Consider the following 56,479-nt stretch of genomic DNA (forward strand, 5'->3'; position numbering starts at 1 on the left):
ACCTGGCGGCCACGGCGGTCGACCTGCTGGTGAAGCCGGAGCTGCTGCGGGACATCAAGGAGGAGTTCGACAAGCGGCGCGAGGGAGTGGAGTGGCGGACGGCTCTCCCGGAGGGCTATGAGCCACCGATGTACGAGCCGCCCGCGTGGTTCCTGAAGCGGACCGGTCAGAGCTGGCCGCCGGAGAACATCACATGGCCGCCTCGGCGAATCGTCAGCAAGGAGAAGTTCTCCTCACTCGGTCCCGCTCTCCAGCCGCAGACCTGACCCGCCGGGGTTCGGTCATCATGGGTCCGGGGCATCGGCAGGCACGCCTGCCCGGTCACCCGGGCCCGGCCCGCGTCTCAGGACACGCGCTGACCCGCGCACGGCCTCGGTCGCCCGACAGGTCGGCGCACCTCGTCGAGGACGGTCGGCAACTCCTTGCGCAGCTCGGGCTCGAGTCGAACTGCTGATCCGGGGCATCCCGTGTCGCGTTCCAGTCGGATCCGCGCATCCGTCAGTGGCAGACGTCCGGCGCTGAGCACTCGGCGCCGGCCCGCCAAGATCGTCCCTTGGCGGGCCGGCGCATCTGTGCCATGCGCCCGCTTCAGATGCAGATCACGATCTTTCCGCGTGTGCGGCCGCGCTCGGCGTGCGCGTGGGCGTCGACGATCCGCTCCAGGGGGTAGGTCTGCTCGATACGGGGTGTGTAGCGGCCTTGCCGGCCCAGTTCCGCGGCCGCGGACAGGAGGGTGGAGTCGTTCTCCGCGTTGACCACGTGTGTGCCCAGGCGCTGCCCGCCTGCGTGGTCGGCGACCGTCGCGACGCGTGTCGGGTCGCCCGTGACAGTGACGAGGTCGTCCAGGGATCCCGAGGCCGCGGTGTCGAGCGCGATGTCGACGCCGTGCGGAGCGAGAGCGGAGAGGCGCTGCGCGAGACCGGCGCCGTAGGTGGTGGGAACGGCGCCGAGAGACGTGAGGAACTCGTGGTTGCGTTCGCTGGCTGTCCCGATCACGGTGGCACCTTGTGCCACAGCGATCTCGACTGCCGCGCTGCCCACGCCTCCGGCGGCGCCCTCGACGAGAAGGGTGCGCCCCGCGAGGGAGCCGAGCGCGTTCAGGCCACGCATCGCGGTCACCGACGCGAGCCCGGCGCCCGCAGCCTGCTCGTCGTTCCATGTGTCGGGGGCGTGGGCCCAGGCCGAGAGGACGACCAGCTCTGCGGTCGAGCCGGTGACACCGCCCAGCCCGAAGACGCGGTCGCCGATGCTCACCCCCTGTACTCCGTCACCGACTTCGTCGACCACGCCGGCGGCGTCGCGCCCGGGAATGGCGGGCAGCTCCACGGGAATCAGCTGGTGCAGGGCGCCGGCGCGCAGCTTCCAGTCGATGGGATTGACGCCGGCCGCCGCGACGCGGACACGGATCTCACCAGGTCCGGGGTGGGGGTCGGGAGCCTGCTCGATCACCAGCCTCTCCGCTCCGCCGTATTCATGGAACCGGGCTGCACGCATAATGTCCTGCCTAACCTTTACAGGTCGAAATAATGGTGTTCATTCGACGCCCGCTGCTCTGCTGAGGTGCGGATCGGTGAGGTCGTCGCGCAGGCGGGCGGCCACCCGCCCCGAAAGCCACGATCCTGCCCGTCGTCGGAATACCCGCCGTTGAGTCGATGCTCCGGAAGGTATCCAGAAGGTCGGTCACCATCTGGATACCAAGACCGGAGACGGGAGACCCTCGATGACGCAACGGCCACCGCTGCCACCCGACTTGTTCGACGAGCTGTGCCCGTCCTCGCTGCTGCCTTTCCGCTTCGGTGACAAGTGGGCCTCCATGGTCCTCCGCTGCCTTGAAGCCGGCCCGCGCAGATACTCCGAACTCCGCGTGCCACTGAGCCGCGTCACGCCGAAGGCACTCACCCAGTCGCTCCGCGGCTTGGAGCGGAACGGGTTCGTGTCACGCACGGTGCACGCCGACCCGAAACTGCGGGTGGAGTACGCGCTGACACCGCTGGGCCGCAGCGCGCTGGAGCCGCTGACCGCCGCGTGCCAATGGGCGGCCGAGCACTGGGACGAGCTGCTCGACGCCCGCGAGGGCGGCGTCTCCTCCAACGGCTGACCCGGGTGGTCGGTCTGGGCGGCCGCCACTGCTCTACGTTCGAAGCGGTGGAGCACCTCCGGCAGTGCGCTCTCGTCACTGGTGAGGAACCTGGCGCGAAGAGGGAGCGCGGTGAACGCCACCGTCTTGACCCGGGCCGGACGACCGCGCCGTGCCCCCGACCGGCCCACCGCTCACGTGCCGGTCCCCACGCGGCCGGGCATCGCGGGCACCGTGGCCTCTAGGCCCTCGGCCGATTTCACAGGTCGAGTTGGTACTCCAGGGCCTGGTGGGTGGGGAGGTACCCCAGCGCGTCATTGATGCGGCGCATGTGCGTGTTGCTGTCCGCCGTGTCGGTGACCAGGCCCGCGAGTTCGGGGTGGTTGGTGCGGGCGAGGCGGATCGACTCGGCTTTCATCCAGCGGCCGATGCCGTGGCCGCGGTGCTCGGGCAGTACGCCGGTGCCGTAGTGCAGCCCTTCACCCTTGCCGTCGCCCGGCACGACGAGCTCCGAGAAGCCGACGATCGAGCCGTCCGCCTCGTCGACGGCGGCCACCGTGCTGAGCAGCTCTCCGCGGTCGGCGATCGCCTTGGCGGCGGCCACGACCCGCTCGACGTCCCAGGCCACGACACCGTAGTCGGTGTCGTCCATCGGCATGTCGTCCATCGCGCGGCGAGAGTCGGCAAAGGTCTTGGCCAGCTCCTCGGGGACGGTGCCGAGCCATGACACGAGACGGTAGCCGGGGTGCGGACGCTCGACGATCGCGTCGATCCCGTCGACCTTGCCGCTGTCCCACTCATCCAGCGCGAGCCGGGCGTACGTCAGTGTCAGCACCTTGCGGAAGCCGTTCGCGGCAAGGAAGTGATCGCCGGGCGTGCCACTGTCGGCCTGCGCGACCACCGACCGCCTGCCCGCCTCCCGCGCTGCCGCCACCGCCGTCCTGAGGAGCCGGGAGCCGACTTGTCGACGCCGCTCCGCGGGGTGGACGTTCAGCTGCAGCTCGGCCAGGTGATCCTGGCCCGCCCGGGTGAACACGCGGAGAAATGCCGATCCCAGCGGATCACCGTCGTCCCGGCTGGCCAGCCACGCGAGGCGGTAGCCCGACGAGGTGCGTTCGGGATCGGCGAGGGCAGTGATGCGTATGGGCAAAGTGGCTCCGGCGAGGCTGCTTGGGTTACGTCGGTCACAGTTGAACATGCAATCGGGCGAGAAGACAGGGAGTTTTGGTGGAGCGGAGGGGGAGCGTGCGTCACCGCCGTGGGCCGGGCCATCTGCGTCACACGGTATGGCAAGACGGCAGGTCCGGCCGATCGCGCAGATATGTCCAAGCGTGGTCAAGATCCGCTGGGTTACGCGTCTGTCCCAGCGGGCGGTGATCGCGAAACGGTGCCGATCGGTGGCCGGAACCGGCGTCCCGGCCGGCCGCCGGATGGGCCGCGAAGTGCCGGGAGCCCCGTGCTCGGGCCCTGTTTCCTGGGCCGGACGACGTCAAGGAGGGGCACGGCAGGGGTACGGGAGGGGCCGGTTTCCCCGTGGCGGTCCGCGTGGTGGTCCGCAGTGTGCCGGGCTGTGTGTGTAACAGAGGTGTCCTAGGCAGCAGTTGGGCGGAACGGCCTAGCGGGTCGGGCGGGTCCTGGTGATCAGAAACGTTCGCTCGTGCCGACTCGTACCGACTCGTACCGAGCGGCCGGCACCTCCCACCGAGACTGAGGAAGAAACGATGCGCGTTCGCAAGCTCACCTTCGCTGCCCTGGCCGTTGCCGCGGGTCTGTCGCTCACGGCCTGCAACGGCGATGACGGCGCGGAGCAGAGGGACGGGTCGTCCGCGTCCTCTGCGTCCGCGTCGGGCGGCGGTTCGGGCTCGGGCGGTTCGGATCAGGGTGGTTCTGAGCAGGGTGGCGGGAAGGACTCCGCCGCGGAGGGCTCCGGTGGGCAGGGCACGACCGACGGGAGCGGTTCCGACGCGAACGCCGAGGTAGGCAAGTGCCGCACCGACGAGCTGGACATCACCGCGTCCGACACCACCATCGACGGAGACGCCGAGGGCTCGGTCGCGGTCACGTTCAAGAACGGCGGGGGCCGGGACTGTGCCCTGTCCGGATACGCGGGCGTCGACCTGAAGACCAGCGAGGGGGACCTGTCCGCCGAGCGCAGTGGTCAGGAGTCCAGCCCCGTGATCCTCAAGGACGGCGAGTCGGTGTCCTTCGGCATCACCTACCCGGTCAACGACTCGGGCGGCTCCGGCGTCAGCATCACCGGACTTGTGGTGACGCCGCCGAACGAGACGAAGTCGTTGTCCCTCGAGTGGCCGGGCGCCGCCAGCCTGCCCGTCACCGACAGCGCCGGCTCCCCCGTCAAGGTCGGCCCGATGGGCAGCGCCGGCCAGGGCGGGGCGAGCTGACCCGTACGCCCCGAGCTCCTCTGCCGAACCCTGGAGGCACGGCTCCCCCTGCGGCGACCCTGCGGACAACGGTGCGTGGGGCGGCCCCGGAAGGGACCGCCCCAGTAGAGCGTGCGGTGGCGCGACTCGGACGGCCGTCTCAGGACACGGGGGCTCCGTACACGCCCATCTCGTGGATCGAGTAGCCCCAGGTCGTCTTCCTCTTGACGCCCTGCATGCGGACGTACCGCACCGCTTCGTCGGCGGTGAGTCGGACGACGTCGTTGCCGCAGCTGTCCGGGCGCTGTGTGGACACCGTCTTCCAGTTCACACCGTCCTCAGACGTCTGGACGGTGTACTCCGTCGCGCAGGCGTTCTCCCATGCGAGGGTCACCGCGGCGACCTTCGCCGGCGCGGCGAGCTGGATCTGCACCCACTCGTCGTCGGCGTACCCGGATGCCCAGCGGGTGCCCGTCAGCCCGTCGTTGACGTGACGGGGGGCCAGGCGGTCGAGGTTCTGCTCCACGCTGGACGCGGACGCCGTCCCCTTCAGGGCAAGGTTCTCCCCGCCTCCGGAGGCATCCCACAGCTGCAGTCGGACGTCGGCCTGTACGAGGAAGGCGTCGAGCACTCCGTCACCGACCTTGGGCTGGACCTTGCCCCAGGAGTTGCGCGGGGGATCGACCCGCACGGCCCGGGCCCGTTGTTGCAGGTCGTTCGATTCGGCCAGCAGCCGGTCCGACGTCTCCTTGTGCCCCGCCTGTCGCGCCGCGAGCGCATCGAGCATCGTGACCATGGACTTGCCCCACAACTCGGTGGCGTCCAGCCAGGGGCCCGCGTCCACGGTGAATCCCTTCTCCACGGCTCCGCCGCGGATGGTGGCCGGGGCCCGTTCGACGGCCTTGGCGTAGGCGCGCAGGGCCTTGACGGCCCCGGAGCGGTCTCCCTCGTCCCATGCTGTCCAGAACTGCGCCACGCGCCGGGCGAGTTCGGGGGCCTGGGGCTGCCAGGGCGTTGCGCCGAAGGTCGGGGCCATGTGTTCGAGGTCGCCGAGGACGAGCAGGGCGTCGGTGGCCTCGCGGTCGCCGCCCGCGAGGTAGGACATGGCGCGCGGCCAGTTCTCCCGCGCGTCGTACGCCCGGTCGTTCCAGGAGAAGTCCGCGGTGCCGAAGACGGCGACCTTGCTGGCGTACGGCTGGTTCATGGGGTTGGCCACGATGCCGGACAGGTGCTCGGACAGACCGGCCTCACGCTTGTCGTACGGCGCGAGCAGCAGGCGCCCGCTGGTGTTGCCGAAGTCGTTGACCGGGTAGTTGTCCCAGACGAAGACCTTGCGGCCGAAGAGTTTCGAGACCTGGTCGGCCTCTTCGTTGGTGATCTGTGGCGGTACGACGGCCGTGCCGGTCCACATCACCTCGACCGCCGGGTCCAGGGTGCCCCGCAGGGTCTGCTTGTAGGCCGTGTCGGTGAGGTCGCCGTACTCGGTGGGCACCATCTGCAACGGCTGCGAACCGTCGTGGGTGGCGATGAAGGTGCGCTGCACGTCGTTGAGCAGATCGACCTGTGCCTCGGCGGCCGCTCCACGGCCGGGCTCGCCGAACGCCGCCCTGTCGCTCTCACAGTTCCAACGGGTGTAGCTGATGTCGTCGAGCGGTATGGAGAAGGCGCGGGTCCCCAGGTCGTACAGTGCCTGGAGCTTGGCCTTGAGCGCCTTGCGGTCGGCGGGGTCGGAGTAGCAGATCGACTCGCCGGGGGAGACGGCGAAGGTGAAACGCACGTGGTTCGCCGTGGCCCGCCTCACCAGCTCGCCCAGCTCCGCGAGCTTGTCCGCGGGGTAGGGTTCGCGCCACTTGCCCCGGTGGTAGGGGTCGTCCTTGGGTGCGTAGATGTAGGTGTTGGCCTTGACGTCTCCGTAGAAGTCCATCTGGTCGAGACGTTCGGCGTGCGTCCACGGCTGCCCGTAGAAGCCCTCGATGGTGCCGCGCAGCGGCATCGAGGGGAAGTCACTGACCTGTACGCCCGCCACCTTCCAGCCGTCGTCGCCGTCACGGACGAACAGCTGGCGCAGGGTCTGCACGGCGTAGAACTGGCCGGCGGCGTCCTTGCCTCCGAGGACGACCTGCGCCCCCGGTTTGGACCCCGAGACGCGCAGCGCATAGCCCTCGGCGTGGTCCGGCACCTGGGTGTCCCCGAGCGCCGCCGCGATGTCGGGGCGCGTGGCGGTGCCGATCCGCACGGTGAGCAGGCCGGCCGTCGCCCCGGGAACCCTGCCCGGGGCGACGACGTCCACCCGGTCGGCGCCGTGCGCCCTCAACTCCCGGACGAGGCGGGCACGGGCACCGGCGTCCGTTCCCTCGTCGGCCACGACGAGCACTCGGCCGGTCACGACGGCATCGCGACCCGCGTGCGCGAGGGACTGGGGGTTCGGTGAGACCGGCGGCAGCGCGGCCGACGCGCGGGTCACGGCGTCCGTCGCGGCGGCGGCCGGCAGACTCCCGAACGCCATGGTGGTTGCCACTGCGAAACATGCGCCGGCGGTAGTGAGCGTGCGAATGCGTCTGTGCATGAGCCCTCCGTACCAGGTCTATACCAATGATTGCCTTGCCGACCGCCTCAACGGGCGTCGTCGGGGCGTTCGCCCGGGGGATACCCCGTAGGAAGCTCCACCGGCACGCCGTACACGCGCATCTCCGCGGCGGCCGCGTACGGCTGCTTGTTGAGCGCGTTGAGTGCGGTGAACCGCACGTGCGAGGTACGGACCCGGTCGAAGGAGACCCGTTGTGTCTGCGGGGCGTCCTTCATGGTGCCCCTGGCCACGGTCGTCCAGGCCTCGCCGTCCTGAGACACCGCCACCTCGTAATCGCCGACACGTCCGTTCTGGCCGCCGCTCTGACGGCCCAGATATCCGAAGCCGTCGATGTCGGCCGCGCCGCCGAGCTCCAGCGTCACCCAGTGCGGATACGGGGCCTGGGAGGCCGTGTAGTCGGTGTGCCAGATGGTGCCGGCGTCGCCGTCGAGCACGTTGGACACCGGCCCTTCGCCGACGCCCGAAGAAAGGTTCTCCGAATCGGCAGTCGCGGTCATCGAGCCGGGGGAGAGCACGGGTGCGTCGGTCACCGCTGCCCGGGCGTCCGCCGACACGGTCCTGGTGGCCCCCGCATGGGCGTACGTGGCGGTCACCTTCCATACGGGTGAGGTGTCGTTCGTGTCGGCCGGCGGCGTGAGGAGCCATGTGGTGCGCACGCTCGCACCCGGCTTCACGGTCCCGAAGAGATTGCCGTCCTTCTCCTTCACCTCGGCCTTCCAGCCCTCGGGCAGCCCCTGGAACCGGATGCCGACGTTCACGGCATCGGCCGTCTCGTGGTTGGTGAAGGTCGTGACGTACTCACCGGGCACGCCCGGGCTCAGCTCGGCGCCGGACGGGGTCGTGACACCGGCGCAGGCGGCCCCGCCCTCGGCCTTGCCCAGGTCGGTCACGGTGAAGTCGTCGATCACGAGGTCCGTGCCCCGGGCACTGCCGAGCTTGCGCAGTCCGACCCAGGTGTCCCCGCAGCCGGCGACGATCTCACGGGAGTGGGTCGCCGTGCTCAGGGCGGGCTCCAGGACGTCACGGGTGATGTCCCGGGAGCCGGCCTCCCCGTCCGCGATCCGGTCCGCGCCGGTGACCCAGGCCCACTGGTTCTCGATGTTGGTCTGGTACGAGAAGGAGACCTTGTACTTGTGGCCCTCCTTGAACGGCACCGTGGCCGGGGTCGTGCGGTAGACCAGCCCGGTGTTCTCCGCATGGGACTTCAACGAGTGCCGCCCGGCGATCACGTCGTCGACCGCCTTGCCCTTCAGCGTGCCGGTGTCGTACGGGGAGTAGGTGTTCTTCCACGCCTTCTGACTGTAGGGCTCGTGCAGGTCGCTGACGCTCGTGCGGGGGTCGGTGACGCCGCCGGCGTCGCCCTTGACGAACGGGCCCCAGCCCGGCTGGTTGCCCTCGAAGTCGTCATGGGCGATCACGGTGCCGTCCTTGCCGCGGGGGAGCGGCGCGGTGGTGTCCGCCATGATGCGTACGTCGTCCAGGACGACCGCGGCACTGCCCGCGACGGCCCCGAGCTCCACGGTGACCGTGCCACCGCGCGGTGCCGTGAAAGAGACGGCGGCCCGCTGGGCGTAGGTGTCCCGCTTCTCGTCGGCCGCCATCTTGTTCTGTGCCGGAGTGATGTCGAAGGTCTTCACCGCGGCGTCCTTGCCGCCGCGCACCCGGAGCGTGGTGTCCCGGCGTTCGCCGGGACCGATCTCGACGTCCGCGCTGAGCGTGTACCGCTTGCCCGGAGTGAGGCCGGAGACCTTCTGGGAGATCCCGGAGGCACCGCTGCCCAGACGGACGACGTTGTCGCCGTTGTCCGCCCGGACGATCTCCGCGCCGCCCCGCGCGTTCCAGTCCCTCAGGTTCCCGTTGTTGAAGCCGGGGTCGGACAGGCCGGTGAACCGACCGTAGTGCGGGTCCTCGTGCGGAGCCTTGCCGCCCTTCGGTGCCAGGACGTAGGGCTGCCCCTTCTCGGCGGTGAGCGTCACCTGCCCGTCGTGGGCCTTCACCTGGGCCTTCTCCACCCTGCCCTGGTCGGTGAGCTCGTGGAGAACGAAGTCCTTGGTGCCCGCGAACTGTTCGGTCAGCTGGAAGGTGTGCGTGCCGCCGGAGGCGCTGTGGAAGTACATCTTGTCGGCGTCACCGGGAGAGGAGGTGCCGTCGCCCTTGTGGGCGTCCCCCCACGGCAGCAGGTAGGTGTCGCCCTTGAGGACCACGGCGTCGCCCATGGAGATCTGCCGCTCGCCCTCGACGGACTTCACGCCCACGCCGCCGGTGAGGGCCGCGGACCTGCCGAGGTCCCAGTCCATCACCTCGTAGTGCTGGAGGAACTTGGTCGGCAGGTTGTCGGTCCAGATGTTGCGATAGAAGGCGTTCCAGTCGTCCTGACCGGTCCAGCCCTCGAACTCGACGATGTTGGCGCCGCCGAGCAGCGGGTCGACGTTCCACACGTCGCGGTCGGAGTTGGCGATGAAGCGGGCGATGTTGGAGTTGATCCCCTTGTTGGTGGCGCCGCCGTAGTTCTTGTCGGCGGCCCAGTGGGACCACAGGGACGAGCCCTCGAACTTGTACGCCCACTCGGTGGAGACCTCGAATCCCATCTTCCGTAGTTCGGCGGCCAGTCCGTCGGCCAGCCAGCCGCTGGAGTAGTAGGCGTCGATGTAGACGGTCTTGATGCCCGGCGACTCCTTGCGGAGCTTCTTGAACCTGTCCAGGACGGCGCCGGTGCCGAGGTCCTTGCGCTGGTTGATGTGGTACGCCTGGTTGAGCCAGTCCCACCCGTTCTGCTGACCCTTGACCATGTCCTCGCTGAACGTCTTCGCCTGCGCGTAGGCCTCGGTGGCGTTGACGTGCACGGCGAAGTCCGCGTTGTAGCGGGCGCCGGTTCCGGTGAGCCGGTTGAGGTCCTTCAGCCCGCCCGCGCGGACGTTCTCGTTGCCGCCGTAGTCGGGGTGGGCGGAGTCGTGGCCCTCACTGGCGTAGCCCTTCTCCAGCACCCACTGCCCGAGATTGTCGGTGGCCATGGAGATGCGCTTGGTGTTGTCCAGCGTCTTCAGGAACGGATTGGTGGCCTGGCTCGCGAAGTTGAAGGGGATCCGCTGGACCACACGCTCGGGCACCCGCTCGGCGCCGAGCGGGCGTCGCATGTGCTCCCGGTGGGCGATTGCGCCGTCCTGCCAGTCCACTGTGCCGTCGTCGTTGGAGTCGGCGGCGAGGACCACGGTCGCCCGGGGCAGCTCGTAGGTGCCGACGCGGGGGTCGGTCGCGCCCTCGGGCTGGTAGGTGTAGGTGCCGACCGACAGCTCGGCCCGGCGCCGGCCGTCGCCCGCGTCGACGATGCGCGACTGCAGGCGGGTGTTCCAGTTGGTGTTGTCGTTCTGCGGCGAGTCCTCGGTCGCGTTGGTGACGATGCCCGCCGACAGCTGCGCGTTGCCGACGAACGCGTACGGGGTGCCCACGGCCTCCTTGTCCGGAACCGTGCCGGCGGTGATGGGGATGAACCGGTCGGCGGTCGTCGTCGAGTCCGTGGAGATCCTCGTCCGGGCGAGGTTCGCGCCCGGGTCGGAGGAGTCGACGGAGACGAGGGACTGACCGGGGATCGCGAGGGTGCGTACGGTCGGGGCGGCCTTTCCGGAGATCTTCTCGACGGCGAAGACGACCGTCGTCTCCTCGGTCACCATGATGGTCGAGGTGATGGTGAGGTCGGGCAGGTCCTCGAAGGTGGAGGTGTAGGTCGCGCTGCTGCCCTTCGCCTCCATGGTGGTGGTGGCGCGGTGCGGTGTGCCGTTGATGGTGAAGCTGTCCAGGGCCGATGCCTGCCCGCCGAGGCTACGCTCACCCAGCCGGTAGGAGATGACCTGGGGGAACTCCTTCGCCACGGTGACGGTCAGCCCACCCCGGCTCAGTTCCACCGGCGTCCCCGTCGGCGCCGGGGCCGCGGCGGCGCGGGGCAGTACCGCACCGGCGGGGACGGCGGCGGTCGACAGCATGCCGAGGGTGAGGCCCAGCACCGCGGCGACGGCGCCCGGGCGTGGCACTCGTCTGCGTCCGGGTGGGCGAGGTGATAGGGGTGCCATGGTGTCCACTTGGTACTTCCTCCTCGGAGCGGGTGAGGGACGGAGACGGTGGAGAGTGCGGCACGGGGGCCGGCGCGGGTCCGAACGACAGGGGCGGGCAGGGGGGCCGCCGGGGACCGGGGCCGAGGTCCGGGGACCGCGGTCCCGGTGGAGCAGGGTGCTGGTCGGCCCGCAGGGCCGGTGCGTGGAGGTGTCCTGGGCTCGGCGGGTTCCTCAATCGACGGCCCCGCGCGATGTTATCGCTGCCAAATCGCCCGCCACTCCGTCTCCTCGACGTCAGCTACGGCTTCCTTACTGGATTCGATCCACTCGATGCCGGGTGCTGGCGGGAACTATGGCAGATGATGTTATCGATGCCAATAGGGGCCGCCTGGCTAGACTGCCCGGCAGGAAACATCAGCTGGGCCGAGGCAGCACGTGCCGCGGTTTCTCTGGGAGAGGCGAGCGATGTCATCGGAAACACCGGGAGCCGACGAGACACCCGCGAGGAAGCGGACGGCCGACGACGGCGCCACGCGGCAGCCCGGCATGGCCGACGTCGCCCGCCTCGCCGGAGTCTCCGCCCAGACGGTGTCCCGGACCCTGGCCGGTCATCCCAACGTCCAGCACAAGACCCGCGCCAAGGTGCTCGCTGCCGTCGAGCAGCTCGGCTACCGCAAGAACAACGCGGCGCGGATGCTCTCGTCCGGGCGTAGCCGGACGATCGGTGTCGTCACGTTGCAGACCAACTTCTACTCGCGCGCCAACCTCGTCTTCGGCATCGAGACCGCGGCACGCGAAGCCGGGTACGCGGTCAGCGCCGTGACCACCGCGTCGCTGGACACCGCGGCGATCGAGGACGCGTTGTCCCGGCTGGCGGAGCAGGACGCCGAAGGGGTCATCCTCTCGGTGCCACTGGTCCATGTGAGCCCCAGGATCGAGCAGCTCACGCGCTCGGTGCCGACCGTCACCGTCGACGGGTCGAGGACCTCTGCCACCGAGGTCGTCGCCGTCGACCAGACCCTGGCGGCGCGGCTGGCGACCCGCCACCTGATCGAGTTGGGCCACGAGACCGTCTGGCATGTCGCAGGGCCCGAGGAGTGGCTCGACGCCGCCAGCCGCTGTGCCGGCTGGCGCGACACCCTGGAGGAGGCGGGGCTGTCCGTGCCGCCGGTGCTGGAGGGCGACTGGACGCCCGCCTCCGGGTACCGCAACGGCCTGATTCTGGGCAAGATTCCCGACGTCACCGCGGTGTTCGTGGCGAGCGACGAGATGGCGTTCGGGGTGATCCGCGCCCTGCACGAGCTCGGCCGGAGGGTGCCGGAGGACATCTCCGTCGTCGGTGTGGACGACATCGCGCTGGCCGAGTACTGCTCGCCCTCGCTGACCACGGTCGCCCAGCCGTTCGCCGAGATGGGCGCTCTCGCAGTCGCCCACCTGCTGCGCCACATCGAGGATCCGGGCGCGGCGTCGGAACCCGCGTCCGTCGAGCCCGCGTTGGTCGTCCGCGCCAGCACGGCGCCGGTCGGTGACCGGGCACGACGGCAGTCTTGAGCGCTCTGCCCAGGACCTCTCCCGGGAGGAGGTGAGCGTCCGCGCCGCGGCTGGTCGGCGCACCGCCCACCTGACGGACCCCAGCCACCTGCTGGGCGTTTCCGGCTGTCAGTTGAAGATGTCCAGGAGGTCCAGCCGGGAGCCCGAGTCCTCGGCTGGGCGGGGCCGCATCGGTCGGGGCTCCGGGTAGGTCTCCGCTGCGGCCCTCGCGCGGACGATGTCGGGCCCGCCGCACGCCTCGACCGCGAAGGCACCGAAAACCCTGGCGAACGCGGCCGGGTCGCGGAACTCCACGCCGAACGCGCGGCCGTCCTGCAGTGGGACCCACACCACCCGGTCGCGCCGTATCCATGCGAGCACCGGCTGGTCGTCCGCGGTTGACCGCCCCTCCAGCCACAGCCGTGCCACGTGCAGCAGGTTCACCTTTTCCATCGGCAGCCGCTTGCGCCGCACCCGCAGTTCACGTGTCGTCAGCTCGACACGTTGGTCCTTCTTCGGATACCAGGCGAGGCCTATCCCGAACGGCACCCACAGCAGGATCCCGATCAACGGCCAGACCAGAGCGTCGCCCCACGACCGGAGCAGCCCGCCGTCCAACAGGGACAGCGCCCCGAAGACCAGAACCCATTTCGCCGTCATCCGCCAGAATCCGGTGCCCTGCCGGTACAGGACCCGCCGCTTCCCCGTCATCGCCATGCCCGCACGCTATCCTCCGCCCCGCAGCTCACCGCAGGCGCCCTTCGGGCACCGCCGATGCCCCTCGCCCACGGCCCGGCCGGAGGGGATCGGGGCGGGGCGCCTGTTGCGGCCCCGGACGTCGGGTGCCCTGTCTACGCGGCCGGGGTGAGTTCGGCGCGGCCGAACAGCAGCGCGTAGCCGGTGGGGAGCCGGCGGAGGATGCGGGTGATGAGGTCGGGGCCGGCATGGGCGGCGACGGCCGCGAAGACGGAGCCGGTGTCCCATCGGGTGGTGGCCAGGGAGGCGCCGGAGCGGGCGGCGAGGTCCTTGACGAAGGCCCATCCGGTCAGCGGCCGGGTGTCAGGGATCTGCGCGGTCAGGACACGTGCGGCCTCCCGGGGCAGGCAGGCGGCCAGGTCGACACGCTCGTCGCCGGTCAGCCGGCGTCCCAGCCCCGCCAGGACCAGGCGGACGGCTTCCTCGGCTCTCTCCCGGGTGGGGTAGGCGCCTTCGTAGCGGACTTTCTCGAGCATCTGCTCATACGCCGTCCCGTACGGCTGCTGGTGCTCAAGAGGTACGCGGTCGGTGATCACTGCGGTGCATGCCTTTCGTGGAGGCGGGGTGGGTGGTGCCGGTGGGGCGGCACCGAGGTATGGGTCAGGTGGGCTGGGGGCGGCCGAAGAGCAGGTCGTAGCCGACGGGGAGCTGGAGCAGGATCTGGCCCAGCAGGCCATGGCCGGCCGTGTCGGCGACCGTGGACAGCACGGCGCTGACGTCCCAGGTCGCGGTCTGCTCGGTGGCGCCCTCGATCCAGGCTGCGGTCGCCCGGACGAACCGCTCCGGCGGCAGTGGTTCGGCGCTCTGCAGCGGGTTGAGCAGGATCAGGGCGAAGTCCTCCGGCAGACGTGCCGCGAGCTGTGCACGGACCTCGCCGACCAGGTGCGCGCCGAGCAGGGCCAGCACCACACGGGCCGCGCGGTCCGCCTCCTGGCTGCTGTCGTACTCGCCGCGTTCCTTGACGCGGTCGAGGAACGCTTCGCGTCGCAGAGTCATTTCGGCCGCCACCCCCTTCTTCCTCGGACTGTCCACAGGGGTGCGGAGGGCGGGTGAGGGGGAGATCAGGTGCCCGTCCTCCGCACCTGGCCGGCCGGTGTCAGCCGGAGATCTCCTTGTGGCCGGATCCGACGCCGATGGAGATCTTGCGGGGCTTGGCGCGCTCGGCGATCGGGATGCGCAGGGTGAGCACGCCTGCGTCGTAGTCGGCCTGGATGTGCTCGGTGTCGAGGGTGTCGGCGAGCACGATCTGGCGGGAGAAGACGCCCAGCGGCCGCTCGGACAGCTCCATCTGCACGTCGTCGGACTTCGCCACCGGCCGGCGCTCGGCCTTGACCGTCAGCATGTTCCGCTCGACGTCGATGTCGATCGCGTCCGCGGTGACGCCGGGGAGGTCGAAGGCCACGACGTACTCGTCGCCCTCGCGGTAGGCGTCCATCGGCATCGCCGACGGCTTCGACCAGGTGCCCGGGCCCATCAGCTGCTGCGCCAGCCGGTCCAGCTCACGGAAGGGGTCGGTGCGCATCAACATCGTGAAAACACCTCCAGCAGGTTCGGGCAGTTGCTGCCAATGCGCCTCACTGACACCGTTGTAGCATGTCATCCAATGGATGACAAACGCGATGTCGTCCACCTGATGACACACCGCAGACCGGGGGCTGCCGACCGGCCCGGCCCGTACGGCGTCGGAGTGGCCGGGTGCATCACCCTCGGCGGCGCGGGGGTCGGACATCATCGGTCCGCGTCCTGCCCTGCCATGTCGGCGGCGGCGATGTGGCCGAAGACCATGGCGGAGCCGATCGGTACGCCCGGGCCCGGGTAGTGGGGGCCGGACACCGAGGCGGTGGTGTTGCCGGCCGCGTACAGGCCCGGGATCGGGGAGCCGTCCTCGCGCAGCACCCGGGCACGGGTGTCGGTCCGTACGCCGCCCTTGGTCCCCAGGTCGCCGAGGAGGATCTGCACGGCGTGGAAGGGGCCGCTGTCGATCGGCACCAGGCAGGCGTTGGCGCCGGCGGCGCCGGCCGCTCGGGTCGCGGGGCCGGAGACGAAGAAGCGGTCGTAGGGATCCTCGCCGCGGTGGAAGTCCGCGTCCACCCCCTCGGCCGCGTAACCGTTGAAGGTCCGTACGGTGCTCCGCAGCGCTCCGGCGTCGACGTCGATCTGCCGGGCGAGGCCTTCCAGCGTGTCGGCCGTGCACCACAGCCCCGCCTCGGTGAAGGCCTGCCGGTTGGCGGGAACGACGGTGATGCCGGGCAGTTCACCGCCGAACCGGTCGTCGAAGACCCACCACACGGGGTTGTCGGGGGTGGTCCCGGCCTTGGCCGCGAGCATCCGGCGGCCCATCTGGTCGTACGGCAGCGACTCGTTGGCGAAGCGGCGCCCCGAGCCGTCGACGAAGATGCCGCCGCGCAGGCCGAGGGTGAAGGCGGCCGAGCCGTCGGGGAAGCGCAGCGAGGGGCACCACCAGGCCTGGTCGAGCAGGTCGGTGGCGGCTCCTGCCTCCGCGGCGGCGATCAGTGCGTCTCCGGTGTTGCCGCCGGGCGCGCCCATCGTCCAGTCGGCGCCGGGCAGGTCCTGCCACTCGCGGCGCAGCTCGGCGTTGGTCTCGAAGCCGCCCGCGGCGAGGAGGACTCCGTGGCGGGCGCGGATCCGCAGGGTGCGGCCGTCGTGTGCGGCCTCGGCGCCGATGACCGTGCCGTCCTCGGTGACCAGCCGGGTGAGGGCGGTGTGCAGCAGGGTGCGGGCCTTGCCGGTGGACTCCAGGGCCAGCAGCAGGCGGCCGATCAGGGCACGGCCGTCGGTGAGCGGGCCGTCGGGCACGGGCAGGCCGAGGCGCTGGGCCCAGGCAGGCGGGCGCACCGCGTCGAGCAGGTCGTGCGGGCCGTCGGGCGCGGGCAGCTCCACGGGGAAGACCGCACGGCCGGCCTCGAAGCGTCCAGACGCCGGGTAGTGGTCGGGGAAGGGCCGGTACTCGAAGCGGACGTGCGGGTTGTCCTCAAGGAAGGCGACGGTCGCCGCGGCTCCGTCGATGTAGGCGTCCTGCAGTGCGTGCGGAGTTGCGTCGCCGACCACGGCGCGGAAGTAAGTGCGGCCGAGGTCGGCGGAGTCCGGCACGCCGTCACGTGCCTGCGCCTGGTTGCCGGGCAGCCACAGGCCGGCACCGGAGTAGGCGGTGGTGCCGCCGAAGTGCCCGGTCTTCTCGATGACCAGGGTGTCCAGGCCGCGAGCCGCCGTGCCGTACGCGCCGGTGAGCGCACCTCCGCCGGAGCCCACGACCAGGACGTCGCACTCCTGGTCCCATGTCTGCTCGGTGTGCGCCATCTGGTCCCTCCGATGCGGTTGGTCGGCAGTGCGGGTGCGGGTGACGTGGTTCTTCACCAGCCCCTGGGGACCGCTGCGCTCCCCCATCGGGGCGGCGTCCGGCTGGTGGGCGATCAGTCGCCCGTCAGGGGTGAAGAGCTCGGTGGAGCGTACGGGCTCCCGGCCGGCGAGGGCGCATGCACGGGCATCCACCAGTCGGCGCAAGGCGAGCTGGTCGTTCATGGCGCATCACTGCTCCGGATCGTGTCGGCAGGTCGGGAGAGGCAGTCTTGGTCCGCACGACGGATCGTGACCACAGTGGTTTCCCGTAGACCGGGAGAACGCCTTCCGCAGTCGTGACGAACTGGGCGGTGTTCGGACCGATCGGCCGGCACCGGGCCGCGGCGGACGCCGGGGGGAGCCCGTGCCGGGAGGCGTGGGCGTACTCCGCCGTCCCCGCCGGCCACGGCGAACTGCCATCCCCGCCGGCCGTCCGCCGGGCAGGGACGGCGTGATGACCGCTACGCCGGTGCAGAACTGCTGAGGACCTCCCGCATGGTCGCCTCGTCGACCGACAGGAGAGTTGGCTGAATCCGGTCAGCCCGCGAGCAGGCCCAGGCCGGCGGCCAGCCGGCCCCGGTGCCACGCCGGCGGGCCGAAGAGCAGGCCCGAGCCGTGCGCGCGCTTGAAGTAGCGGTGGGCGTCGTGCTCCCAGGTGATGCCGATGCCGCCGTGCAACTGAATCATCTCGCCCGCCACCGCTGAGAACGCCTCTGAACAGGCGGACTTGGCGACAGCCGCACAGCGGCTCAGCTCCGGCGATCCCGAGTCGGCGGCGAAGGCCGCGCCCAGCGCCGCCGAGCGCGCCGACTCCACCAGCACGTACGCGTCCGCGAGCCGGTGCTTGACGGCCTGGAAGGAGCCGATGGGCCGGCCGAACTGGACGCGGTCCTCGGCGTAGGCCACGGTGAGATCCAGGCAGTGCTCGGCCGCGCCGACCTGCTCGGCGGCGAGCGCCGTACAGGCCAGGTCCAGCACGTGCCGCAGCACCCGGCCGCCGTCTCCCTCGGCGCCGATGAGCCGGCCCTCGGCATTGTCGAGCACCACGCGCGCCTGGGCCCGCGTGGCATCCATCGTGACCGCCGCTTCGCGGCGCGCTCCCGTGTCGGGCACGGCCACGTGGAAGAGCGAGACCCCGGTCCCCGTGCGAGCCGCCACGAGCAGCACATCGGCCTCCGCCCCGTCCAGCACGTGCTCCTTGGTCCCGGTGATCCGCCAGGTCCCGCCGGGGCCCTGGGCGGCCTCGGCCCGGATCGCCGCCGGGTCCCAGGAGCCCTGCTCGGCCCACGCCAGGGTGCCCACCGCAGTGCCCTCGGCGAGCTGCGGGAGCAGTACCGCGCACGCCGCCGCGTCACCGGAGGCGAGCAGCGCCTGCGCCGCGAGCACCGCGGAGCCGAGAAAGGGCACCGGGCTGAGCCCCCGTCCCAACTCCTCCATCACGACGTGGACTTCCCGGGCTCCGCAGCCCGCACCGCCGTACTCCTCGGGTACGGCGAGCCCCGCGACGCCGATCTGCCCGGTCAGGGGCCGCCAGGCTGCCGCACCCTCGTGGCGTGCGAGCAGCGACCGTACGGCGGACCGCAGTTCTTCCTGTTCCTCCGTCAGCCTCATTCGTCTGCTCCTTTCTGTGCGGCGCGTGCCGGCGCGCCCTTGAGCGGGGCGGAGTCCTCCTCCGCCAGATCGCGGCCGCGGGTTTCGGCGATGCGCCAGACGGCCAGCGCGGTCACGATTCCGCAGCCGATGACCAGACCCGAGAGGGGAGCGCTCCGCATGCCGCCCGAGGCGGAGAGCAGACTGCTGGCGATCAGCGGGGTGAATCCGCTGCCGATCAGCGCGGCCAGCTGATAGCCCATGGATGCCCCGGTGTAGCGGACCTCGGTGCCGAACATCTCGGACAGCAGCGGGCCCAGCGGCGCGTACATCGCGGACTGCAGCAGCTGGCCGAGGAGCAGGCCGAGGATCAGCAGGGCGGGAGACCTGGTGTCGATCAGGGCGAACATGGGGAAGGCGAGCAGCACGATGCCCATGGCGCCGCTCATGACGACCGTCCGGCGTCCGACGCGGTCGGACAGCGCCGAGAAGAGCGGTATCGTCACCAGGCCCATGCACGAGGCTGCGATGAGCCCGTTCATCACCTCGGACGTGGTGTAGCCGATGCCCGTGGCGTAGGTGAGGATGAAGATGCTGATCATCCCTGTCACCGCGAAGGGACCGATACCGACCGCGCACGCGAGCACCAGGGCCCGGGGCCTGCGCAGCACCTGCGCCAGCGGAATGCGGGACGGACCGGTGGCCTCCCGCTCCTTCTGCGCCGCGAGCGCCTGCTGGAACAGCGGGCTCTCGCTGATGCTGATCCGCACGTACAGGCCGATGCCCAGCAGCAGCGCGCTGAACAGGAACGGGATGCGCCAGCCCCAGGCCATGAACTGCTCCTGGGGGAGGAGCGCAGTCACGGTGACCGCGACCGTGGACAGGAGGAAGCCGATCGGTGACCCCATCTGCATGACACCGTTCCACAGGCCGCGGCGCCGCGGGTCGGCGTGCTCGACGACCATCAGTGTCGCGCCGCCCCATTCACCGCCGATGGCGACGCCCTGGACGACGCGGAGCAGGACGAGCAGTACCGGGGCCGCGATGCCGATCGTCTCGTACGTGGGCAGCACCCCGATCAGGAAGCTCGCGGCCCCCATGAGGACCATCGTCAGGATGAGCATCGTCTTGCGGCCGAGCCGGTCGCCGAAGTGGCCGAAGACGGCACCGCCGACGGGCCGCGCGACATAGCCGGCGGCCAGGGTTCCGAATGCGGCGATCGTGCCGACCGTGGGATTCGAATCCGGGAAGAACAAGGGGCCGAAAACGAGTGCGGCCATCGTGCCGTAGAGCAGGAAGTCGTAGTACTCGATGACGGTGCCGAGCAGGCTCGACAGTGCCACCTTGCGCAGCAGGGTCGGACTCGGAGCCGTCGAGGGACTCTCCGGACTCTCCGGCCTTTCCGATGCCTGCGGTCTCTCGGGGCTCTGCGGGGACGGTGCGGCGGACATGGCTGACTCCCGTGAGCGGTTGGGAAGTTGAGGATGGATGAGCGGTGATCTGCCGTGCGGGTGCCGGACGGCCGCTCTGCCGGGTGGGGTGGTCCCGGGAGAGCGACCGATGGGGAGGGTGGGCTCAGGCGGCGAGGACGCGCGCGCGGCAGGCGGCCGGTGTGCCCCAGGCGGAGCGCAGCGCACGGGACTTGCGGATCCACAGGGAGAGGTCGAGTTCGTCGGTGTAGCCGAGGGCGCCGTGGAGTTGCAGAGCCGTGCGGCCCGCGGTGTACGCGGCCTCGCACGCGGACACCTTCGCGGCCGCGATCTCGCGGCCGGCGCCCGGATCTCCCGACGCCGGCGCGAGGGCCGCGGCATGCACCAGGGGCTGGGCGAACTCCAGGGCGATCAACGCGTCGGCCAGGCGGTGCTTCACCGCCTGGAACGAGCCGATGGCCCATCCGAACTGCTTGCGCTGCCGGGCGTATTCGACCGTCCGCGTCAGAAGAGTACGGCCCAGTCCCAGGGCCTGGGCCGCGGTGGCCAGCGCCGCGACGTCGGCGGCGTACGCGGCCGCGGCCCTCACGCCGGCCCCGTGCGCCAGGACGGTTCCGCCGAGCGGGCGGGCCAGCCGGCGCGCCGGGTCGACGGACGGCTGGACGGGTCCGGTCGTCTCCGCCAGGCGTACGGTGTCGTGGTCCACGACGAGGACGGCGTCGGCGGCGTCGGCGTCCAGGGCGTAGGGGCTGTCGGGGGAGAGCAGACAGAAGGTGGCGACGGTCTTGCCGGAGGCGATGCCGGGCAGCCAGGAGGCGGCCGCCGCCTCGTCGCCCAGGTGGTCGAGGAAGGCCGCCACGGCCACCGTCTCCACCAACGGACCCGGCACGGCGTGGCGGCCCAGTTCCGTGAAGGCGACGGTGAGTTCGACGGGCAGCGGGCCCAGCCCGTCGTACTGTTCCGGTACGGCGAGGCCGAAGACTCCGGCCTCCGCGAGCCGGGACCACAGCGCGCGGCCGGGCGCGGCGTCACCGGCCGCCCAGGCCCGTACGACGGTGGGGGTGTCGGCCGCCGCCAGCATGGCGTCCAGGGAGCGGGCGAACTCCCGCTGCTCGTCGTCGAGGAGGAACCGCATCACCGACGTCCCTTCGGCAGACCGAGCAGCCGCTCGGCGATGATGTCGCGCTGGATCTCGTTGGTGCCCGCGTAGATGGGCCCGGCGAGCGAGAAGGTGTACCCGTCCGCCCAACTCCCGTGCGCGGGAGCCTCCTCGGCCTCGTCGGACAGTTCGCCGTACGGGCCGAGCAGGTCCAGGGCCGTCTCGTGGAGGGCGATGTCCAGCTCGGACCAGTAGATCTTGTTGAGGCTGGACTCGGCGCCGATCGATCCTCCGACGACGATGCGCGAGGCGCCCGCGTAGGTGAACAGCTGGTACGCGCGGGCGCCGATCACGGCGTCGGCGACCCGGTCGCGCAGGGCCGTGTCGTCGGGGTCGGCGGCGGAGCGCCACAGCGCGGTCAGACGGTCGGCGGCTGCCGTGAAGCGTCCCGGGCTGCGCAGCGTCAGCCCGCGCTCGTTTCCCGCCGTGCTCATTGCTACCCGCCAGCCCTGTCCCGGCTCGCCGATCACGTCCTCGTCGGGCACGAACACGTTGTCGAGGAAGAGTTCGGCGAAGGCGGGCTTGCCGTCGAGGCGGCCGATGGGGCGTACGGTGACGCCCTCCGCGGTCAGCGGGAACATGAGGTAGGTGAGGCCGCGGTGCGGCCGGTCGGCGTCGGGGTCGCTGCGGAAGAGGCCGAACGCGCGGTCGGCGAAGGCCGCCCGGGACGACCAGGTCTTCTGGCCGCTCAGGAGCCAGCCGCCGTCGGTTCGTACGGCCCTGGAGCGCAAGCTTGCGAGATCGGAGCCCGACTCCGGCTCGGACCAGGCCTGGGCCCAGATCACCCCGCCGCTCGCCATGGACGGAAGGACGCGGGCACGTTGCTCCTGCGTGCCGTGCTCGAAGAGGGTGGGGGCGAGGAGATTGATGCCGTTCTGGCTGACCCGGCCGGGCGCGCCGGCCGCGTAGTACTCCTCCTCGAAGATCAGCCACTGAAGGATCGAGGAGCCCCTTCCGCCGTACTCCTCGGGCCAGGAGACCACTGACCAGCGGTCCGTGAACAGCGCGCGTTCCCACTCGCGGTGGGCCGCGAAGCCCTCGGCGGTCTCCAGGGAGGGCAGGGGAGCGGCGGGGACATGGGCGGCGAGCCACTCGCGGGCCTCGGCGCGGAACGTGTCCTCCGCCGCCGTGAAGTCGAGGTCCATCAGGCGCCCGCCTTCTTCATCGCGCCGATGTCCATGCCACCGAGCGAGTCCTTCGCCGTCTCCGCGTTGTGCGCGTGCGCCAGGTGGTGCAGCCCGAAGACGGAGTCCAACCCGGTGTGCAGGCCCTGCAGGTCCTCGGCCTGGTTGACGGCGCGCTTGGTCAGCGCCAGCCCCATGCGCGGCATCTCGGCGATCCGGGCGGCCAGCTCCATCGTCCGGTCCGACAGTTCCGCGCGCGGTACGACCCGGTTGACCATGCCGATCTCGTACGCGCGCCGTGCGCTCATCCGGTCGCCGGTGTACAGGAACTCCTTCGCCATGCGCGGCGGCATCACCCACGGATGGGCGAAGTACTCCACGCCCGGGATGCCCATGCGCACCACGGGGTCGGCGAAGAACGCGTCCTCGGAGGCGACGATCAGATCGCAGACCCAGGCGAGCATCAGGCCGCCCGCGACGCACGCACCCTGCACGGAGGCGATCACGGGCTTGGGCAGCTCGCGCCAGCGGCGGCACATGCCCAGGTAGACCTCGGACTCCCGGGCGAAGCGGCTCTCCGCGCCCGCCTTGTCCGAGTGGTCCCACCAGAGTCCGGCCCGGCGGTCGAAGGGCAGGTGGGCGTCCCGCTCCGGGGTGCCGATGTCGTGGCCGGCGGAGAAGTGCTTCCCCGCTCCGGTGAGGACGACGACCTTGACCTCGCCGTCGTCGGCCGCGCGGTAGAAGGCCCGGTCCAGGGCGTATGTCATCGCCGAGTTCTGGGCGTTGCGGTAGTCGGGCCGGTCCATGGTGACCACGGCGACGGGGCCGCGGCGTTCGTACCGGACGGGCTCCGTGGACGCGGTGTGGGCAGCTGACATCCGCCCCTCCTTCCCTAACAAGTGTTTGGTAGGTTAGCGTACGGGTCCTCGGCCGTCGACAAGTCGAGCCGTCCAATTCGTCGAGAGTCGTCCGGAGCCGCCCATGAGCAGCGTCGAGGAGTTCCGCACCGAGGTCCGCAGCTGGCTGCGCGGCAACCTCACGGGTGAGTTCGCCGCCCTGCGCGGACGGGGCGGGCCCGGCCGGGAGCACGAGGCCTTCGCCGAACGCCTCGCCTGGGAGCGGCACATGGCCGCCGCGGGCTGGACCTGCGTCGGCTGGCCGAAGGAGTACGGCGGCCGCGGCGCCACCCTCGAACAGCAGGTCGCCTTCCACGAGGAGTACGCCCTCGCGAACGCCCCCGCCCGCGTCAACCACATCGGTGAGCAGCTGCTCGGCCCCACCCTGATCGCCTTCGGCACCCCCGAGCAGCGCGAGCGGTTCCTGCCCCGGATCGTCGCCGTCGACGAGCTGTGGTGCCAGGGCTACAGCGAGCCGGACGCCGGATCGGACCTGGCGAACGTACGGACCCGGGCCGAGCGGGACGATGGGGGCACCTCCCGCTCGAGCGAAGCCGAGAGTGGGGGAGAGTGGGTGGTCACCGGGCAGAAGATCTGGACCTCACTCGCGCACGAGTCCGACTGGTGCTTCGTCGTCGCCCGCACGGAGCCCGGTTCCACCCGCCACCGGGGCCTGTCCTGTCTGCTGGTCCCGCTGGACCAGCCCGGTGTGGAGATCCGGCCGATCACCCAGCTGACCGGCACCTCCGAGTTCAACGAGGTCTTCTTCGACGGCGCCCGCACGCAGGCGTCGCACATCGTCGGGGCGCCCGGCGAGGGCTGGAAGGTGGCCATGGCCACGCTCGGCTTCGAGCGCGGCGTGTCCACCCTCGGCCAACAGGTCGGCTTCCGGCGGGAGCTGGAGTCCGTCATCGAGCTGGCGAAGCGCAACGGCGCGGCCCGGGACCCGCTCATCCGCGACCGGATCGCCCAGGCCTGGATCGGCCTCGAGATCATCCGCGGCAACGCGCTGCGCATGCTCGACGGTGTCGCGGCCGGCGCGCCCGGCCCCGAGGCGTCCATCGGCAAGATCTTCTGGGCGACCTGGCACCGCCGGCTGGGCGAGCTCGCCATGGACGTCTGCGGCGCCGACGGCATGCTGGCCGCCGGCGAGCCCTACGACCTCACCGACTGGCAGCGGCTGTTCCTCTTCACCCGCTCCGACACCATCTACGCCGGATCCAACGAGATCCAGCGCAACATCATCGCCGAGCGCGTGCTCGGTCTCCCCAAGGAGGTTCGCCCATGACCTCGGCCCCACCCCCCTACGTCCCCGGCCACCGCCTGCTCGCCGGCCGCACCGCGGTCGTCACCGCCGCCGCCGGCGCGGGCATCGGCGGCGCGACCGCCCGGCGGCTGCTGGAGGAAGGCGCGCGGGTGGTCCTCTCCGACGCCCACGCCCGCAGGCTGGGGGAGTCCGAGGCGGAACTCACCGCGGAGTTCGGAGCGGACCGCGTCGCCGCCCTGCCCTGCGACGTCACCGACGAGGCCCAGGTCACGGCCCTCCTCGACCTCGCCGAGGAACGGCACGGCGGACTCGACATCGTCGTCAACAACGCCGGTCTCGGCGGCACCGCCGACCTCGTCGACATGGCCGACGAACAGTGGGACAAGGTCCTCGACGTCACCTTGAACGGCACCTTCCGCTGCACGCGCGCCGCGCTGCGCAGGATGAAGGCCGCGGGCGGCGGGGGCGTCATCGTCAACAACGCCTCGGTGATCGGCTGGCGGGCGCAGAAGGGCCAGGCGCACTACGCCGCGGCCAAGGCCGGCGTCATGGCGCTCACCCGCTGCGCCGCGCTGGAGGCCGCCGAGTACGGCGTGCGCGTCAACGCCGTCTCGCCGAGCCTGGCGATGCACCCGCACCTGGTGAAGGTGACCACGCCCGAGCTCCTTCAGGAGCTGACCTCCCGCGAGGCGTTCGGCCGCTACGCCGAGCCGTGGGAGGTCGCCAACGTCATCGTGTTCCTGGCCAGCGGCTACTCCTCGTACATGACGGGGGAGGTCCTGTCCGTCAGCAGCCGGCACGCGTGAGGCGAGGAGGGCCGGGTGCCGAAGAGCAGCGACAGCAGGAGGGCCACGACGAGCCCGTCGCCCGAGCGGCGCGAGGAACTCCTGGCCACCGCCGCCGAGGTGTTCGCCGCACTGGGGTACAACGCCACCACCGTCCGCCGGATCGCCGACTCGGCGGGGATGCTCGCAGGCAGTCTCTACTACCACTTCGACTCCAAGGAGTCGATGCTCGACGAGATCCTCTCCGGCTTCCTGAACGAGCTCCGGGCCGGGTACGAGGAAGTACTCGCCGCCGGGCTCGGCCCCAGGGAGACCATCGAGGCCCTCGTCACCGAGTCCTTCCGGGAGATCGACCGGCACCGCGCCGCGGTCGCCATCTACCAGAAGGAGTCCACACACCTGCGGACCCAGCCCCGCTTCGGCTATCTCGCCGACTCGCAGCAGAAGTTCGAGAAGGCGTGGCTGGGCACGCTGGAACGCGGAGTGGCCGCCGAGGTCTTCCGCGCCGACCTCGACGTCCGGCTCACCTACCGCTTCGTACGCGACACCGTGTGGGTCGCCGCGTCCTGGTACCGGCCGGGCGGACAGCACCGCCCGGAGGAGATCGCCCGTCAGTACCTGTCGATGGTGCTGGAGGGCATCGCCCTCCGTGAATGACACCGAACACATCGAGAAGGAGTGGTCATGGCCGAGGCATACATCGTCGAAGCGGTACGCACCCCGGTCGGCCGGCGCAACGGCGGGCTGTCCGCCGTCCACCCGGCCGACCTCGGCGCGCACGTGCTCAAGGCGCTGATGGAGCGCTCGGGCGCCGACCCGGCGGCCGTCGAGGACGTCGTCTTCGGCTGCCTGGACACCGTCGGCCCGCAGGCCGGCGACATAGCGCGCACCTGCTGGCTGGCCGCGGGTCTGCCCGAAGAGGTGCCCGGGGTGACCGTGGACCGCCAGTGCGGTTCCTCGCAGCAGGCCGTGCACTTCGCCGCCCAGGCGGTGCTGTCCGGCACCAGCGACCTGGTGGTCGCGGGCGGCACCCAGAACATGTCGCAGGTGCCGATCGCCTTCGCCAGCCGTCAGGCGGCCGAGCCGCTCGGGCTGACCGAGGGCCCGTACGCCGGGTCCGAGGGCTGGCGGGCCCGCTACGGCGACCAGCCCGTCAACCAGTTCCACGGCGCCGAACTCATCGCCAAGAGGTGGGACATCTCCCGCCGCGACATGGAGGAGTTCGCGCTGCGCTCGCACCAGCGGGCGATCCGCGCCATCGACGAGGGCCGCTTCGACCGGGAGCTCGTCGCGTACGGAGACGTGACCCGCGACGAGGGCCCGCGGCGGGACACCACCCTGGAGAAGATGGCGGGCCTGCAGCCGTTGGTGGAGGGCGGTCGGCTGACGGCAGCCGTCTCCTCTCAGGTGTCCGACGGCGCCTCCGCCATGCTCCTCGCGAGCGAACGCGCCGTACGGGAGCACGGGCTGACACCGCGGGCCCGCATCCACCACATCTCGGCGCGCGGCGAGGACCCGATCCGGATGCTGTCCGCGCCGATCCCGGCCACGGCGTACGCGCTGAAGAGGGCCGGGATGACGCTCGACGACATCGACCTGGTCGAGATCAACGAGGCCTTCGCCCCGGTCGCGCTCGCCTGGCTCAAAGAGACCGGGGCCGACCCGGAGAAGGTCAACGTCAACGGTGGTGCCATCGCCCTCGGCCACCCGCTGGGCGCCACCGGAACCAAGCTCATGACCACCCTGCTGCACGAACTGGAGCGCACGGGTGGGCGTTACGGCCTGCAGACCATGTGCGAGGGCGGCGGCCAGGCCAACGTCACCCTCATCGAGCGCCTCTGAGACGCGACGCCCTCCGGAAGCCGAGGACGTCGCGGTAGAAGGCGGACATGCCCGATGGGGCCGGGCTACCGCAGGAGCCGGGCGCGGAGCTGCGCCAGGGTCGGGGCGTCCAGGCCGAGGCCGTCCGTCAGGTAGCCGCGGAGGCTGCCGTAGTCCTCCTCGGCCTGGTCGACCGCCGCCTCCAGGTAGTCCTCGCGGACCTCCTGGAGGGGGATGAGCAGGTCCGGGTTCTGCAGGTGTCCGGCCTGCTTCAGTGCCTCGCGGGTCCTGCGGTCCGCCTCGCTGCGGAACTCGTTGGAGAGCAGGTAGTCCTTCTCGGCGGTCTCGGCCGGGACGCCGACGGCGCGCAGCAGGAGAAAGCTCATCCAGCCGGTGCGGTCCTTGCCCGAGGTGCAGTGGTAGAGCAGCGGCGTGCGCTTGTGACGTGCGATGTCCCTCACCAGCGCGGCGAACCGGCGGCGGCTGTCCGCGTCGGTGACGAAGGTGCGGTAGATGGACCGCATCATCTGCTCCGCCTTGCCGTCGCCGAGCTCCTCCTGCTGCCTGACCGGGTCCTTGGAGCCGATGACCTCCGTCGTCCTGCCGTACAGCCCGAGGTCGTTCACGGGCCGGGAGACCGCGGTGACGCCTTCCGGGAGACGGTCGGCGCCGTCGTGCCGGACCTCCAGGGGGACGCGGAAGTCCACCACGGTACGCAGGTCCAGCGCGGCCAGCTTCGAGACGTCCGCGTCGGTGAGCCTGCCGAGCCCGTCGGCGCGGAAGACCTGGCCGTAGCGCACCTGACGGCCCTTCTCGGTGCGGTAGCCACCGAGGTCGCGGACGTTGACCGCGCCCTGGAGCGCGATGTGGCGGACGGCGCCGGCGGTGACGTCGCGCGAGGCCGTGGCGGCGGGCTGCGCCGCGGCATCGGCAACGGTGCCGGCGGGGAGCAGGCCGAGGACGACCGCGGAGACCACCGCTGCGGCCGTACGACGGATACGGGCAGTACGCAATGAGATCAACTCCAAGTGAGGGAGGGGAGGGGACTTTCCCGGGGTGGAGCGGAGGAGCGGAGTGCGGCCCTTCAGCCCGCCACGGGCAGGGCGCGGAGGGCGGCGTGTGCTTCCGTCATGACACGGTCGACGAGTTCGGCGCAGGACGGCAGATCGTCGATCAGCCCCGCGACCTGGCCGGAGGCCATCACCCCGAGATCGGTGCGCCCCTCGACCATCGAGGCCTTGAGCAGCATCGGGGTGTTGGCGGCCAGCAGGACCTGGCTCCAGGTCAGTTCCTTGCCGTGCTTCATCGCCAGACCGTCGCGGACCATCTGCGCCCAGCTCATGCGGGTGTCACGCCGGAAGGCCGCGGCGTGGCGGATCGCGCGCAGCAGCGAGGCGGCCCGGCCCGAGCGTTCCAGCGCGTCGACCAGCTCGGTGCGCAGCATCCGGTGCGGGAGGCCGTCCACCTTGGTGGTGAGCGTGACGTCCTGGACGGTCGCGGCCAGGTACTTGGCCTTGACCTGGTCGGGGACGGTGCTGTCGGAGGTGAGCAGGAAGCGGGTGCCCATGGCGATCCCGGCGGCGCCGTAGGACAGAGCGGCGACCAGGCCGCGGCCGTCGTGGAAGCCGCCCGCCGCGACGACCGGGATGTCGACGGCGTCCACGACCTGGGGGAGCAGGACGGTGGTGGCGACGTTCCCGGTGTGTCCGCCGCCCTCGCCGCCCTGCACCACCACCGCGTCGGCGCCCCACGCGGCGACCTTCTCCGCGTGCCGCCTGGCGCCGATGGACGGGATGACGACGACGCCCGCGTCCTTGAGCCGCGCGATCAGCTCGCGGGAGGGGGCCAGGGCGAACGAGGCGACCTTCACCCCCTCGTCGATGATGATCCGTACGCGCTCGGGCGCGTCCCCCGCGTCGGCCCGCAGGTTGACCCCGAAGGGCGCGTCCGTACGAAACTTGACCTCGCGGACGGCGGAGCGGAGCTGGTCCACGGTCATGGTGGCCGAGGCGAGGATCCCGAGCGCGCCGGCCTCGGCGGTGGCAGAGACCAGGCGGGGGCCCGCCACCCACCCCATCCCGGTCTGGACGATGGGGTGCCGCACCCCGACGAGCTTCGTCAGCGGGGTCCCGATCCTGACGTCCGTCATGCCGTCGGCACCTCGCGCTCGCGCAGCTCCTTCGGGTCGATGACCTCACGGATCAGCCGCAGCTCCTCGGCGCTGGGCTCACGGGTGTACGGCACCTCGTCGGGGATCGTGAGGGCGAACCCGGTGGCTGTGGTGACCTGCTCGACGGTGACGCCGGGGTGCAGTGAGCGCAGTCGCAGGGTGCGGTCCGGGGTCTCGAAGTCGAAGACGCCCAGGTCGCTGATGACGTCCGGGATGCGGTGGTAGCGGGTCGCGGAGGGGCCGGCCGCGGCGGCGCGGTCGTAGCCCACACCACAGACCATGTCGACCCGCTCGACGAACACCCGCGTCGAGTGCCGAGGCACCCAGTAACTCGTCGGGTTGTTGAGGGTGTTGACCGGCGCGCCGCGCACGCCCAGCAGCTGCCGCTCGGGCCGGGTCCAGTCGCCGATGCAGGAGATGTTCTGGTTGCCGTACCGGTCGATCTGGGAGGCCCCCATCATCACGTGCCGCCGCCCACTCGCCACCATGGCCAGGTGCCGGCGGTACGGCAGCCAGCCCTCCACCACCTGGGCCTGGGCGCCGACCGCCGGTACGTCGCCGACGAGCAGCGCCTCGCCGTCGGTCAGCAGCAGGTCGGGGGAGAAGGTCAGCTTCGCCAGCCGGGCTCCGATCGTCGGGACGGTGCCCATCGGGGTGGCCAGCACCTCTCCCGCGCCCCGCCAGGCCTCGGCGCAGGCCACCACGCAGTACTCGGCCCGCGTCGCCGTCGTCGTGCCGGTGCCGCTCATGCTTCCTCCTTGTGGAACGCCGCCACCGCGGCCTGGTACGCGTCTTCGTCTCCGGAGAGGAACCGCTCGGTGAAGGCCTGCCAGGCCTCGGGGTCGCGGGCGGCCCGGGCGTAGGCGCGCTGGAACGCCTCGTCGCGGTCGTGGTCCGGGGCGCAGGAGGTGAAGTGCGCGCCGTTCGGGGTCTCGACGACGCCGTTCACGAACGCCCGCTTGACCAGCAGGGTCTGCGGGCCGGAGTCCTTGAGCAGATCCGCGGTGTCCACGATCCGCTCGCAGGAGACGTACGCCCGGTCGGCGGCCTCGCAGAACAGGTCGTCGAAGTACGGGTCGGGGCCGAGGTACTGGGCGTTGCCGTGCGCGTCGGCGCGGTTGAGGTGGACGAGCGCGGCGTCCAGGCGCAGGGCGGGGACGGCGACGAGCTCCTCGCCGTCCTCGTACGGCGAGGTGACCGTCCGCAGTGACGGGTTGACGCTCATCACGTCCGAGGCGAGCCCGGCCCGGATCGGCATGAAGGGCAGCCGGTGCGCGGCCGCGGTCAGGCCCCACATGAACATGGCCTCGTCCAGCTCCACCATCTCGAACGCGCCGCGCTGCCGGGCCGCCCCGAAGTTCGGTTCGAGGGGGATGGAGTCGAGGGTGGCGAAGGCCGCGACCAGCTTGCGGATCTTCCCGGCGGCGGCGAGCAGACCGACGTCCGGGCCGCCGTAGGAGACGACGGTCAGGTCGGTGAGGTCCGAGCGCAGCAGGGCCCGTACGAGTGCCATGGGCTTGCGCCGGGAGCCCCAGCCGCCGATGCCGATCGTCATCCCGCTCTCGAGGTGGCCGACGACCTCCTCGGCGGTCATCGTCTTGTCCCTGCTCATGACTGTTGCTCCTTCCCGGTGGTTCCGGAGGTGCCGAAGGTGTCGCGGACGCGGTCGGCGACACCGCTGAGGTTGGCCTCGAAGGTGAAGCCCTGCTCGAAGCGGTAGCTGCGGCGGACGTCCACCGGGTCGATGCCGTTGATCGCGGCCTTCGCGAGGCGGATCAGATACCCGTCCTTCGCGGCGATCTCCCGGGCCAGTTCCAGCGAGGCGTCCATCAGCCGCTCGCGCGGGACGACCCGCCACACCGAGCCGTACTGCCGCAGCTCCTGAGCGGTGACGGTGCGCGAGGTGTAGTACAGCGCCCGCATCAGATGCTGGGGGACCAGCCGGGCGAGGTGGGTGGCCGCGCCGAGCGCGCCCCGGTCCAGCTCGGGCAGGCCGAAGGTCGCGTCGTTGGCGGCGACGATGGCGTCGGCGTTGCCGACCAGGCCGATGCCGCCGCCCAGACAGAAGCCGTGCACGGCCGCGACCACCGGGACCTCGCAGTCGTAGACCGCGGCGAACGCCTCGTAGCAGCCGCGGTTGGCGCCGATGAGGGCGTCGTGCCCGGCCGTGCGCTGCACTTCCTTGATGTCGACGCCGGCGTTGAAGCCCCGTCCGGCCGAATTGAGCACCACGCAGCGCACCTTCGGGTCGGCCCCGGCGGCGCGCACCGCGGCGGCCAGGTCGTACCAGCCCTGTACGGGGAGGGCGTTGACCGGGGGGAAGTCCACGGTGACGACGGCGATGCCCTCTTCCGGGGCGGAGGTGGAGACACCCATGAGCAGATCAGCTACCTTTCCACCAAACATTTGTTAGGTGTGGAAGATAGCAGCGGTCCGCGCGCTGCGGGAGGTGTCAATTGGCAGCGATCATCGATCTGTCCGGGAAAGTCGCCGTCGTCACCGGCGGCACCCGGGGTGTCGGCGCGGGGATCACCCGCGCCCTGCTCGAAGCCGGCGCACAGGTCGTGACCTGTGCGCGGCGGGCCCCGGACGAGCCGGTCGAGGCGGCGGGGCGCACGGCCCGCTTCCTCCCCGTCGACCTGCGCGACCCGGAGGCGGTCGGCGGGTTCTTCGACCGGGTGCGGAGCGACTACGGGCGCCTGGACACCCTGGTCAACAACGCCGGGGGGACGCCCTTCAGGATGCTCGGCGAGGGGGGAGCCGAGCGGCACGCCCGGGTCGTCGAGCTGAACCTCGTCGCACCGCTGACCGCCTCGCTCGCCGCGTACGAGGTGATGCACCGTCAGCGCGAGGGCGGGTCGATCGTGATGATCGGCAGCGTCAGCGGCACCCGCCCCTCACCGGGCACCGCCGCGTACGGCGCGGCCAAGGCGGGCCTGGAGAACCTCGCCCGCTCCATGGCCGTGGAGTGGGCGCCGAAGGTGCGGGTCAACACGCTCCTCCTCGGCATGGTCCGCACCGAACTGTCCTCTCTGCACTACGGGGACGAGGACGGCATCGCAGCCGTCGGCCGCACCGTGCCGCTCGGCCGGCTCGCCGAGCCCGCCGACGTCGGCTACGCCTGTGTCTTCCTCGCCTCCGACCGGGCCGCGTACATCAGCGGCGCCGCCCTGCACGTCCACGGCGGAGGGGAACGCCCCGCCTTTCTCGACGCCGCCACCGTCAACAACTGAGCGCGGTTCGCCACCTCGCTCACCTCGTTCACCTCGCTCACCTTGCTCACCGAAGGGACTCACCCCCATGAACGGACTGTGCACCGGACGCGTCGCCGTCGTCACCGGAGCGGGACGCGGGCTCGGCCGCGCGCACGCCCTCGCCCTCGCCGCCGAGGGCGCCAGGGTCGTCGTCAACGACCTCGGCGTCGGCCTCGACGGCACGGGAGGGGCAGCCGGGCCGGCCCAGCAGGTCGTCGACGAGATCCGCGCGCTCGGCGGGGAAGCGGTCGCCCACGGCGGCGACATCGCCGCCGGCGACGGCGCGGCCTCGCTCGTCGCCACCGCACTGGAGTCATTCGGCCGCCTCGACACCCTGGTCAACAACGCGGGGTTCCTGCGCGACCGCATGCTCGTCAATCTCGACGAGGACGACTGGGACGCCGTCATGCGCGTCCACCTCAAGGGCCACTTCCTGCCGCTCAAGCACGCCGCGGCGCACTGGCGTGCCGAGGCGAAGGCCGGCCGTACGCCCGAGGCCCGGGTGATCAACACCAGCTCGGGGGCCGGTCTGCTCGGCAGCGTCGGCCAGGGCAACTACTCCGCCGCGAAGGCCGGGATCGTCGGCCTGACGCTCGTCGCCTCGGCGGAGATGGCGCGCTACGGCGTCCAGGTCAACGCGATCGCCCCGGCCGCCCGCACCCGGATGACCGAGGAGACCTTCGCCGACAACATGGCCGCTCCCGAGGGCGGCGCGTTCGACGCCATGGCCCCGGAGAACGTCTCCCCGCTCGTCGTCTGGCTGGGCTCCCCGGCCTCCGCGGGGGTGACGGGCCGGGTCTTCGAGGCCGAGGCCGGCCGGATCACCGTCATGGAGGGCTGGCGGCCGGGCCCCTCCGCGGACAAGGGTGCCCGCTGGACCCCCGCGGAGGCGGGCGAGACCGCCCTCAAGCTGCTGGCCGCGGCCGAGGCGCCTCAGCCGGTGTACGGGGCGCGGTAGCGGTGGCCGGCCCTGCCTTGCACGGCCTGCCGGCCTGCTGGGTCTGCCGGACCCGCCGGTCTGCTGGGCCTGCCGGACCCGCGCCGGGGCGGAGCCCCTTCGCCCCGGTCCGCCATCGGAGCGGAGCCCTCTGCGACGGCTCCCGGGAGCCCCCTGCGACGGCCCCGGGAGCCGCCGACCGCGGCTCCCGGGGGCCGTTCCGCGTCTTCGCGACGCACCTTTCCCGGTCAGCGGGATTTCACGCTCCCCGCGCGGAGCGCACCCCGCTTAGCCTCCCGGAACATCCCAACGCCCCGCAGAGGACCCCCATGCTCACGGACCCCCAGAGGCAGCGCGCCGCGGAGATCCTTCGCTCCGCCGAGCAGCGCCGCACGCCGGTCGCCCCGCTGACCGAGGTCTTCCCGGCGATCGACGCCGAGGACGCGTACGAGATCCAGCTCATCAACATCCGGCACCGCCTCGAAGCCGGGGCCGAGGTGCGCGGTCACAAGGTCGGCCTGTCGTCCCCCGTCATGCAGCAGATGATGGGCGTGGACGAGCCGGACTACGGCCACCTGCTCCACGACATGGAGCTGAGCCAGGACCGGCCCGTGCCCGTCTCCCGCTACTGCTGCCCGCGCGTCGAGGTCGAGGTCGGCTTCGTCCTCGGCGACGACCTGCCGGGCGAGAACTGCACGCCGGCGGATGTGCTCGCCGCCACCGAACGCGTCGTCCCCGCCCTGGAGCTGATCGACAGCCGGATCCGTGACTGGCGGATCGCCATCGCCGACACCATCGCGGACAACGCCTCCTCCGCCGGATACGTCATCGGCGAGGGCCGCGACCCGCGCGAGCTGGACCTCAGGGCGATCGACGCGCGGCTCACCCGCGACGGTGAGCCGCTCGCCGAGGGCCGCAGCGACGCCGTACTCGGCGACCCCGCCGTCTCCGTCGCCTGGCTCGCCCGCACCGTGGCCCGCTTCGGCGTGCCCCTGCGGAAGGGGCACGTGGTACTGCCCGGCTCGTGCACCCGGGCCGTCGACGTGACGGCCGGACAGACCTTCACCGCCGAGTTCACCGGGCTGGGCTCGGTGTCCCTCTCGTTCACCTGAGGTGATGATGACCACCAAGACCAAGGCGAGTGCCGCGATCGTCGGTTCCGGCAACATCGGCACGGATCTGCTCTACAAGCTGCTCCGCTCCGAGCTCGTCGAACCGCGCTGGATGATCGGCGTCGACCCCGGCAGCGAGGGCCTCGCCCGCGCCCGCACCGCCGGCCTCGAGGCCAGCCACGAAGGCGTCGACCGGCTGCTCGCCCAGGACGAGAAGCCGGACATCGTCTTCGAGGCCACCTCCGCCCACGTCCACCGGTCCAACGCCCCGCGCTACGCCGAACTGGGCATCAAGGCGGTCGACCTGACGCCGGCGGCCGTCGGCCCCGCCGTCGTCCCGCCCGCCAATCTGCGCGAGCACCTCGACAAGCCCAACGTCAACATGATCACCTGTGGCGGGCAGGCCACCATCCCCATGGTGTACGCGGTCTCCCGGGTGGTCCCCGTGCCGTACGCGGAGATCGTGGCCTCGGTGGCCTCCGTCTCCGCCGGACCCGGAACCCGCGCCAACATCGACGAGTTCACCCGCACCACGTCCCGCGGCATCGAGACCATCGGCGGTGCCGAGCGCGGCAAGGCGATCATCATCCTCAACCCGGCCGAGCCCTCCGTCATCATGCGCGACACCGTCTTCTGCGCCATCCCCGAGGAGGCCGACCGGGCAGCGATCACCCAGTCCGTCAAGGAGATCGCCGAACAGGTCGCCGCCTACGTACCCGGCTACCGGCTGCGCACCGAGCCGCAGTTCGACGACCCGCGCCCCGAGAACGGCGGGATGGCCCGGGTCGCGATCTTCCTGGAGGTCGAGGGCGCGGGCGACTACCTGCCGCCGTACGCCGGAAACCTCGACATCATGACCGCCGCCGCCACCAAGGTCGGCGAGGAGTTCGCCAAGGCGCTCCTCGCCCCGGGCGCGTAAGGAGCTCCCCGCATGCCCTACTCGGACACCCTCGACATCCGGATCACCGACTCCTCGCTGCGCGACGGTTCGCACGCCAAGCGGCACCAGTTCACGGGCGAGGACGTACGCTCCGTCGTCGCCGCCCTCGACGACGCCGGCGTCCCGGTGATCGAGGTGACGCACGGCGACGGCCTCGGCGGCTCGTCCTTCAACTACGGCTTCTCCAAGACCTCCGAGCAGGAACTGATCAAGATCGCGGTGGACACCGTGCGGCAGGCGAGGATCGCCTTCCTGATGCTCCCCGGACTGGGGGTGAAGGACGACATCCGCGCCGCCCACGGCAACGGCGCGCGCATCTGCCGCATCGCCACCCACTGCACCGAGGCCGACATCGCGATCCAGCACTTCGGGCTCGCCCGCGAGATGGGCCTGGAGACCGTCGGCTTCCTGATGATGGCCCACTCCACCACGCCCGAGAACCTCGCGCGGCAGGGGCGCATCATGGCCGACGCGGGCTGCCAGTGCGTGTACGTCGTCGACTCGGCCGGCGCCATGGTCATGGACGACGTCACCGCCCGGGTCGAGGCCCTGGTCGCCGAGCTCGGCGGTGACGCCCAGGTCGGCTTCCACGGACACGAGAACCTCGCCCTCGGCACCGGGAATTCCATCGCGGCCGTCAAGGCCGGCGCCCTGCAGATCGACGGCTCCACCCGCCGCCTCGGCGCGGGCGCCGGCAACACCGCCGTCGAGGCGCTGGTCGCGGTCTGCGCCAAGATGGGCATCCGCACCGGCGTCGACGTACTGAAGATCATCGACGCGGCGGAGGACGTCGTCCGCCCGGTGATGGACGACGAGTGCCGACTCGACCGGCTCGCCCTGCTGATGGGCCACGCCGGGGTCTACTCCAGCTTCCTCAAGCACGCCTACCGGCAGGCCGAGCGCTACGGCGTCTCGGGCGCCGAGATCCTCCTGCGCGCGGGCGAGCGACGCCTCGTCGGCGGCCAGGAGGACCAGCTCATCGACATCGCCGTGGAACTCGCCGCACAGAACTGAGGCGCCTGCCAAGGGCGGCCCACACCGGAGGGACAAGATGACTGCTCTCAATGACGAGGTCCGGGTCATCGAGGCGGGCAGGCCACCCGCCCGCTTCGCCCGGGGCTGGCACTGCCTCGGCCTCGCCGACAGCTTCAAGGACGGGAAACCGCACGAGATCGAGGCCTTCGGCACCAAACTCGTCGTCTTCCAGGGCCAGGACGACGGCAAGCTGCACGTCCTCAACGCCTACTGCCCGCACATGGGCGGCAACCTCGCCCACGGCTCCGTCAAGGGCGACGCGGTGGCCTGTCCGTTCCACGACTGGCGCTGGTCGGGCAACGGCCGCTGCGCCGGCATCCCCTACGCGCGCCGGGTCCCGCCGCGCGCCAAGACCCGCTCCTGGCTCACCCTGGAGCGCAACAAGCAGCTGTTCGTCTGGAACGACCCGCAGGGCAACCCCCCGCCGCCCGAGGTCACCATCCCCGAGATCGCCGGCATCCACGGCCCGGACGCGGACCAGTGGAGCGACTGGACCTGGAAGACCCTGCTGGTGGAGGGCTCCAACTGCCGCGAGATCGTGGACAACGTCGTGGACATGGCGCACTTCTACTACGTCCACTACGCCTTCCCGGAGTACTTCAAGAACGTCTTCGACGGGCACATCGCCACCCAGTACATGGAGAGCAGCCCGCGCGGCGACATGGAGCTGGGCACGCTGAGCGCCGGCCGCCTGCGGTCCGACGCCTCCTACTACGGCCCCTCCTACATGATCGACCATCTCTACAGCGACGTCGGAGGCGGCGTCGAAATGGAGATCGTCCTGATCAACTGCCACTACCCGATCGACGAGAACAGCTTCCTGCTCCAGTACGGGGCGATCGTCAGGAGACTCCCCGGGATGACGGACGAGCAGGCCGCCGAGGCCGCCCGGCTCACCGCGGAGGGCGCGACCGTCGGCTTCGAGCAGGACGTGGACATCTGGCAGAACAAGACGCGGATCGACAACCCGCTGCTGACCGAGGAGGACGGTCCGGTCTACCAGCTGCGGCGCTGGTACGAGCAGTTCTACCTCGACGTCGCCGACGTCAAGGACGAGATGGTGCGGCGATTCGAGTTCGAGGTCGACACCGAGCGGGCCAACAAGGCATGGCGCGCGGAGGTCGAGGAGAACCTGGCCCGCCGCGAGGCGGAGAACAAGACGGAGTCCGGAGCCTGATATGCAGCCGGTGGAGTGCGTGACCTGCGGCAACCAGGTCCTGTGCGAGAAGTTCAGCATGGCCCACACCTCGGTGCAGTGGACCGCCGAAGCGGCCGTCGTCTGCACGGAGTTCCGCGACCGGGTGGCCGCCGGCGAGACCAGCGCCCGGATCCGGACCTGCCGGGCGCTGCGCGGCAGCATCGACCGCGCGGTCGAGGAGGGCACCCTGGAGGTCGCCGATGTCTGAACCGACGACCGGGCCGGCGACCGAGTCGCGCACGCACGGGCTGCGGGTCACCGAGGTGATCGCCGAGACGGCCGACGCGCACTCCCTGGTGCTCCAGGCGCCGCCGGAGAGCGCGGACCGCTTCGCCTACCGCCCCGGGCAGTTCCTCACCCTGAAGCTGCCCGGGGCGGACGGACGAGCGGCCGCCCGCTGCTACTCCCTGGCCAGCTCACCGGACACCGGCGAGCCGATGAAGGTCACCGTCAAGCGGGTGGCCGGCGGATACGGCTCCAACTGGGTGTGCGACCACGTGACGGTGGGGGACGAACTGCAGGTGCTGCCGCCGGCCGGAACCTTCACGCCGGACTCCCTCGACGCGGATCTGCTGCTCGTCGCCGGGGGAAGCGGCATCACCCCGGTGCTGTCGATCGCCAAGTCGGCCCTGGCGAGGGGGCAGGGCCGGATCGCGCTCCTGTACGCCAACCGCGACGAGCCCTCGGTCATCTTCCGTGCGGAACTGCGGAAGCTGACCGAGGGCCACCCGGACCGGCTGGTGGTGATCCACTGGCTGGAGTCGCTCCAGGGCCTGCCCCTCGCGGACCGGCTGAGTGCCGTGCTCGCGCCGTACGCCGACCGCGAGACCTTCCTCTGCGGCCCGGGGCCGATGATGGACGCCGCAGAGCAGTGCCTGCGCGCGCTCGGCGCGCCGGGCGAGCGGATTTACCGGGAGCGGTTCTTCTCCCTCGGCGGAGACGTCTTCGAAGCACCGGCCGTGGGGGAGTGCGCGCCGGCCGAGGGCGGCAGCACGGCGGACGTGGAGCTCGACGGCGAGACCCGCACGGTCCCCTGGCCGTCGGGGACACCGCTGCTCGACGTCCTCCTCGCCGCGGGGATGGAGGCCCCGTACTCCTGCCGGGAGGGCGCCTGCAGCGCCTGCACCTGCAGGGTCGTGACAGGCGAGGTGAAGATGCTCCGCAACGACGTCCTGGACGACCAGGACCTCGCCGAAGGATACGTCCTGGCCTGCCAGGCCGTGCCCCTCACCGATCGGGTCGGGATCACCTACTCCTGACGTGGAAGGGGCCGACGGTCACGACGCAGGGGCGTGGCCGTCGATGCCGAGCGCGTGCCGCCACCGGGTCGGCAGCCGAGCAGTGTCCGGCGCGCGACCGCCCCGCAGACCCTGCCGTCCCGCTCGACCACCAACTGTGGCGCCGTCTGCGGCAGACGGCCGCGCGGCGCGGGCTCGGCGATCTCGTCGAACCCGCAGGCGCGCTGCAGGGCGGTGCCGCCGCCCGGGTGGATGAAGCCGCCGGCCAGGGTGGCGGCCCGCCCCAGCCGCCGGCCCGCTCCAGCGCCAGTATCTCGGCACCGGCACGGCGACGACGAATCCCCGCCTCGGCGTCGGCGCCGCAGCACCCTCCCGCTCAGTGGGAGCAGCGCATTTCGCTTCGAAACAGCGCGGCGTACGGTCCTGCCACTTCCACCCCCGCGACCCTCCACCACGACGACCGAGAAGGGATGCTCCATGGCCGAAGACGTGCTGGCAGCGATCCGAGACCTCGCCCCGAGCCTGCGCGAGCGCGCCGCCGAGGCCGAGACGCTGCGCCGCGTTCCCGACACCTCCGTCAAGGAACTGGAGGACGCCGGTTTCTTCCGACTGCTGCAGCCCAAGGCCTTCGGCGGCCGGGCGGCCGACCCGGTCCTCTTCTACTCCGCGGTCAAGGAGATCGCCAAGGCCTGCGGCTCCACCGGCTGGGTCGCCTCCGTCGTCGGTGTCCACCCCTGGCACGTCGCCCTGTACGACCCACGGGCCCAGCAGGAGGTGTGGGGCGAGGACCCCAAGACCCGCATCGCCTCCTCGTACGCCCCCACCGGCAAGGCGACACCGGTCGACGGCGGCTTCCGGCTGTCCGGCCGGTGGCACTTCTCGTCCGGCTGCGACCACACCCAGTGGGCCCTGCTGGGCTGCCTCGTCCCGGATGCCGAGGGCGCCCCGGTGGACATGCGCACCTTCCTCGTCCCCTGCTCCGAGTACCGCGTCGACGACGTGTGGGACACCGTCGGCCTGCGCGGCACCGGCAGCAACGACATCGTGGTCGAGGACGTCTTCGTCCCCGACCACCGGGCGCTCGGCTTCGGTCCGGTGACCGCCCTGAAGGTGCCCGGCCACGAGCTCAACCCCGAGCCCCTGTACCGGCTGCCGTACGCCGGCGTGTTCACCACCACCATCTCCACCCCGATCGTCGGCATCGCCGAGGGCGCCTACGAGTCCCACGCCGAGGCCACCAAGCAGCGCTTCCGCGTCTCCTACGGGCAGAAGGTCGCCGAGGACCCCTTCGCGCAGGTGCGCATCGCCCGCGCGGCCGGCGACATCGACGCCGCCTGGCTGCAGCTGACCCGCAACATCGGCGAGATGTACGCCCTCGCCCAGCGCGGCGAGGAGCTCCCGATGGAGCTGCGCACCCGCACCCGCCGGGACCAGGTGCTCGCCACCGAGCGCGCGGTCGCGGCGATCGACCTGTTGATGGAGAACGCCGGCGGCAGCGCCATGCGCACCGGCCCCAATCCGGTCCAGCGCGCCTGGCGCGACGCCCACACGGGCCGCGGTCACGCCGCCAACGACCCGGAGCGGGCGCTGGTCATGTACGGGCAGTGCGCGCTCGGCATCGACATCCACGACACCATGGCCTGAAAGGCGCCGCAGATGGCACAGCTCAGCTACGAGTCGACCTCCCGCACCGTCAAGGCGGCGGGCCTCACCCTCCACTACCACGAGGCCGGACCGGACGCCCGGCCGGACGCACCCGTCGTGATCATGCTGCACGGCGGCGGCCCCGGCGCCTCCGCCTGGAGCAACTTCGGTCGCAACCTCCCGGTCTTCGCCCAGCACTTCCGCACCCTGCTGGTCGACCAGCCCTGCTTCGGGCGCTCGGACAAGCCCGAGCTCGACAAGGACTACTTCAGCTACAGCGCGGACGCCGTGGCCGCGCTGATGGACGAACTGAACATCGGTCAGGCGCACTTCGTCGGCAACTCGCTCGGCGGCGGAACCTCCGTCCGCATGGCCCTGAACCACCCCGACAAGGTCGCCAAGCTGCTGCTGATGGGCCCCGGCGGCGTCTCCGTCAACCTCTTCGCCCCGGACCCCACCGAGGGCATCAAGCGACTGTTCGAATTCAACGCCGCGCCCGAGCCGACCAAGGACCAGCTGCGCGCCTTCCTCGGCGTCATGGCGTACGACCAGTCGATTGTCACCGAGGAACTGGTCGAGGAGCGCTGGGCCGCGGCCACCGACCCCGACAACAGGCTGGGCAGCGCCCGCATGGGAGCCGCCTTCGCCAACCCCGCCTGGGCCGAGGACTGGATGCTCTGGCGCGAGGCGCACCGCATCACCCAGCCGGTACTGCTCACCTGGGGCCGCGAGGACCGCGTCAACCCGCTCGACGGCGCGCTGGTCGCCCTCAAGACCATCCCGGACGCCCGGCTGCACGTCTTCCCGCACTGCGGCCACTGGGCCCAGACCGAACAGGCCGACGAGTTCAACCGTCTCGCCCTGGACTTCTTCTCCCACTGACTCCCACCACACCGGGCGCACCCGCCCGAAGGAGATCGATCATGGACATTCGTGCTCTCGGCTACCTGCGCCTGGAGACCACCAAGCTCGACGAGTGGCGCACCTACGCGCTCGACATCCTCGGCATGGTGGAGGCCTCCGGCACCACCGAGGACAGCCTCTGCCTGCGCATGGACGACCGCTCCCACCGCATCGTCGTCCAGACGGGCGAGAGCGACCGGCTGCTGGCGGCGGGCTGGGAGGTGGCGAACGCCGCCGCGCTCGCCCAGGCCACCGAGGAGCTGGAGGCGGCCGGCGTCGCCGTGAAGCCCGCCGACGCCGCCGAACTCGCCGAGCGCCGCGTCCAGGGCCTGATCCACCTGACGGACCCCTGCGGCAACCCGCTGGAGATCTACTGGGGCCAGGCGCAGGACCACAGCGCGCTCGGCACCCCGTACGGCAACCGTTTCGTCACCGGTGATCTCGGCCTGGGCCACGTGGTGCTGCCGGTGCCGGACGTCGAGGCAGCGCTGGACTTCTACGAGAACCTGCTCGGCTTCCAGCTGCGTGACTCGATGAAGCTGCCGCCGCAGGCCGTGCCGACGGCCGCCGAGCAGCGGGACTTCCACTGGATGCACTTCCTGAGCCCCAACCGCCGCCACCACAGCCTGGGCCTGTACCCCGGCGCGCTGCCCCCCGGCATCGTGCACTTCATGGTCGAGCTGGAGACCCTCGACGACGTGGGCCGCGGCCTGGACCGGATGAACGCCGCCGGCATCCCCATCGCCTCCAGCCTCGGCCGCCACACCAACGACCGCATGGTGTCCTTCTACGCCCAGGCCCCCGGCGGCTTCCAGGTCGAGTACGGCTGGGACGGCCTGATCGTCGACCCCGCCACCTGGGTGGCGAAGGAGATCACCGCCGACAGCTTCTGGGGCCACCGATGGAACGGCTGAACCATCGTCAGGTGGACCCGGCCGTCTTCCGGGACGTCCTCGGCCGCTTCGCCAGCGGCATCACGGTGGTGGCGGCACTCGACGGCGCCGAGCCCGTCGGGTTCGCCTGCCAGTCCTTCGCCTCGCTCTCCCTGGAGCCCCCGCTGGTCATGCTGGCCGTCGGCCGGACCTCCACCAGCTGGCCGAGGATCGAGCGGGCCGGCCGCTTCTGCGTCAACATCCTCGCCGAGGACCAGCAGGCCACGTGCGTCGCACTCGGCCGCAGCGGCGCCGACAAGTTCGCGGACGTGCCCTGGCGCACCTCGCGCCACGGCACCGTGGTGATCGACGGCGCCCTGGCCACCGTGGACTGCCGTCTGGCGGCAGTCCACGAGGCCGGCGACCACTACATCGTCACGGGCGAGGTGGTCGACCTGGGCGCCCAGGAGAACGGGCTGCCGCTGCTCTTCTTCCGCAGCCGCTACGCCACCGGCACGTTCCCGCACTGAGCACAACCGCGAACCGGGCACGGACTCGCGTGAAGCACAGCCTCGCACCGACCGAAGGAAACCACACCTCCATGCCCATCGATGCCAAGAAGGTGACCTCAGCCCCGCCCGTACGCGCGGCGGCGGTCTGGGACGACCGCGAGGTGCGGCTGTACCACCTCGCGCTCGGCGCGGGAGTCCCCGAGACCGACCCCGGTGAGCTGCGCTACGTCTTCGAAGGACACGAGCAGGGCCTGCAGGTGCTGCCCACCTTCGGCGTGGTGGCCGGCGGCACCGGGGGAGTGGGCTTCCAGGTCTTCGACCTGCCGGGCCTGGAGATCGACCTGGCTGCCGTGCTGCACGGCGGCCAGGAGATCACCGTGCACCGGCCGCTGCCCGCCGCCGCCCGGGCGACCACGGTCACCCGGGTGCCGGCGGTGTACGACAAGGGCAAGGCCGCCGTCATCGTCCAGGAGTCCACCCTCCTCGGCGAGGACGGCGAACCGCTGATCACCCAGCGCAACGAGATCTTCGTCCGAGGGGAGGGCGGATTCGGCGGGGAGCGCGGACCCTCCGAGCGCCTCCCCGCGCCGGACCGGGCGCCCGACCTGCTGCTGGAGATTCCGACGCTCCGTCAGCAGGCGCTGCTCTACCGGCTCGCCGGGGACTGGAACCCGCTGCACGCCGATCCCGTCACCGCCCGCCGCGCGGGCTACGACCGCCCCATCCTGCACGGGCTCTGCTCCTTCGGCATGGCGGTCAAAGCCGTCACCGACCGCCTGCTGGGCGGGGACGCCACGCGCATCGCGGCGTGCCGTACGCGCTTCGCAGGGGTGTTCTTCCCCGGTGAGACCCTCCGGCTGCGCATCTGGGACACCGGGGACGGCTGCCGGCTGACGGCCACGGCCGCGGACCGCGACGACGCTCCCGTCCTCACCGACGCCCGACTCACCGCCCGCTGACCGGCGGTGCGACGAACGACACGGCTGCGCATCACCGTGAACCACTCGCACGTGACCACGTGACCACGTGACCACGTGACCACGTGACCACGTGACCACGTGACCACGTGACCACGTGACCACGTGACACACAGGCACCGAAGAGAAGGAGGAGGACGCATGCAGCGCTTCGAGGGACGGCGGGTCCTGGTCACCGGCGCCGGCTCCGGCATCGGCCGGGCGACCGTTCTGCGGCTCCTGGGGGAGGGCGCGGCCGTCGTGGCCGCCGACGTCTCGGAGCCCGGCCTGAAGGAGACGGCCACCCTGGCCGCCGACCACGCGGACCGACTGAGCACCGCGGTCGTGGACATCGCCGAAGAGGCATCCGTGCGGGAGGCGGTCGGCGGTGCGACCTCGCGCCTCGGCGGCCTCGACGTACTGGTCAACGCGGCCGGCATCCTGTGCTCCTCGCACACCCACGACACCACGCTGGAGTCCTGGAACACCATCATCGGGGTCAACCTCACCGGCACCTTCCTGGTGACCCGAGAGGCACTGCCCGCGCTCCTGGCCACCGGCAAGGGCGTGATCGTCAACTTCAGCTCCACCTCGGCGAGTTTCGCCCACCCCTACATGGCGGCGTACGCGGCGACGAAGGGCGGCATCCAGTCCTTCACCCACGCCATCGCGGCCGAGTACGCCAAGCAGGGGCTGCGGGCGGTGTGTGTCGCTCCCGGCAGCATCGCCAGCCGCATGACCGGCAACCCGGGACTGCCCGAGGACACCGACTGGGAACTGCTCGCCAAGCTGAGGCCGGCCCTGGTGGGCCAGGGGTTCGCCGACCCGGGGACCGGCTTCGCCGGCCCTGAGGCCGTGGCGGGCGTCATCGCGATGCTGGCCTCGGAAGACGGCGCCTTCATCACCGGCACGGAGATACGTGTCGACGGTGGCACCCACATGTGAGGAGAGAAGACCCCCATGGCGGATCTGCAGGGCAAGACGGTGATCATCACGGGTGGGGCGCGGGGACTCGGCGCGGAGGCCGGCCGGGCCGCCGTCGGAGCCGGCGCCCGAGTGGTGCTCACCGACGTACTGGAGGAGGAGGGGCGGACCGCCGCCGAGAAGCTGGGCGGGGACGCCCGGTTCCTCCGGCACGACGTCACCTCCGAGCAGAGCTGGCGCGAGGTCGTGGACTTCGCGGTCGCCGCATTCGGCCGGATCGACGGTCTGGTCAACAACGCGGGCATCTCGGGGGGTTCACACCCACTGGAGCAACAGTCGGTCGAGGACTTCCGCCGGGTGATCGACATCAACCTCACCGGTGTCTTCATCGGCATGCGGAGCGTGATCCCGGTGATGAAGGAGCACGGCGGCGGCTCCGTCGTCAACATCTCCTCCGCCGCCGGCCTCATGGGCCTGGCCCTGACCGCCGGGTACGGCGCGGCCAAGTGGGGTGTCCGCGGACTCACCAAGGTCGGCGCCGTGGAGCTGGGCACTGCCCGGGTCCGGGTCAACTCCGTCCACCCGGGCATGATCCACACCCCGATGACCGCCCACCTCGGCATCGAGCAGGGCGAGGGCGACTACCCCACCACACCCATGGGCCGGGTCGGACAGGCCCCGGAGATCGCGGCGGCGGTCGCGTTCCTGCTCTCGGACGCCGCCTCCTACATCACCGGCGCCGAGCTGGCCGTCGACGGCGGCTGGACCACGGGCCCGACAGTCCGACAGCTCACCGGCCAGTGAACGGCGGAGCGGCCCGGCACCCCCGGCACGTGCACGCGGTCACCCAGGTCGCCCGGAGAAGGAGACGAACCTGTGGCACCTTCCCGCTGACCGGGAGCCGCGCCCTGCGCCGGACCGCCTCCGCCTGTCAGGCTCCGACCCGCTGTAGTTCCAAGCCCACGCCCCCGTCGGGGGGCGGGGCGGCAGGGAGGACGTGACGGATCATGAGCGGCGCACAGACGATCGCCCGGCTCGCGGACTGGGCAGCAGAGCGCTACGGGGATGAGGAGGCCCTCGTCTTCGGCGAGGACCGCTGGACCTTCGCGGAGCTGCGCGACCGGGTCGCCCGGACGGCTCGCGCGGTGATCGCGCAGGGGGTGCGCCCCGGCGACTCGGTGGCCGTGTGGGCGGCCAACAGCTCCCGCTGGGTGGTGGCCGCGTTGGGCGCCGTGGCGGCGGGCGGGGTACTCGTCCCGGTGAACACGCGTTACAAGGCGGCCGAGGCAGCCGACATCCTGCGCCGCTCCCGCACCCGTCTGCTGTTCACCGAGCACGACTTCCTGGGCACCGACTACCGGGCGCTGCTCGCGGACTCGGGGGAGGAACTCCCCGTGTTGGAGCGGACGGTGGCACTCCACTCCCCGGACTGGTCCCGGTTCCTGTCGGGCGCGGAGCGGGTGACCGAGCAGGAGCGGCTCGCCCGCACCGCCGCCGTCCGCCCCACCGACACCGCCGACATCCTCTTCACCTCCGGCACCACCGGCCGCCCCAAGGGAGTCCCCACCACCCACGAGCAGAACCTGCGCGTCTACGACGCCTGGGCCCGCGCGGTCACCCTCCAGCACGGCGACCGCTACCTGCTGGTCAACCCGTTCTTCCACACCTTCGGCTACAAGGCCGGCATCATCGCCTGCCTGCTCTTCGGGGCCACGATCGTCCCGGAACAGGTCTTCGACGCGCGGACCGTCCTCGGCCGGATGCAGGACGAGCGGATCTCCGTCCTCACCGGCGCCCCCACGGTCTTCACCTCGCTCATCCACCATCCCGAGCGCGAGAGGTACGACCTGACCTCGATGCGGATGGCGGTCACCGGCGCGGCGAACATCCCCACCGAACTCATCGAGCAGATACGGAAGTGCATCGGCGCGCGGAACGTCAACACCGCATACGGACTGACCGAGTCGACGGGCGTGGTCACGATCTGTGAACCGCACGAGTCCCCTCAGACCCTGGCCCAGACCTCCGGAACCGCACTGGCGGGCACCGAACTGCGCATCGACGCACCACCCGGGGAACCCGGAGAGATCCTCACCCGCGGCTACCACGTGATGCACGGATACCTCGACGATCCCGAGGCCACCGCCGAGGCGGTCGACGCGGACGGCTGGCTGCACACGGGGGACGTCGGCGTGCTGGACGAGCGCGGGTTCCTGCGGATCACCGACCGGCTCAAGGACATGTTCGTGGTGGGCGGGTTCAACGTGTACCCGGCGGAGGTCGAGCAGGCGCTGCGCGGCCATCCGGCCGTGCTGGACGCGGCGGTGGTGGGCATGCCGGACACGCGGCTCGGTGAGGTCGGCGTCGCCTACTGCGTGCCGGCGGCCGGGGCCCGGATCGACCCGGCGGAACTGACCGCGTACACGCGTGAGCGCCTGGCCAACTTCAAGACCCCGCGCGCCTTCCACTCGCTGACGGAACTTCCGCACAACGCGGCGGGCAAGGTCGACAAGGGCGCGCTGCGACGGCTGGCGAAGGCGACGAGGGTGTGAGGCGCACCGAGGAACTGGACGAGCCCATCCCGTCCCCTCCGTGGGGACAGCCACTGCATGAGGAGAGTACGCACATGAACGCCAGCATCACCGAGTCCGTCGACGTCGTGGTCATCGGCGCAGGGGTCACCGGCCTGTACGCCGTGCACAAGCTGCGGGAACTCGGTTTCACCGTGCGCGGCTTCGAACGCGGGCACGACGTGGGCGGCGTGTGGTACTGGAACCGCTACCCGGGCGCCCGCTGCGACGTGGAGTCCGTGGACTACTCGTACTCCTTCGACGAGGAACTCCAGCAGGAGTGGGACTGGAGCGAGAAGTACGCCGCCCAGCCGGAGATCATGCGCTACCTGCGCCATGTCGCCGACCGCTTCGACCTCCGCCGCAGCTACGCCTTCTCCACCTCGGTGACCTCGGCCGAGCTGGACGAGGAGGCACTGCGCTGGACGCTGCGCACCGACCGCGGCCAGGTGGTGTCGGCGAGGTTCTGCGTGTTCGCCGTCGGCTGCCTCTCCAGCACCCACCGACCGGACATCCCGGGCGTCGAGGAGTTCACCGGGGCGACGTACCACACCGGTGAATGGCCGCACGAGGGCGTGGACTTCACCGGGCTGCGCGTCGGTGTGATCGGCACCGGCTCCTCCGGCATCCAGTCCATTCCCCTGATCGCCGAGCAGGCCTCCCACCTGACCGTCTTCCAGCGCAGCGCCAACTACAGCATCCCGGCCGGCAACGAGCCACTGGACGACGAGACGCGCAGGCGGCAGAAGGACGGATACGCCGAGCGGCGGCGGCTGTCCCGGATCAGCGGCGGCGGCTCCCCGCACAGGGCGCACCCGTCCCGGACGTTCGAGGTGTCCGAGGAGGAGCGGCGGGCCGCGTTCGAGAAGCGCTGGGAACTGGGTGGCGTCCTGTACTCGAAGACGTTCCCGGACCAGCTCTCGGACCTCCGGGCCAACGGGGCGGCGCGCGCGTTCTGGGAGGAGAAGGTCCGCGCCCTCATCGACGATCCGGAGGTCGCCGATCTGCTGGTCCCCACCGACCATCCGATCGGCACCAAGCGGATCGTCACCGACACGGACTACTACGAGACGTTCAACCGCGACAACGTGCGCCTGGTCGGTCTGCGCGAGAACGCGATCGAACGGATCGACGGCGCCGGGATCGTGCTGGCGGACGGCACACTGGTGGAGCTGGACGCGATCGTGTTCGCGACCGGCTTCGACGCGATGACCGGAGCGGTGGACCGGATCGACGTCCGCGGCCGCGGTGGCCGGAAGCTGAAGGAGGTCTGGCAGGAGGGCCCCCGTACCTACCTGGGCCTGGGAGTCGACGGCTTCCCGAACCTGTTCAACCTCACTGGGGCCGGCAGCCCGTCCGTACTGGCCAACGTGGTCCTGTGTGCCGAGCAGCACGGTGACTGGCTCGGCGACTGCCTGCGCCACCTCCACGAGCACGGTTACCTCGCGATCGAGGCGAACGAGGAGGCCGTCGAGCAGTGGGTCGCGGAGTGCCGGGACCGGGCGGCCGCCACCCTGCTCACCTCGGCGAATTCCTGGTACCTCGGGGCCAACATCCCGGGCAAGCCGAGGGTGTTCATGCCGTATGTCGGCGGGCTCGGGGCCTACGGGGAGATCCTGGCGGAAGTGGCGGAGTCGGGGTACAAGGGGTTCGACCTGATCAAGGGCTGACCCGCCCGTGGCACAGCCGTGCGCCCCGTCCCTCACCGGAGCCGGTGAGGGACGGGGCGCACACGTACACCGCCGTCGTCCGGGCCGTCAGTCCACGTCGAGTGCCTTGCGCAGGGCGGTGAAGGCGGCGTCGCAGGCCATGGCCGCCTCGGGCAGGGCGGTGGCCATGGACAGGAAGCCGTGGAACATCCCGGCGTAGTGGTGGGCCTCCACGGGGACTCCGGCCGCGGTGAGGGCATCCGCGTAGGCCAGACCGTCGTCCCGCAGGGGGTCGAGGCCGGCGGTGACGACGTACGCCGCCGGCAGCCCGGACAGATCGGCGCAAGCCAGAGGCGCGGCACACGGGTTGGCCCGGTCCGCCGACTCCGGCAGGTACCCGTCCCAGTACCAGCGCAGATGGTCGGAGGTGAGGAAGTACCCCTGGCCGTTCTCCCGGTGGGAGGGGCGGGAGCGGGTGGGGTCGAGCATCGGATAGTAGAGCGCCTGGAAGGCGATCGCGGGGCCGCCCCGGTCACGGGAGAGCAGGGTGAGGACGGTGGCGAGGTTGGCGCCCGCGCTGTCTCCGGCGACGGCGATCCGGCGGCCCGGGTAGGTCCTGGCCGTCCACAGCAGGGCCGTGTACGCGTCCTTGGGGGCGGCGGGGAAGGGGTGCTCGGGGGCGCGGCGGTAGTCCACGGAGACGATGACCGCCCCAGTGGCGTCGGCGATCGCCCGGCAGAAGCCGTCGTGGCTGTCGAGGTCGCACAGGACGAATCCGCCGCCGTGGCAGAACAGGACCACGGGGGCGTCGTCGTGGACACGGTCGTGGTACACGCGCACGGGCACGCCGTCCGCGTCCTCGTCCGAGACATGGGCCACGGGGAGCGGGGCGACGGCGGCTTGGGGACGGGCGGCGAAGAAGGCGCGTACCTCGGCGATGTCCGTCATCTCCGTTCCCAGCGGGGGGAAATGCGCGGTGGCCAGGTCGATGACCGCCTGGACCTCGGGGCTGGGCCGGGTCACGCGTCCGCCCCCTTCTGGGAGAAGACCGGCATCCGTCCCGCCGACGCCCCGCCGTCCACGGCGAGCTCGGCACCGGAGAGGTACGACGCGTCGTCGGAGGCGAGGAACGCGACGAGCCGGGCGACCTCCTCGGGCTCCCCCACCCGTCCGAGCGGCGCGCCGGGGTGCTCCTTCGTACCCAGGTGGCCGGTCATCGCCGTGGCGATGGCCCCCGGATGGACGGAGTTCACACGGATACCGTCGGCGCCGAGCTCCAGCGCGGCCGTCCTGGTCAGACCGCGCAGCCCCCACTTGGCGGCCCCGTAGGAGCCGTGCCCCCACATGCCCTGCAGGCCGGCCTGGGAGGAGATGTTGACGATGGACCCGCCCCCGCCGGCCCTCATCGCCGCGGCGACGGCGCGGATGCCGAGGAACGGACCGATCAGATTGACCCGGAGGAGCGCCTCCAGACGGGCCGGGTCCTCCTCCACGATGGGCGAGGTGGTGTAGATCGCGGCGTTGTTGACGAGTATGTCGAGCCGGCCGAAACCGTCCACGGCGGCGGCCACGGCGGCCTGCCACGACTTCTCGTCGGTCACGTCATGCCGTACGAAACGGGCGGCGGAGCCGAGGGCCGCCGCCGTCGCCCGGCCCTCCACCTCCAGCACGTCGGTGAGGACGACCCTCGCCCCGAGGGCGACGAACAGGCGCGCCTCGGCCTCGCCCATGCCGCGTGCCGCGCCGGTGACGAGCGCGACCTTTCCTGCCAGATCGACGGACATCAGCGGTTCTCCTGGTCTGGGGATGCTCGGAAGAAGCCTCGTGTCCCGCCGACACGGGGCACTCCGGGAGCCTGCCCCTGTCAGGCCCTTCGGCGTGAGTGTCCTTTCCCGGTGAGTGGGAGCTGGGTGGGCCCGCGCGGTGGCCGCGATGCCGCGATGCACCGCCCGGCCGCCGCCGCCCGGCCGGATCCGCGCACCGGCTCCGTAGACTGCCCGTATGGCTGAGCAGAGGCAGGGCGACGCGGACAGCACCGGCGTGGTCGACGACGAGCGCCGGCCCGCGCTGCCGGCGACCAGCTGGGCGGTACTGGGTCTGCTCTCCTTCGGAGAGGAGCTGTCCGGCTACGACCTGAAGAAGTGGTCGGACTGGTCGCTGCGCTTCTTCTACTGGAGCCCGTCGTTCAGCCAGATCTACGGCGAACTCAAACGCCTGGAGAAGGTCGGCTACGTCTCGTCCCGGATGGTGGCCCAGGAAACGGGCAGCCGGGACAAGCGGGTGTACCGGATGACGGACGAGGGCCTGGCGGCCGTACGCACCTGGGCGCGCGAGGCGCCGGTGGAGCCGCCGGTGCTGAAACACGGCGTGATGCTGCGGTTGTGGCTCGGGCACCTGCTGGATCCGGAGCAGATGCGCGAGGTGCTGGGCCGGCACCGGGAGTACGCCGAGCGGATGCGGCGGCACGCGGCGGCGGACGCCGAGGGGTCACGGGGCAAGGAGGAGTGGGCGTATCCCACGCTCACCCTCAAGTGGGCGGAGCGCTACTACGCATCGGAGCGTGACCTGGCCGACGCCATGCTCGCCGACATCGAGGAGCTCGCCTCCGGCCGCGACGGCACGGCCCGGCCGTAGGCCCTGCGCAAGTACACCGATCCGGACCCGCCGGAGGAGCCGGCCCGCAGGAAGCGAGAATGAGTCAGTGCCGAACAGCAGCAGGAAGCCCACGACGAAGCCGTCCCCCGAGCGCCGGGAGGAGATCCTCGCCATCGCCGGCGAGGTGTTCGCCGCGCAGGGTTACAACGCCACCACCGTCCGCAAGATCGCGGACGCTGCCGGCATGCTGGCGGGCAGCCTCTACTACCACTTCGACTCCAAGGAGTCGATGCTCGACGAGATCCTCTCCACCTTCCTGGACGACCTCTGGGCCGGGTACGACGCCGTCCTCGCCGCCGAGCTCGGCCCCAGGGAGACCATCGAGGCACTCGTGACCGAGTCCTTCCGGCAGATCGACCGGCACGGCGCCGCGGTGTCGATCTACCAGAAGGAGTCCAGACACCTCTCCGCGCACTCCCGCTTCGCCTATCTCGCCGACTCGCAGCAGAGGTTCGAGAAGGCTTGGCTCAGCACGCTGGAGCGCGGAGTCGCCGGCCGGGTCTTCCGCGCCGACCTCGACATCCGGCTCACCTACCGCTTCGTGCGCGACACCGTCTGGGTCGCCGCGTCCTGGTACCGTCCGGGCGGACAGCACAGTCCCGAGGAGATCGCCCGCCAGTACCTCTCCATGGTCCTGGACGGCATCGCCCAGCGGATCTGACCCGCCTCCCCCCCCGGTACCGGCCCTACATCCACTCCGCGAAGCGCATCCAGGACATCATGGTGTCCACCTCCGCACGGTCCATGACCTCCCTGGTGTGCGAGCCGTCCTGCGCCCCGGGACCCGTCGCCTGCCGTGCCGCCGCGCGAGACGACCCGCGACCGACGGTCGCGCGCCCCGGTCCGTACAGAGAGGACCACACGGCGCGCGCGGTGCCGGCCACGGCGGGGGCCATCCGCTCCAGTTCGCGATGCGTTCCGTTCCCGCAGACCGAGATCGACGCGATCGCGCGCCCCGCACCGCGCAGCGGTGCCGCCACACACGCCACGCCCCGGAACGCCTCCTCCCGGTCGAACGCCACACCGCGCTCCCGGATCCGGGCCAGCTCCTGAGCGAAGTACCGGGGACGCGTGATGGTGTACGGGGTACGCGGCCGCAGCCCGGACCGCACCACCTCCGCCACCAGGGAGGGCTCGCTGAAGGCGAGGATCGCCTTGCCCGTCCCGGTGCAGTACGCCGGCTGTCGGCCGCCGATGCGGGAGGGCACGGAGGAGTCGGCGGCGCTGGAGATCCGTTCCAGGTACACCACCTCGGGCCCGTCGATGACGGCGAGGTGGACCACGTGCCCCAGCTTCTCGTGCAGGGCGTGCAGATGGGGCAGGGCAGCCTGGCGCAGCCGGTTGTGGTGCGACGCCATCGCGCCGAGCTCCAGCATCCGCATGCCGAGGCAGTAGTGCCGACCGTCCCGATCCAGCCAGCGCAGCTGCACCAGCTGGTCGAGGATGCGGTGCGCGGAGGAGCGGGGGAGCCCGGAGCGGGCTCCCACCTGCGTGAGCGTCAATCGTGGCGTCGACCCCTGGAAGGCGCTGAGGACGCGGGCAGCCTTCTCCAGCAGTGACGGGGGCGGCTGGACTGCGTGGCCGGCGGGGTGAACGGGCTGCACTGCCATCGGCGACTCCTCCGAAGAGAGGGGCGGGCATGGAGAGACACAGGAGAAAACCACGGGTTTCGGCCACGTTTCCTGGCGTTGTCGAGAGGTTGCCACGGTTCCCGCTCAGTGGGAACCCTGTATTTCGTTCCGAAATAACAAGTCGTAGGTTCATGGCACTTTCCCACCTCCGCATCCCGACCCCAGAGAGGCCGCCATGAGCCACCGAGAGGTCCTCGCCGCCGTACGGGAACTCGCTCCGACGCTGCGTGAGCGCGCCGCCGAAGCCGAGGAACTGCGCCGGATCCCCGAGGCCTCGATCAAGGAGATCGAGGACACCGGGTTCTTCCGCCTGCTGCAGCCCCGTGCCCACGGCGGCCACGCGGCCGACCCCGCGATCTTCTACGAGGCGGTCAAGGAGATTGCCAGGGCCTGCGGCTCCACCGGCTGGGTCGCCTCCGTCCTCGGCGTCCACCCCTGGCACGTGGCGCTCTTCGACCCGAGGGCACAGGAGGAGGTGTGGGGCGCCGACTCCACGACGAGGATCGCATCCTCCTACGCACCGACCGGGACGGTCACGCCCGCCGACGGAGGATTCCGCATCTCCGGGCGCTGGCACTTCTCCTCCGGCTGCGACCACACCGACTGGGCGCTGCTCGGCGGCCTCGTCCTCGGCGAGGACGGCGCACCGCTGGACATGCGCACCTTCCTCGTGCCCAAGGCGCAGTACACGGTCGACCCCGTGTGGGACACCGTCGGGCTCCGCGGCACCGGCAGCAACGACATCGTGCTCGACGACGTCTTCGTCCCCGAACACCGGGCGCTCAGCTTCGGCCCCGTCACGGCCCTCAGGGCGCCGGGGCAGAAGCTGAACCAGGAACCGCTGTACCGGCTGCCGTACGCGGCGGTGTTCACCACCACCATCTCCACCCCGATCGTCGGCATCGCCGAGGGTGCATGTGACTCCTACCTCGACGCCACCAGCAAGCGCTTCCGGGTCTCCTACGGGCAGAAGGTCGCCGAGGACCCCTTCGCGCAGGTGCGCATCGCCCGGGCGGCGAGCGACATCGACGCCTCCTGGCTCCAACTGCGCCACAACATCGAGGAGCTGTACGCGTGCGCCCGGCGCGGGGAGGACCCGCCGACGATCCTGCGTGCCCGGGCCCGCCGCGACCAGGTGCTCGCCACCGAGCGCTGTGTGGCGGCGGTCGACCTGCTCGTGGAGAACGCCGGCGGCAACGCCATGCGCACCGGCCCCAACCCGGTCCAGCGGGCCTGGCGCGACGCCCACACCGGCCGCGGTCACGCCGCCAACGACCCCGAGCGCGCGCTGATCCTCTACGGCCAGGGCGCCCTCGGCCTCGACATCCAGGACACGATGCTCTGACAGGAGCCCAGGTGACAGACTTCGCTCACGCGTCGGCCGCCGGCACCGCCGAGGCGGTCGGGTCCATCCTCCACCTCCACGAGCCCGGGCCGGCGGCTGCTGCGGCTTTCGTGGCCGCTGCGCAGTGGGCGCCTTCCGACGACCCCGACACGACGAGGCAGCAGCGATGAACAACACAAGGGAAACAAGGGAAACCTGGGACCACACCTACGACGTGGTGGTGATCGGGTCCGGCGCGGCCGGCATGGCCGCCGCCCTCACCGCCCGGCTGCGCGGACTCAGCGCACTCGTGATCGAGAAGACCGACCGCTACGGCGGCTCGACCGCACTGTCGGGCGGCGCGATCTGGGTCCCGAACAACCTCCACCTCGACGCGGCCGGCATCGGCGACACCCCGGAGAAGGCCCGCGCCTACCTCGACGCGACCGTCGGCGACCGCGTCCCGGCCGCGCGCAAGGACGCTTACCTCGCCCACGGCCCGTCCATGGTGCGGGAGTTCCACGAGAAGACGGCCGTACGCTTCGTCCACACGCCCGGCTACTCCGACTACTACCCCGAGCGGCCCGGCGGCTGCCCGCAGGGACGCTCCGTCGAACCGCGGATCTTCGACCTCAACAGACTCACTCCCGAGCAGCGCGCCACCATGCGGCGCGCGGGCCTGCCTACGTACGGACTCACCATCACCTCCTACGACTTCCGGTACCTCAACATGGTCGCCCGCACCTGGGCGGGCCGCAGGACGTCCGCGAAGGTCGGGCTGCGCGCCCTCAAGGCCCTGGCCACCGGGAAGAAGCTGCTCTCCCTCGGGGAGGCGCTCGTGGCCAGGATGCGGTACTCACTCCACGAACTCGGCGGCGAGCTGTGGCTGTCCGCACCGCTCACCGGGCTGGTGACCGGGCCGGACGGCACCGTCACCGGCGTGCGGGTCGGCCGGAACGGCAAGGAGACGACCGTACGGGCCACCGGCGGGGTCGTCCTGGCGTCCGGTGGCTTCTCGCACAGCCAGGCGCTGCGGGAGAAGCACCTCCCGTCGCCGACCTCCACCGAGTGGACGTCCGCGGCCGAGGGACAGACGGGCGACGCGCTCCGGATGGCGATCGACGCCGGCGCGGCGGTCGACCTGATGGACAAGGTATGGGGAGCACCGTCGGCGGTACCGCCGGGCGGGAAACCGTTCTTCCTCGTCGCGGACCGCGGCATCCCGGGCATGGTCATCGTGAACCAGGCGGGCGAACGCTACGCCAACGAAGCGGCCCCCTACCACGAGTTCGTCGACGCGATGTACGCGAACCACACCCCCACGGCCTCCACCGTGCCGTCATGGCTGATCCTCGACGCGACGTCCAAGGCGCGCTACCTCTTCATGGGCCTCTTCCCGGGACAGCCGTTCCCGAAGAAATGGACCGACAGCGGCTTCGTGAAGAAGGCCCCCACCCTCGACGCACTCGCCACCCGGACGGGCGTCCCCGCCGAGCGGCTGCGCGCGACCGTGGAGCGCTTCAACGACTTCGCGCACCGGGGCCACGACGAGGACTTCCGGCGCGGCGAGAGCGTCTACGACCGCTACTACGGCGACCCGACCCTCCCCAACCCCAATCTGGCCCCGCTGCAGAAGCCGCCCTTCTACGCCGTCCCGATCCAGCCGGGCGACATCGGCACCAAGGGAGGCCCGGTCACCGACGCCCAGGCGCGGGTGCTGCGGGAGGACGGCTCCGCCATCGAGGGGCTGTACGCGTCCGGCAACGTCTCCGCCGCGGTGATGGGCGACACCTACCCCGGGCCCGGTGCGACCATCGGCCCGGCCATGACCTTCAGCTGGATCGCCGTCAACCACATCGCCGACGCCCTGACCGCTCGCTGACCCGGAGCACACCATGCCACGTACGTGTCTCGTCACCGGTGCCGCCTCCGGCATCGGGAAGGCCACCGCCGACCTGCTGCGGAAGCAGGGCCATGAGGTCATCGGCGCGGACCTCGCCGACAGCGACATCCGTGCCGACCTGTCCAAGAGCGACGGCAGGGCCGAACTCGTCCTGCGCGCACGGGAGCTGTCAGGTGGCCGGCTGAACGCCGTCATCGCCTGCGCGGGCGTCGCGGACTTCGGCCCTCTCACCGTCAGGGTCAACCA

General features: G+C 71.4%; 52 protein-coding genes (2 of these 52 cut by a window edge). 30 read left to right on the top strand and 22 right to left on the bottom strand.

Translation table 11 applies throughout. From position 1 onward, the window contains the following. A protein-coding gene (locus ACIGO6_RS31385; protein ID WP_399882289.1) for an amidohydrolase crosses the window boundary here: on the top strand, positions 1-266 show its 3' portion. Its footprint begins 1,483 nt before the window's first position; only the last 266 of its 1,749 coding nucleotides appear in the window; its start codon lies beyond the left edge, outside the window; it ends in the stop codon at positions 264-266. Positions 267-588: 322 nt separating this feature from the next. On the opposite strand, the gene ACIGO6_RS31390 is transcribed toward ACIGO6_RS31385, so the two are convergent. Further along, the gene (locus tag ACIGO6_RS31390) at positions 589-1,494 is read right to left on the bottom strand and encodes an NADP-dependent oxidoreductase (RefSeq protein WP_399882291.1); all 906 of its coding nucleotides are present in this window, start codon (positions 1,492-1,494) and stop codon (positions 589-591) included. A 226-nt stretch (positions 1,495-1,720) separates the two neighbouring features. On the opposite strand from ACIGO6_RS31390, the gene ACIGO6_RS31395 reads away from it, so the two are divergent. Then, on the top strand, positions 1,721-2,098 hold the full coding sequence (locus ACIGO6_RS31395) for a winged helix-turn-helix transcriptional regulator (RefSeq protein WP_399882293.1): 378 nt from the start codon (positions 1,721-1,723) through the stop codon (positions 2,096-2,098). A gap of 238 nt (positions 2,099-2,336) precedes the next feature. Here ACIGO6_RS31395 and ACIGO6_RS31400 read toward each other — a convergent pair whose 3' ends face one another. Next, on the bottom strand, positions 2,337-3,227 hold the full coding sequence (locus ACIGO6_RS31400; RefSeq protein ID WP_399882295.1) for a GNAT family N-acetyltransferase: 891 nt from the start codon (positions 3,225-3,227) through the stop codon (positions 2,337-2,339). Positions 3,228-3,798: 571 nt separating this feature from the next. Between ACIGO6_RS31400 and ACIGO6_RS31405 the strand changes: the two genes are divergently transcribed. Beyond that, entirely contained in the window at positions 3,799-4,479 is a 681-nt protein-coding gene (locus tag ACIGO6_RS31405; RefSeq protein WP_399882297.1) for a DUF4232 domain-containing protein, read from the top strand. A gap of 139 nt (positions 4,480-4,618) precedes the next feature. On the opposite strand, the gene ACIGO6_RS31410 is transcribed toward ACIGO6_RS31405, so the two are convergent. Further along, on the bottom strand, positions 4,619-6,964 hold the full coding sequence (locus ACIGO6_RS31410) for a beta-N-acetylglucosaminidase domain-containing protein (RefSeq protein ID WP_399882299.1): 2,346 nt from the start codon (positions 6,962-6,964) through the stop codon (positions 4,619-4,621). Positions 6,965-7,071: 107 nt separating this feature from the next. Then, a complete protein-coding gene (locus ACIGO6_RS31415; RefSeq protein ID WP_399882301.1) occupies positions 7,072-11,070 on the bottom strand; it encodes an endo-alpha-N-acetylgalactosaminidase family protein in 3,999 nt (1,332 codons plus the stop codon). Between the two features lie 486 nt (positions 11,071-11,556). Between ACIGO6_RS31415 and ACIGO6_RS31420 the strand changes: the two genes are divergently transcribed. Further along, complete coding sequence (locus ACIGO6_RS31420) at positions 11,557-12,642, top strand: LacI family DNA-binding transcriptional regulator (protein WP_399882303.1); 1,086 nt, start codon at positions 11,557-11,559, stop codon at positions 12,640-12,642. Positions 12,643-12,750: 108 nt separating this feature from the next. On the opposite strand, the gene ACIGO6_RS31425 is transcribed toward ACIGO6_RS31420, so the two are convergent. From ACIGO6_RS31425 to ACIGO6_RS31470, 10 genes are all read right to left on the bottom strand, one after another. Then, positions 12,751-13,338, bottom strand: a complete 588-nt coding sequence (locus ACIGO6_RS31425; protein ID WP_399882305.1) for a hypothetical protein — start codon at positions 13,336-13,338, stop codon at positions 12,751-12,753. A 134-nt stretch (positions 13,339-13,472) separates the two neighbouring features. Beyond that, entirely contained in the window at positions 13,473-13,913 is a 441-nt protein-coding gene (locus ACIGO6_RS31430) for a DUF2267 domain-containing protein (RefSeq protein ID WP_399882307.1), read from the bottom strand. Between the two features lie 64 nt (positions 13,914-13,977). Further along, positions 13,978-14,373, bottom strand: a complete 396-nt coding sequence (locus tag ACIGO6_RS31435; RefSeq protein WP_399882309.1) for a DUF2267 domain-containing protein — start codon at positions 14,371-14,373, stop codon at positions 13,978-13,980. Positions 14,374-14,473: 100 nt separating this feature from the next. After that, positions 14,474-14,905, bottom strand: a complete 432-nt coding sequence (locus ACIGO6_RS31440; RefSeq protein WP_399882311.1) for an Hsp20/alpha crystallin family protein — start codon at positions 14,903-14,905, stop codon at positions 14,474-14,476. Positions 14,906-15,105: 200 nt separating this feature from the next. Then, positions 15,106-16,917: an FAD-dependent oxidoreductase gene (locus ACIGO6_RS31445; protein ID WP_399882313.1), complete on the bottom strand. Its 1,812-nt coding sequence runs from the start codon at positions 16,915-16,917 to the stop codon at positions 15,106-15,108. A gap of 354 nt (positions 16,918-17,271) precedes the next feature. After that, entirely contained in the window at positions 17,272-18,345 is a 1,074-nt protein-coding gene (locus ACIGO6_RS31450; RefSeq protein ID WP_399882315.1) for an acyl-CoA dehydrogenase family protein, read from the bottom strand. Further along, entirely contained in the window at positions 18,342-19,775 is a 1,434-nt protein-coding gene (locus tag ACIGO6_RS31455) for an MFS transporter (RefSeq protein ID WP_399882317.1), read from the bottom strand. The genes ACIGO6_RS31450 and ACIGO6_RS31455 overlap by 4 nt, the downstream gene beginning before the upstream one ends. A 124-nt stretch (positions 19,776-19,899) precedes the next feature. Further along, a complete protein-coding gene (locus ACIGO6_RS31460; protein WP_399882319.1) occupies positions 19,900-20,889 on the bottom strand; it encodes an acyl-CoA dehydrogenase family protein in 990 nt (329 codons plus the stop codon). Beyond that, positions 20,889-22,058: an acyl-CoA dehydrogenase family protein gene (locus ACIGO6_RS31465; protein WP_399882321.1), complete on the bottom strand. Its 1,170-nt coding sequence runs from the start codon at positions 22,056-22,058 to the stop codon at positions 20,889-20,891. Before ACIGO6_RS31465 ends, ACIGO6_RS31460 begins: the two co-directional genes overlap by 1 nt. Continuing rightward, positions 22,058-22,915: an enoyl-CoA hydratase gene (locus ACIGO6_RS31470; RefSeq protein WP_399882323.1), complete on the bottom strand. Its 858-nt coding sequence runs from the start codon at positions 22,913-22,915 to the stop codon at positions 22,058-22,060. The genes ACIGO6_RS31465 and ACIGO6_RS31470 overlap by 1 nt, the downstream gene beginning before the upstream one ends. A gap of 103 nt (positions 22,916-23,018) precedes the next feature. Here ACIGO6_RS31470 and ACIGO6_RS31475 point away from each other — a divergent pair, with 103 nt between their 5' ends. From ACIGO6_RS31475 to ACIGO6_RS31490, 4 genes are read left to right on the top strand one after another with little or no spacing between them, the layout of a single operon-like run. Continuing rightward, positions 23,019-24,221, top strand: a complete 1,203-nt coding sequence (locus ACIGO6_RS31475) for an acyl-CoA dehydrogenase family protein (protein WP_399882325.1) — start codon at positions 23,019-23,021, stop codon at positions 24,219-24,221. Further along, entirely contained in the window at positions 24,218-25,006 is a 789-nt protein-coding gene (locus tag ACIGO6_RS31480; RefSeq protein ID WP_399882327.1) for an SDR family oxidoreductase, read from the top strand. The genes ACIGO6_RS31475 and ACIGO6_RS31480 overlap by 4 nt, the downstream gene beginning before the upstream one ends. Positions 25,007-25,021: 15 nt before the next feature. Next, the gene (locus ACIGO6_RS31485; protein WP_399882329.1) at positions 25,022-25,642 is read left to right on the top strand and encodes a TetR/AcrR family transcriptional regulator; all 621 of its coding nucleotides are present in this window, start codon (positions 25,022-25,024) and stop codon (positions 25,640-25,642) included. Between the two features lie 27 nt (positions 25,643-25,669). Further along, positions 25,670-26,827 (top strand): acetyl-CoA C-acetyltransferase, encoded by a 1,158-nt coding sequence (locus tag ACIGO6_RS31490; protein ID WP_399882331.1) that lies wholly within the window; start codon positions 25,670-25,672, stop codon positions 26,825-26,827. A 65-nt stretch (positions 26,828-26,892) separates the two neighbouring features. Here ACIGO6_RS31490 and ACIGO6_RS31495 read toward each other — a convergent pair whose 3' ends face one another. From ACIGO6_RS31495 to ACIGO6_RS31515, 5 genes are all read right to left on the bottom strand, one after another. Beyond that, a complete protein-coding gene (locus ACIGO6_RS31495) occupies positions 26,893-27,819 on the bottom strand; it encodes a tyrosine-protein phosphatase (protein WP_399882333.1) in 927 nt (308 codons plus the stop codon). 71 nt (positions 27,820-27,890) lie between these two features. Continuing rightward, positions 27,891-28,955, bottom strand: coding sequence for an NAD(P)H-dependent flavin oxidoreductase (locus ACIGO6_RS31500; protein WP_399882335.1), 1,065 nt, complete (start codon positions 28,953-28,955; stop codon positions 27,891-27,893). Beyond that, entirely contained in the window at positions 28,952-29,725 is a 774-nt protein-coding gene (locus ACIGO6_RS31505; RefSeq protein WP_399882337.1) for a CoA-transferase subunit beta, read from the bottom strand. Before ACIGO6_RS31505 ends, ACIGO6_RS31500 begins: the two co-directional genes overlap by 4 nt. Beyond that, positions 29,722-30,588, bottom strand: coding sequence for a CoA transferase subunit A (locus ACIGO6_RS31510; protein ID WP_399882339.1), 867 nt, complete (start codon positions 30,586-30,588; stop codon positions 29,722-29,724). The genes ACIGO6_RS31505 and ACIGO6_RS31510 overlap by 4 nt, the downstream gene beginning before the upstream one ends. Beyond that, positions 30,585-31,352, bottom strand: a complete 768-nt coding sequence (locus ACIGO6_RS31515; RefSeq protein WP_399882341.1) for an enoyl-CoA hydratase family protein — start codon at positions 31,350-31,352, stop codon at positions 30,585-30,587. Before ACIGO6_RS31515 ends, ACIGO6_RS31510 begins: the two co-directional genes overlap by 4 nt. 80 nt (positions 31,353-31,432) lie before the next feature. On the opposite strand from ACIGO6_RS31515, the gene ACIGO6_RS31520 reads away from it, so the two are divergent. From ACIGO6_RS31520 to ACIGO6_RS31600, 17 genes are all read left to right on the top strand, one after another. After that, on the top strand, positions 31,433-32,209 hold the full coding sequence (locus ACIGO6_RS31520) for an SDR family oxidoreductase (RefSeq protein WP_399882344.1): 777 nt from the start codon (positions 31,433-31,435) through the stop codon (positions 32,207-32,209). 67 nt (positions 32,210-32,276) lie between these two features. Beyond that, a complete protein-coding gene (locus tag ACIGO6_RS31525) occupies positions 32,277-33,188 on the top strand; it encodes an SDR family oxidoreductase (RefSeq protein ID WP_399882346.1) in 912 nt (303 codons plus the stop codon). Between the two features lie 308 nt (positions 33,189-33,496). Next, positions 33,497-34,279, top strand: coding sequence for a 2-keto-4-pentenoate hydratase (locus ACIGO6_RS31530; RefSeq protein ID WP_399882348.1), 783 nt, complete (start codon positions 33,497-33,499; stop codon positions 34,277-34,279). A gap of 7 nt (positions 34,280-34,286) precedes the next feature. After that, positions 34,287-35,198, top strand: a complete 912-nt coding sequence (locus tag ACIGO6_RS31535) for an acetaldehyde dehydrogenase (acetylating) (RefSeq protein WP_399882350.1) — start codon at positions 34,287-34,289, stop codon at positions 35,196-35,198. Between the two features lie 12 nt (positions 35,199-35,210). Continuing rightward, on the top strand, positions 35,211-36,233 hold the full coding sequence (dmpG, locus tag ACIGO6_RS31540) for a 4-hydroxy-2-oxovalerate aldolase (protein WP_399882352.1): 1,023 nt from the start codon (positions 35,211-35,213) through the stop codon (positions 36,231-36,233). A 37-nt stretch (positions 36,234-36,270) separates the two neighbouring features. Beyond that, positions 36,271-37,431: a Rieske 2Fe-2S domain-containing protein gene (locus tag ACIGO6_RS31545; protein WP_399882354.1), complete on the top strand. Its 1,161-nt coding sequence runs from the start codon at positions 36,271-36,273 to the stop codon at positions 37,429-37,431. Between the two features lies 1 nt (position 37,432). Next, entirely contained in the window at positions 37,433-37,660 is a 228-nt protein-coding gene (locus ACIGO6_RS31550) for a hypothetical protein (RefSeq protein ID WP_399882356.1), read from the top strand. Further along, entirely contained in the window at positions 37,653-38,711 is a 1,059-nt protein-coding gene (locus tag ACIGO6_RS31555) for a 2Fe-2S iron-sulfur cluster-binding protein (protein WP_399882358.1), read from the top strand. The genes ACIGO6_RS31550 and ACIGO6_RS31555 overlap by 8 nt, the downstream gene beginning before the upstream one ends. 456 nt (positions 38,712-39,167) lie before the next feature. Then, a complete protein-coding gene (hsaA, locus tag ACIGO6_RS31560) occupies positions 39,168-40,334 on the top strand; it encodes a 3-hydroxy-9,10-secoandrosta-1,3,5(10)-triene-9,17-dione monooxygenase oxygenase subunit (RefSeq protein ID WP_399882360.1) in 1,167 nt (388 codons plus the stop codon). A 12-nt stretch (positions 40,335-40,346) separates the two neighbouring features. Beyond that, on the top strand, positions 40,347-41,216 hold the full coding sequence (gene hsaD / locus ACIGO6_RS31565) for a 4,5:9,10-diseco-3-hydroxy-5,9,17-trioxoandrosta-1(10),2-diene-4-oate hydrolase (protein WP_399882362.1): 870 nt from the start codon (positions 40,347-40,349) through the stop codon (positions 41,214-41,216). 41 nt (positions 41,217-41,257) lie between these two features. Continuing rightward, the gene (locus ACIGO6_RS31570) at positions 41,258-42,151 is read left to right on the top strand and encodes a VOC family protein (RefSeq protein WP_399882364.1); all 894 of its coding nucleotides are present in this window, start codon (positions 41,258-41,260) and stop codon (positions 42,149-42,151) included. An 11-nt stretch (positions 42,152-42,162) separates the two neighbouring features. Continuing rightward, a complete protein-coding gene (locus ACIGO6_RS31575; RefSeq protein ID WP_399882366.1) occupies positions 42,163-42,639 on the top strand; it encodes a flavin reductase family protein in 477 nt (158 codons plus the stop codon). 71 nt (positions 42,640-42,710) lie between these two features. Beyond that, positions 42,711-43,580, top strand: coding sequence for a MaoC/PaaZ C-terminal domain-containing protein (locus ACIGO6_RS31580; protein ID WP_399882368.1), 870 nt, complete (start codon positions 42,711-42,713; stop codon positions 43,578-43,580). A 159-nt stretch (positions 43,581-43,739) separates the two neighbouring features. Continuing rightward, positions 43,740-44,522 carry an SDR family NAD(P)-dependent oxidoreductase gene (locus ACIGO6_RS31585; protein WP_399882370.1) on the top strand — a complete coding sequence of 261 codons (783 nt, stop codon included), beginning with the start codon at positions 43,740-43,742 and terminating at the stop codon, positions 44,520-44,522. A gap of 15 nt (positions 44,523-44,537) precedes the next feature. Then, positions 44,538-45,305, top strand: a complete 768-nt coding sequence (locus ACIGO6_RS31590) for a glucose 1-dehydrogenase (protein WP_399882372.1) — start codon at positions 44,538-44,540, stop codon at positions 45,303-45,305. A 203-nt stretch (positions 45,306-45,508) separates the two neighbouring features. Further along, entirely contained in the window at positions 45,509-47,053 is a 1,545-nt protein-coding gene (locus ACIGO6_RS31595; RefSeq protein ID WP_399882374.1) for a FadD3 family acyl-CoA ligase, read from the top strand. A gap of 74 nt (positions 47,054-47,127) precedes the next feature. Further along, positions 47,128-48,741, top strand: a complete 1,614-nt coding sequence (locus ACIGO6_RS31600; RefSeq protein ID WP_399882376.1) for a flavin-containing monooxygenase — start codon at positions 47,128-47,130, stop codon at positions 48,739-48,741. 87 nt (positions 48,742-48,828) lie between these two features. Here ACIGO6_RS31600 and ACIGO6_RS31605 read toward each other — a convergent pair whose 3' ends face one another. Together ACIGO6_RS31605 and ACIGO6_RS31610 are read right to left on the bottom strand one after the other, a co-directional pair. Further along, positions 48,829-49,743: an alpha/beta hydrolase gene (locus ACIGO6_RS31605; RefSeq protein ID WP_399882378.1), complete on the bottom strand. Its 915-nt coding sequence runs from the start codon at positions 49,741-49,743 to the stop codon at positions 48,829-48,831. Next, a complete protein-coding gene (locus ACIGO6_RS31610; protein WP_399882380.1) occupies positions 49,740-50,504 on the bottom strand; it encodes a glucose 1-dehydrogenase in 765 nt (254 codons plus the stop codon). Before ACIGO6_RS31610 ends, ACIGO6_RS31605 begins: the two co-directional genes overlap by 4 nt. A 217-nt stretch (positions 50,505-50,721) precedes the next feature. Between ACIGO6_RS31610 and ACIGO6_RS31615 the strand changes: the two genes are divergently transcribed. After that, complete coding sequence (locus ACIGO6_RS31615; protein WP_399882382.1) at positions 50,722-51,354, top strand: PadR family transcriptional regulator; 633 nt, start codon at positions 50,722-50,724, stop codon at positions 51,352-51,354. A gap of 67 nt (positions 51,355-51,421) precedes the next feature. After that, the gene (locus ACIGO6_RS31620; protein ID WP_399882384.1) at positions 51,422-52,036 is read left to right on the top strand and encodes a TetR/AcrR family transcriptional regulator; all 615 of its coding nucleotides are present in this window, start codon (positions 51,422-51,424) and stop codon (positions 52,034-52,036) included. Positions 52,037-52,061: 25 nt separating this feature from the next. On the opposite strand, the gene ACIGO6_RS31625 is transcribed toward ACIGO6_RS31620, so the two are convergent. Then, the gene (locus ACIGO6_RS31625) at positions 52,062-52,985 is read right to left on the bottom strand and encodes an IclR family transcriptional regulator (protein ID WP_399882386.1); all 924 of its coding nucleotides are present in this window, start codon (positions 52,983-52,985) and stop codon (positions 52,062-52,064) included. Positions 52,986-53,181: 196 nt separating this feature from the next. Here ACIGO6_RS31625 and hsaA (ACIGO6_RS31630) point away from each other — a divergent pair, with 196 nt between their 5' ends. The 3 genes from hsaA (ACIGO6_RS31630) to ACIGO6_RS31640 all read left to right on the top strand — a co-directional run. Continuing rightward, on the top strand, positions 53,182-54,351 hold the full coding sequence (gene hsaA / locus ACIGO6_RS31630; protein ID WP_399882388.1) for a 3-hydroxy-9,10-secoandrosta-1,3,5(10)-triene-9,17-dione monooxygenase oxygenase subunit: 1,170 nt from the start codon (positions 53,182-53,184) through the stop codon (positions 54,349-54,351). 166 nt (positions 54,352-54,517) lie between these two features. Then, positions 54,518-56,212 (top strand): FAD-dependent oxidoreductase, encoded by a 1,695-nt coding sequence (locus ACIGO6_RS31635; RefSeq protein WP_399882390.1) that lies wholly within the window; start codon positions 54,518-54,520, stop codon positions 56,210-56,212. A 13-nt stretch (positions 56,213-56,225) separates the two neighbouring features. Further along, positions 56,226-56,479 carry the 5' end (the start) of an SDR family oxidoreductase gene (locus tag ACIGO6_RS31640; protein WP_399882392.1) on the top strand. It continues 523 nt past the right edge of the window, so only the first 254 of its 777 coding nucleotides appear in the window; it begins with the start codon at positions 56,226-56,228; its stop codon lies off the right edge, out of view.

The organism is Streptomyces sp. NPDC053750 (genome assembly GCF_044544295.1).
Lineage (GTDB): Bacteria > Actinomycetota > Actinomycetes > Streptomycetales > Streptomycetaceae > Streptomyces.

Coding starts and splice junctions, on each gene's coding strand:
- ACIGO6_RS31580 (WP_399882368.1), top strand. CDS start 42,711: ATGCCCATCGATGCCAAGAAGGTGACCTCAGCCCCGCCCGTACGCGCG.
- ACIGO6_RS31420 (WP_399882303.1), top strand. CDS start 11,557: ATGTCATCGGAAACACCGGGAGCCGACGAGACACCCGCGAGGAAGCGG.
- ACIGO6_RS31435 (WP_399882309.1), bottom strand. CDS start 14,373: ATGACTCTGCGACGCGAAGCGTTCCTCGACCGCGTCAAGGAACGCGGC.
- ACIGO6_RS31465 (WP_399882321.1), bottom strand. CDS start 22,058: ATGGACCTCGACTTCACGGCGGCGGAGGACACGTTCCGCGCCGAGGCC.
- ACIGO6_RS31525 (WP_399882346.1), top strand. CDS start 32,277: ATGAACGGACTGTGCACCGGACGCGTCGCCGTCGTCACCGGAGCGGGA.
- hsaA (WP_399882360.1), top strand. CDS start 39,168: ATGGCCGAAGACGTGCTGGCAGCGATCCGAGACCTCGCCCCGAGCCTG.
- ACIGO6_RS31490 (WP_399882331.1), top strand. CDS start 25,670: ATGGCCGAGGCATACATCGTCGAAGCGGTACGCACCCCGGTCGGCCGG.
- ACIGO6_RS31595 (WP_399882374.1), top strand. CDS start 45,509: ATGAGCGGCGCACAGACGATCGCCCGGCTCGCGGACTGGGCAGCAGAG.
- ACIGO6_RS31555 (WP_399882358.1), top strand. CDS start 37,653: ATGTCTGAACCGACGACCGGGCCGGCGACCGAGTCGCGCACGCACGGG.
- ACIGO6_RS31635 (WP_399882390.1), top strand. CDS start 54,518: ATGAACAACACAAGGGAAACAAGGGAAACCTGGGACCACACCTACGAC.
- hsaD (WP_399882362.1), top strand. CDS start 40,347: ATGGCACAGCTCAGCTACGAGTCGACCTCCCGCACCGTCAAGGCGGCG.
- ACIGO6_RS31410 (WP_399882299.1), bottom strand. CDS start 6,964: ATGGCGTTCGGGAGTCTGCCGGCCGCCGCCGCGACGGACGCCGTGACC.
- ACIGO6_RS31550 (WP_399882356.1), top strand. CDS start 37,433: ATGCAGCCGGTGGAGTGCGTGACCTGCGGCAACCAGGTCCTGTGCGAG.
- ACIGO6_RS31530 (WP_399882348.1), top strand. CDS start 33,497: ATGCTCACGGACCCCCAGAGGCAGCGCGCCGCGGAGATCCTTCGCTCC.
- ACIGO6_RS31515 (WP_399882341.1), bottom strand. CDS start 31,352: ATGGGTGTCTCCACCTCCGCCCCGGAAGAGGGCATCGCCGTCGTCACC.
- ACIGO6_RS31510 (WP_399882339.1), bottom strand. CDS start 30,588: ATGAGCAGGGACAAGACGATGACCGCCGAGGAGGTCGTCGGCCACCTC.
- ACIGO6_RS31585 (WP_399882370.1), top strand. CDS start 43,740: ATGCAGCGCTTCGAGGGACGGCGGGTCCTGGTCACCGGCGCCGGCTCC.
- ACIGO6_RS31615 (WP_399882382.1), top strand. CDS start 50,722: ATGGCTGAGCAGAGGCAGGGCGACGCGGACAGCACCGGCGTGGTCGAC.
- ACIGO6_RS31535 (WP_399882350.1), top strand. CDS start 34,287: ATGACCACCAAGACCAAGGCGAGTGCCGCGATCGTCGGTTCCGGCAAC.
- hsaA (WP_399882388.1), top strand. CDS start 53,182: ATGAGCCACCGAGAGGTCCTCGCCGCCGTACGGGAACTCGCTCCGACG.
- ACIGO6_RS31440 (WP_399882311.1), bottom strand. CDS start 14,905: ATGTTGATGCGCACCGACCCCTTCCGTGAGCTGGACCGGCTGGCGCAG.
- ACIGO6_RS31610 (WP_399882380.1), bottom strand. CDS start 50,504: ATGTCCGTCGATCTGGCAGGAAAGGTCGCGCTCGTCACCGGCGCGGCA.
- ACIGO6_RS31570 (WP_399882364.1), top strand. CDS start 41,258: ATGGACATTCGTGCTCTCGGCTACCTGCGCCTGGAGACCACCAAGCTC.
- ACIGO6_RS31505 (WP_399882337.1), bottom strand. CDS start 29,725: ATGAGCGGCACCGGCACGACGACGGCGACGCGGGCCGAGTACTGCGTG.
- ACIGO6_RS31455 (WP_399882317.1), bottom strand. CDS start 19,775: ATGTCCGCCGCACCGTCCCCGCAGAGCCCCGAGAGACCGCAGGCATCG.
- dmpG (WP_399882352.1), top strand. CDS start 35,211: ATGCCCTACTCGGACACCCTCGACATCCGGATCACCGACTCCTCGCTG.
- ACIGO6_RS31445 (WP_399882313.1), bottom strand. CDS start 16,917: ATGAACGACCAGCTCGCCTTGCGCCGACTGGTGGATGCCCGTGCATGC.
- ACIGO6_RS31480 (WP_399882327.1), top strand. CDS start 24,218: ATGACCTCGGCCCCACCCCCCTACGTCCCCGGCCACCGCCTGCTCGCC.
- ACIGO6_RS31425 (WP_399882305.1), bottom strand. CDS start 13,338: ATGGCGATGACGGGGAAGCGGCGGGTCCTGTACCGGCAGGGCACCGGA.
- ACIGO6_RS31475 (WP_399882325.1), top strand. CDS start 23,019: ATGAGCAGCGTCGAGGAGTTCCGCACCGAGGTCCGCAGCTGGCTGCGC.
- ACIGO6_RS31545 (WP_399882354.1), top strand. CDS start 36,271: ATGACTGCTCTCAATGACGAGGTCCGGGTCATCGAGGCGGGCAGGCCA.
- ACIGO6_RS31625 (WP_399882386.1), bottom strand. CDS start 52,985: ATGGCAGTGCAGCCCGTTCACCCCGCCGGCCACGCAGTCCAGCCGCCC.
- ACIGO6_RS31590 (WP_399882372.1), top strand. CDS start 44,538: ATGGCGGATCTGCAGGGCAAGACGGTGATCATCACGGGTGGGGCGCGG.
- ACIGO6_RS31405 (WP_399882297.1), top strand. CDS start 3,799: ATGCGCGTTCGCAAGCTCACCTTCGCTGCCCTGGCCGTTGCCGCGGGT.
- ACIGO6_RS31600 (WP_399882376.1), top strand. CDS start 47,128: ATGAACGCCAGCATCACCGAGTCCGTCGACGTCGTGGTCATCGGCGCA.
- ACIGO6_RS31395 (WP_399882293.1), top strand. CDS start 1,721: ATGACGCAACGGCCACCGCTGCCACCCGACTTGTTCGACGAGCTGTGC.
- ACIGO6_RS31450 (WP_399882315.1), bottom strand. CDS start 18,345: ATGAGGCTGACGGAGGAACAGGAAGAACTGCGGTCCGCCGTACGGTCG.
- ACIGO6_RS31500 (WP_399882335.1), bottom strand. CDS start 28,955: ATGACGGACGTCAGGATCGGGACCCCGCTGACGAAGCTCGTCGGGGTG.
- ACIGO6_RS31390 (WP_399882291.1), bottom strand. CDS start 1,494: ATGCGTGCAGCCCGGTTCCATGAATACGGCGGAGCGGAGAGGCTGGTG.
- ACIGO6_RS31460 (WP_399882319.1), bottom strand. CDS start 20,889: ATGCGGTTCCTCCTCGACGACGAGCAGCGGGAGTTCGCCCGCTCCCTG.
- ACIGO6_RS31470 (WP_399882323.1), bottom strand. CDS start 22,915: ATGTCAGCTGCCCACACCGCGTCCACGGAGCCCGTCCGGTACGAACGC.